56 protein-coding genes (2 of these 56 running past the window's edge) are annotated in these 56,457 nt (G+C 65.9%); 32 read left to right on the forward strand and 24 right to left on the reverse strand.

All coding sequences use genetic code 11. The features are described 5' to 3' along the window. The 5 genes from V2I30_RS03840 to V2I30_RS03860 form a co-directional block, all read left to right on the forward strand. On the forward strand, positions 1-647 hold the 3' portion of the coding sequence (locus V2I30_RS03840) for a LysR family transcriptional regulator (RefSeq protein WP_330660748.1). Its footprint begins 43 nt before the window's first position; only the last 647 of its 690 coding nucleotides appear in the window; the start codon falls outside the window, past its left edge; the stop codon is at positions 645-647. Positions 648-974: 327 nt separating this feature from the next. Then, positions 975-2,051: an AI-2E family transporter gene (locus V2I30_RS03845; RefSeq protein ID WP_330660749.1), complete on the forward strand. Its 1,077-nt coding sequence runs from the start codon at positions 975-977 to the stop codon at positions 2,049-2,051. Between the two features lie 151 nt (positions 2,052-2,202). Next, positions 2,203-4,476, forward strand: a complete 2,274-nt coding sequence (locus V2I30_RS03850) for a M3 family metallopeptidase (protein WP_330660750.1) — start codon at positions 2,203-2,205, stop codon at positions 4,474-4,476. Between the two features lie 185 nt (positions 4,477-4,661). Then, entirely contained in the window at positions 4,662-5,534 is an 873-nt protein-coding gene (locus V2I30_RS03855) for a crotonase/enoyl-CoA hydratase family protein (protein WP_330660751.1), read from the forward strand. A 73-nt stretch (positions 5,535-5,607) separates the two neighbouring features. After that, positions 5,608-6,162, forward strand: a complete 555-nt coding sequence (locus V2I30_RS03860; RefSeq protein WP_330660752.1) for a MarR family winged helix-turn-helix transcriptional regulator — start codon at positions 5,608-5,610, stop codon at positions 6,160-6,162. Between the two features lie 100 nt (positions 6,163-6,262). Here the strand turns inward: V2I30_RS03860 and V2I30_RS03865 are convergent, their stop codons facing one another. From V2I30_RS03865 to V2I30_RS03895, 7 genes are all read right to left on the reverse strand, one after another. Then, the gene (locus tag V2I30_RS03865) at positions 6,263-7,267 is read right to left on the reverse strand and encodes a type II secretion system F family protein (RefSeq protein ID WP_330660753.1); all 1,005 of its coding nucleotides are present in this window, start codon (positions 7,265-7,267) and stop codon (positions 6,263-6,265) included. Positions 7,268-7,284: 17 nt separating this feature from the next. Then, positions 7,285-8,256, reverse strand: a complete 972-nt coding sequence (locus V2I30_RS03870; protein WP_330660754.1) for a type II secretion system F family protein — start codon at positions 8,254-8,256, stop codon at positions 7,285-7,287. 101 nt (positions 8,257-8,357) lie between these two features. Next, a complete protein-coding gene (locus V2I30_RS03875) occupies positions 8,358-9,668 on the reverse strand; it encodes an AAA family ATPase (protein ID WP_330660755.1) in 1,311 nt (436 codons plus the stop codon). Positions 9,669-9,671: 3 nt separating this feature from the next. After that, complete coding sequence (locus V2I30_RS03880) at positions 9,672-10,331, reverse strand: CpaD family pilus assembly protein (protein ID WP_330660756.1); 660 nt, start codon at positions 10,329-10,331, stop codon at positions 9,672-9,674. A 26-nt stretch (positions 10,332-10,357) separates the two neighbouring features. Further along, positions 10,358-12,016, reverse strand: a complete 1,659-nt coding sequence (locus tag V2I30_RS03885; protein ID WP_330660758.1) for a type II and III secretion system protein family protein — start codon at positions 12,014-12,016, stop codon at positions 10,358-10,360. 110 nt (positions 12,017-12,126) lie between these two features. Next, a complete protein-coding gene (gene cpaB / locus V2I30_RS03890; RefSeq protein ID WP_330660759.1) occupies positions 12,127-13,173 on the reverse strand; it encodes a Flp pilus assembly protein CpaB in 1,047 nt (348 codons plus the stop codon). Between the two features lie 116 nt (positions 13,174-13,289). Then, positions 13,290-13,784 (reverse strand): A24 family peptidase, encoded by a 495-nt coding sequence (locus tag V2I30_RS03895; RefSeq protein WP_330660761.1) that lies wholly within the window; start codon positions 13,782-13,784, stop codon positions 13,290-13,292. Positions 13,785-13,930: 146 nt separating this feature from the next. On the opposite strand from V2I30_RS03895, the gene V2I30_RS03900 reads away from it, so the two are divergent. From V2I30_RS03900 to V2I30_RS03910, 3 genes are all read left to right on the forward strand, one after another. Then, positions 13,931-14,938 carry an alpha/beta hydrolase gene (locus V2I30_RS03900; RefSeq protein ID WP_330660763.1) on the forward strand — a complete coding sequence of 336 codons (1,008 nt, stop codon included), beginning with the start codon at positions 13,931-13,933 and terminating at the stop codon, positions 14,936-14,938. Beyond that, a complete protein-coding gene (locus V2I30_RS03905) occupies positions 14,935-16,059 on the forward strand; it encodes an NAD(P)/FAD-dependent oxidoreductase (protein WP_330660764.1) in 1,125 nt (374 codons plus the stop codon). The genes V2I30_RS03900 and V2I30_RS03905 overlap by 4 nt, the downstream gene beginning before the upstream one ends. A 75-nt stretch (positions 16,060-16,134) precedes the next feature. Next, positions 16,135-16,317: a YegP family protein gene (locus tag V2I30_RS03910; protein WP_330660765.1), complete on the forward strand. Its 183-nt coding sequence runs from the start codon at positions 16,135-16,137 to the stop codon at positions 16,315-16,317. Positions 16,318-16,368: 51 nt separating this feature from the next. Here the strand turns inward: V2I30_RS03910 and rnhA are convergent, their stop codons facing one another. The 3 genes from rnhA to ispH are packed head-to-tail and all read right to left on the reverse strand — an operon-like array spanning position 16,369 to position 18,868. Then, the gene (gene rnhA / locus V2I30_RS03915) at positions 16,369-16,812 is read right to left on the reverse strand and encodes a ribonuclease HI (RefSeq protein ID WP_330660766.1); all 444 of its coding nucleotides are present in this window, start codon (positions 16,810-16,812) and stop codon (positions 16,369-16,371) included. Positions 16,813-16,831: 19 nt separating this feature from the next. Next, on the reverse strand, positions 16,832-17,830 hold the full coding sequence (thrB, locus tag V2I30_RS03920; RefSeq protein ID WP_330660767.1) for a homoserine kinase: 999 nt from the start codon (positions 17,828-17,830) through the stop codon (positions 16,832-16,834). Positions 17,831-17,860: 30 nt separating this feature from the next. Then, a complete protein-coding gene (ispH, locus tag V2I30_RS03925; protein WP_330660768.1) occupies positions 17,861-18,868 on the reverse strand; it encodes a 4-hydroxy-3-methylbut-2-enyl diphosphate reductase in 1,008 nt (335 codons plus the stop codon). A 105-nt stretch (positions 18,869-18,973) separates the two neighbouring features. On the opposite strand from ispH, the gene V2I30_RS03930 reads away from it, so the two are divergent. From V2I30_RS03930 to tatC, 9 genes are all read left to right on the forward strand, one after another. Next, on the forward strand, positions 18,974-19,624 hold the full coding sequence (locus V2I30_RS03930) for a hypothetical protein (RefSeq protein WP_330660769.1): 651 nt from the start codon (positions 18,974-18,976) through the stop codon (positions 19,622-19,624). Between the two features lie 89 nt (positions 19,625-19,713). Continuing rightward, positions 19,714-21,462, forward strand: a complete 1,749-nt coding sequence (gene argS, locus V2I30_RS03935; protein WP_330660770.1) for an arginine--tRNA ligase — start codon at positions 19,714-19,716, stop codon at positions 21,460-21,462. Between the two features lie 21 nt (positions 21,463-21,483). Continuing rightward, complete coding sequence (locus V2I30_RS03940) at positions 21,484-22,206, forward strand: SPOR domain-containing protein (RefSeq protein ID WP_330660772.1); 723 nt, start codon at positions 21,484-21,486, stop codon at positions 22,204-22,206. Positions 22,207-22,334: 128 nt separating this feature from the next. Then, positions 22,335-23,357, forward strand: a complete 1,023-nt coding sequence (nagZ, locus tag V2I30_RS03945) for a beta-N-acetylhexosaminidase (protein WP_330660773.1) — start codon at positions 22,335-22,337, stop codon at positions 23,355-23,357. A gap of 23 nt (positions 23,358-23,380) precedes the next feature. After that, positions 23,381-24,223: a segregation and condensation protein A gene (locus V2I30_RS03950; RefSeq protein ID WP_442896899.1), complete on the forward strand. Its 843-nt coding sequence runs from the start codon at positions 23,381-23,383 to the stop codon at positions 24,221-24,223. A 74-nt stretch (positions 24,224-24,297) separates the two neighbouring features. After that, entirely contained in the window at positions 24,298-24,876 is a 579-nt protein-coding gene (scpB, locus tag V2I30_RS03955) for an SMC-Scp complex subunit ScpB (RefSeq protein ID WP_442896900.1), read from the forward strand. Between the two features lie 83 nt (positions 24,877-24,959). Then, positions 24,960-25,232, forward strand: a complete 273-nt coding sequence (gene tatA / locus V2I30_RS03960; protein ID WP_330660776.1) for a twin-arginine translocase TatA/TatE family subunit — start codon at positions 24,960-24,962, stop codon at positions 25,230-25,232. Between the two features lie 49 nt (positions 25,233-25,281). After that, a complete protein-coding gene (gene tatB, locus V2I30_RS03965; protein ID WP_330660777.1) occupies positions 25,282-25,794 on the forward strand; it encodes a Sec-independent protein translocase protein TatB in 513 nt (170 codons plus the stop codon). Between the two features lie 6 nt (positions 25,795-25,800). Then, the gene (tatC, locus tag V2I30_RS03970) at positions 25,801-26,706 is read left to right on the forward strand and encodes a twin-arginine translocase subunit TatC (RefSeq protein ID WP_330660778.1); all 906 of its coding nucleotides are present in this window, start codon (positions 25,801-25,803) and stop codon (positions 26,704-26,706) included. A gap of 112 nt (positions 26,707-26,818) precedes the next feature. Here tatC and V2I30_RS03975 read toward each other — a convergent pair whose 3' ends face one another. From V2I30_RS03975 to V2I30_RS03985, 3 genes are all read right to left on the reverse strand, one after another. Beyond that, positions 26,819-27,043, reverse strand: coding sequence for a hypothetical protein (locus V2I30_RS03975; protein ID WP_330660779.1), 225 nt, complete (start codon positions 27,041-27,043; stop codon positions 26,819-26,821). Between the two features lie 162 nt (positions 27,044-27,205). Next, the gene (locus V2I30_RS03980) at positions 27,206-28,888 is read right to left on the reverse strand and encodes an amidohydrolase (protein WP_330660780.1); all 1,683 of its coding nucleotides are present in this window, start codon (positions 28,886-28,888) and stop codon (positions 27,206-27,208) included. An 11-nt stretch (positions 28,889-28,899) separates the two neighbouring features. Then, a complete protein-coding gene (locus V2I30_RS03985; RefSeq protein WP_330660781.1) occupies positions 28,900-29,799 on the reverse strand; it encodes an NAD(P)-dependent oxidoreductase in 900 nt (299 codons plus the stop codon). A gap of 86 nt (positions 29,800-29,885) precedes the next feature. Here V2I30_RS03985 and V2I30_RS03990 point away from each other — a divergent pair, with 86 nt between their 5' ends. The 4 genes from V2I30_RS03990 to V2I30_RS04005 all read left to right on the forward strand — a co-directional run bounded on the left by V2I30_RS03990 (position 29,886) and on the right by V2I30_RS04005 (position 39,073). After that, positions 29,886-31,139: a threonine ammonia-lyase gene (locus tag V2I30_RS03990; protein ID WP_330660782.1), complete on the forward strand. Its 1,254-nt coding sequence runs from the start codon at positions 29,886-29,888 to the stop codon at positions 31,137-31,139. A 341-nt stretch (positions 31,140-31,480) separates the two neighbouring features. Continuing rightward, on the forward strand, positions 31,481-32,326 hold the full coding sequence (locus V2I30_RS03995) for an arginyltransferase (RefSeq protein ID WP_330660783.1): 846 nt from the start codon (positions 31,481-31,483) through the stop codon (positions 32,324-32,326). A 109-nt stretch (positions 32,327-32,435) separates the two neighbouring features. Continuing rightward, positions 32,436-34,826, forward strand: a complete 2,391-nt coding sequence (locus V2I30_RS04000; protein WP_330660784.1) for an autotransporter assembly complex protein TamA — start codon at positions 32,436-32,438, stop codon at positions 34,824-34,826. Then, positions 34,826-39,073, forward strand: coding sequence for a translocation/assembly module TamB domain-containing protein (locus V2I30_RS04005; RefSeq protein ID WP_330660785.1), 4,248 nt, complete (start codon positions 34,826-34,828; stop codon positions 39,071-39,073). The genes V2I30_RS04000 and V2I30_RS04005 overlap by 1 nt, the downstream gene beginning before the upstream one ends. Before the next feature lie 20 nt (positions 39,074-39,093). Here V2I30_RS04005 and V2I30_RS04010 read toward each other — a convergent pair whose 3' ends face one another. Further along, a complete protein-coding gene (locus V2I30_RS04010) occupies positions 39,094-39,774 on the reverse strand; it encodes a lysozyme (RefSeq protein WP_330660786.1) in 681 nt (226 codons plus the stop codon). Between the two features lie 217 nt (positions 39,775-39,991). Between V2I30_RS04010 and V2I30_RS04015 the strand changes: the two genes are divergently transcribed. Genes V2I30_RS04015 through V2I30_RS04025 form a run of 3 tightly spaced genes read left to right on the forward strand, consistent with a single transcriptional unit; the run spans position 39,992 to position 40,854 of the window. Further along, positions 39,992-40,201 carry a helix-turn-helix transcriptional regulator gene (locus V2I30_RS04015; protein WP_330660787.1) on the forward strand — a complete coding sequence of 70 codons (210 nt, stop codon included), beginning with the start codon at positions 39,992-39,994 and terminating at the stop codon, positions 40,199-40,201. Further along, positions 40,198-40,641, forward strand: coding sequence for a hypothetical protein (locus V2I30_RS04020; protein ID WP_330660788.1), 444 nt, complete (start codon positions 40,198-40,200; stop codon positions 40,639-40,641). Before V2I30_RS04015 ends, V2I30_RS04020 begins: the two co-directional genes overlap by 4 nt. 15 nt (positions 40,642-40,656) lie before the next feature. Then, positions 40,657-40,854 (forward strand): hypothetical protein, encoded by a 198-nt coding sequence (locus tag V2I30_RS04025; RefSeq protein WP_330660789.1) that lies wholly within the window; start codon positions 40,657-40,659, stop codon positions 40,852-40,854. 237 nt (positions 40,855-41,091) lie between these two features. Here the strand turns inward: V2I30_RS04025 and glnA are convergent, their stop codons facing one another. The 5 genes from glnA to V2I30_RS04050 all read right to left on the reverse strand — a co-directional run bounded on the left by glnA (position 41,092) and on the right by V2I30_RS04050 (position 45,997). Beyond that, a complete protein-coding gene (glnA, locus tag V2I30_RS04030; protein WP_330660790.1) occupies positions 41,092-42,501 on the reverse strand; it encodes a type I glutamate--ammonia ligase in 1,410 nt (469 codons plus the stop codon). A 94-nt stretch (positions 42,502-42,595) separates the two neighbouring features. Next, entirely contained in the window at positions 42,596-42,934 is a 339-nt protein-coding gene (locus tag V2I30_RS04035) for a P-II family nitrogen regulator (protein ID WP_330660791.1), read from the reverse strand. A gap of 217 nt (positions 42,935-43,151) precedes the next feature. Continuing rightward, positions 43,152-44,078, reverse strand: a complete 927-nt coding sequence (gene argC / locus V2I30_RS04040) for an N-acetyl-gamma-glutamyl-phosphate reductase (protein ID WP_330660792.1) — start codon at positions 44,076-44,078, stop codon at positions 43,152-43,154. After that, complete coding sequence (locus tag V2I30_RS04045) at positions 44,078-44,470, reverse strand: hypothetical protein (protein WP_330660793.1); 393 nt, start codon at positions 44,468-44,470, stop codon at positions 44,078-44,080. The genes argC and V2I30_RS04045 overlap by 1 nt, the downstream gene beginning before the upstream one ends. A 117-nt stretch (positions 44,471-44,587) precedes the next feature. After that, positions 44,588-45,997, reverse strand: coding sequence for a leucyl aminopeptidase family protein (locus V2I30_RS04050; RefSeq protein WP_330660794.1), 1,410 nt, complete (start codon positions 45,995-45,997; stop codon positions 44,588-44,590). A 400-nt stretch (positions 45,998-46,397) separates the two neighbouring features. Here V2I30_RS04050 and map point away from each other — a divergent pair, with 400 nt between their 5' ends. Further along, positions 46,398-47,222 carry a type I methionyl aminopeptidase gene (map, locus tag V2I30_RS04055; protein WP_330660795.1) on the forward strand — a complete coding sequence of 275 codons (825 nt, stop codon included), beginning with the start codon at positions 46,398-46,400 and terminating at the stop codon, positions 47,220-47,222. Positions 47,223-47,228: 6 nt separating this feature from the next. Here the strand turns inward: map and V2I30_RS04060 are convergent, their stop codons facing one another. Continuing rightward, on the reverse strand, positions 47,229-47,879 hold the full coding sequence (locus V2I30_RS04060; protein ID WP_330660796.1) for a heme exporter protein CcmB: 651 nt from the start codon (positions 47,877-47,879) through the stop codon (positions 47,229-47,231). Beyond that, positions 47,876-48,475 carry a heme ABC exporter ATP-binding protein CcmA gene (gene ccmA, locus V2I30_RS04065; RefSeq protein WP_330660797.1) on the reverse strand — a complete coding sequence of 200 codons (600 nt, stop codon included), beginning with the start codon at positions 48,473-48,475 and terminating at the stop codon, positions 47,876-47,878. The genes V2I30_RS04060 and ccmA overlap by 4 nt, the downstream gene beginning before the upstream one ends. Positions 48,476-48,575: 100 nt before the next feature. On the opposite strand from ccmA, the gene V2I30_RS04070 reads away from it, so the two are divergent. Then, a complete protein-coding gene (locus V2I30_RS04070; protein WP_330660798.1) occupies positions 48,576-48,869 on the forward strand; it encodes a 4a-hydroxytetrahydrobiopterin dehydratase in 294 nt (97 codons plus the stop codon). Positions 48,870-48,906: 37 nt separating this feature from the next. On the opposite strand, the gene V2I30_RS04075 is transcribed toward V2I30_RS04070, so the two are convergent. From V2I30_RS04075 to V2I30_RS04085, 3 genes are all read right to left on the reverse strand, one after another. Then, positions 48,907-49,716 (reverse strand): SDR family oxidoreductase, encoded by an 810-nt coding sequence (locus V2I30_RS04075; RefSeq protein ID WP_330660799.1) that lies wholly within the window; start codon positions 49,714-49,716, stop codon positions 48,907-48,909. 88 nt (positions 49,717-49,804) lie between these two features. Further along, on the reverse strand, positions 49,805-51,751 hold the full coding sequence (locus tag V2I30_RS04080; RefSeq protein WP_330660800.1) for a S9 family peptidase: 1,947 nt from the start codon (positions 51,749-51,751) through the stop codon (positions 49,805-49,807). Positions 51,752-51,830: 79 nt separating this feature from the next. Beyond that, a complete protein-coding gene (locus tag V2I30_RS04085; protein WP_330660801.1) occupies positions 51,831-52,448 on the reverse strand; it encodes a DNA-3-methyladenine glycosylase family protein in 618 nt (205 codons plus the stop codon). 138 nt (positions 52,449-52,586) lie between these two features. Here V2I30_RS04085 and V2I30_RS04090 point away from each other — a divergent pair, with 138 nt between their 5' ends. The 6 genes from V2I30_RS04090 to rsmH all read left to right on the forward strand — a co-directional run. Beyond that, positions 52,587-52,904 (forward strand): 2Fe-2S iron-sulfur cluster-binding protein, encoded by a 318-nt coding sequence (locus V2I30_RS04090; RefSeq protein ID WP_330660803.1) that lies wholly within the window; start codon positions 52,587-52,589, stop codon positions 52,902-52,904. A gap of 44 nt (positions 52,905-52,948) precedes the next feature. Continuing rightward, the gene (locus tag V2I30_RS04095; RefSeq protein WP_330660804.1) at positions 52,949-53,968 is read left to right on the forward strand and encodes a cysteine synthase A; all 1,020 of its coding nucleotides are present in this window, start codon (positions 52,949-52,951) and stop codon (positions 53,966-53,968) included. Between the two features lie 55 nt (positions 53,969-54,023). After that, positions 54,024-54,446 carry a hypothetical protein gene (locus V2I30_RS04100; protein WP_330660806.1) on the forward strand — a complete coding sequence of 141 codons (423 nt, stop codon included), beginning with the start codon at positions 54,024-54,026 and terminating at the stop codon, positions 54,444-54,446. Further along, a complete protein-coding gene (locus tag V2I30_RS04105; RefSeq protein ID WP_330660807.1) occupies positions 54,433-55,278 on the forward strand; it encodes a hypothetical protein in 846 nt (281 codons plus the stop codon). Before V2I30_RS04100 ends, V2I30_RS04105 begins: the two co-directional genes overlap by 14 nt. Positions 55,279-55,673: 395 nt before the next feature. Further along, positions 55,674-56,186, forward strand: coding sequence for a division/cell wall cluster transcriptional repressor MraZ (locus tag V2I30_RS04110; RefSeq protein WP_330660808.1), 513 nt, complete (start codon positions 55,674-55,676; stop codon positions 56,184-56,186). After that, positions 56,183-56,457 carry the 5' portion of a 16S rRNA (cytosine(1402)-N(4))-methyltransferase RsmH gene (gene rsmH / locus V2I30_RS04115; RefSeq protein ID WP_330660809.1) on the forward strand. The gene runs 673 nt beyond the window's last position, so 275 of the gene's 948 nt are visible here — the first part of the coding sequence; the start codon lies at positions 56,183-56,185; the stop codon falls past the right edge of the window. The genes V2I30_RS04110 and rsmH overlap by 4 nt, the downstream gene beginning before the upstream one ends.

Raw genomic sequence — 56,457 nt, forward strand, 5'->3', positions numbered from 1 at the left:
GGGTCGATCCTTCCTCGATCAGCCGCAAGGTCTCTGCGCTGGAAGACCGTCTGCAGGCAAAGCTTCTGCGCCGATCGACCAAGCGCTCCGAACCGACCGAGGCGGGGCAACGATATTATGAGGGTGTGCGCCGCCTTCTGGATGAGTGCCGCGCGCTCGAGACCGATATCTCCGGGCTGGTCGACGAGCTTCGCGGCGTGTTGCGGATCGGCGCGCCGGTGGATTTCGGCGCGCGCTTCGTCTCCCCCGTGGTCGCGCAGATGCTGGCTGAAGCGCCCGATCTCGAAGTGGATCTGAGGCTCGGCAGCCATTTCGAGGACCTGACCGAAGCCGGCCTCGATGCGGTGGTGCGGATCGGGCGCCTAACGGACTCCGGCCTTATCGCGCGAAAGGTCGGTGCCGTGCCGCGCATCATGGTTGCCGCGCCAGACTATATCGAACGCGCCGGCATACCCGAGACGCCGTATCAGCTTCAGACGCACGACTTCATCTTCTACCGCTACGGGCAAAGGCGCCTGCCGCTCACGCTGTCGAACGGCGAGAGCAGCGTCACGATCGACATCACGAGCCGCGTCGCCGCGAACAGCGTCACCGCGATGCGCGAACTGGTGCTCGCGGGGGCCGGTTTGCATCAGGGGCCGGTCTAGGCCTTCGAGCGCGACATTGCGGAGGGGCGCCTGCTCGCTGTCCTCCCCGAATGGCGCGAAGCCCCGTTCCCGCTGCACGTCGTGTGGCTGCCCACGCCTTACCTGCCCGCAAAGAGACGCCGCTTCACCGGGCTGTTCGCGAAGCTCGCGGCAGGCGAGCCTGCACTCCGGGGCTAGCGGCCAAGCGGCAACCTCCCCGCCCGTTCATCATCGGCAAACCGCAGTTTTCACGCCGTTTTTCTCGGAACCGGGGCGGCCACCATGTGTCTTTCGAATAGGATTTGCGCGCCCGTTTCGAACAGGGCGGGCGGGGAAAGGCAACGCGGTGTGAGCGACGAAAATGATATCGGCGAAGGTCGCAGGTCCGATCAGGACCATGGCGGGAATGAAACATTCTGGCGCCGCCTTCTTGCGATCGTGCTGGTCGTCGTCCTGGTATGGCTCGTCTGGACGCTCAAATTCGTTCTGCTTCTCGCCTTCGGATCGGTCCTGCTCGCGGTGATCATCAATCTCGGCGTGGAAGGGCTTTCGAGATATCTCTCCGTCAGCCGCAGGATCGCTCTGCCGCTCATGATCGTCCTCATCCTTGCCGTCCCTCTGGGAGCGATCGCCAAGTTCGGCGCGGATATTGCCGGGCAAGCGCAGCGGATCGGGCAGGCCGTACCCGAAGGGCTCGATCAAATTCGTGGATGGCTGGAGGATGCCGGTTTCGGGAATCTCGCCGAAGACGCCATTGGCAGTTTGACGTCGGGCTCGCAGATCTATTCGATGACGACCGGCACGATCATGTCGATCGGCGACGCGCTGCTCAACACGTTGATCGTCGTCGTTGCCGGCATCTTTCTTGCGATCAAGCCCGGTCTTTACCGCACCGGCCTGATCAAGGCGCTGCCCCCCTCCTCTCGCGATACGGCCGGCCAGACACTTGACGAGATCGGCACGGCGCTTGGGCGCTGGCTGATGGGCCGGCTGGTGGCGATGGGGCTGGTTGCGATCGTCACCGGGCTGGGGTTGTGGCTGATCGGGATCGATTCCTATCTCGCGCTCGGTCTGCTCGCAGGCCTGCTTGAATTCATTCCGTTTATTGGACCGATCATCGCAGCGATCCCCGCGGTCCTGCTGGCGTTGCTGATCGGGCCGGAAAAGGCCCTGATGGTGGCGGGGCTTTATTTCCTGGTGCAGCAGCTGGAGGGAAACCTGATGACCCCGTTGATCCAGGAGCGGGCGGTCGACATTCCTGCCGCCCTGCTGATCTTCGCGGTCCTCGCTTTCGGGCTTGTGTTCGGCACGCCCGGCGTCATTCTCGCAGCGCCGCTGACGGTGGTGCTGTTCGTGCTGGTGAAGCGATTGTGGGTGCGCGAATATCTCGACACGCCGACGCCCATCCCGGGATCGGACGACTGACACCTCGCGGGGAAGATCGCCCGGCGACGTCGCCCCCTTGCATTCCGGACTAATCCCCTGTTCAAGTCGCGCGCATTAAGAGATTACCTGCAAGGCGCGGCTTCGATGCCTCGAACCCCCGCGCGCCCCGACATTCAACGAAAGGCTCCCTATGGCGCACCGTTTCGCCCCCATTCTCGCATCCGTTTCCGCCCTCGCGCTGACCTCGGCCTGCACGACCTACTCTCAGGACACTGCCATGGATCCGCTCGCCGACCCCGCCGTCGCCGACTATTCGCCCGAAATCCCGGAGGGCACCGGCTATTTCGCTGCCGACAGCACGCTCCCCTTCCTTGCGCCCGATTTCACGCAGATCAGCGAAGACGATTACATGCCCGCCTTCGAGCAGGGCATGGCGATCCAGAAGGCCGAAGTGCAGGCGATCATCTACAATCCGGCGCCCCCCACATTCGAGAACACCATCGTCGCGCTCGAGAAATCGGGCCGGATGCTGGGCCGCGTGGGCCGCGTTTTCTTCCAGTTGACGGGCACCAACACGACCGACCGGCTTGACGAGATCAACACCGAGATCAGCCCCAAGCTTTCCGAGCATTCGGACAGCATCACGCTCAATCCCGATCTCTTCGCGCGGGTGAAGGCGGTCTACGACAACCGCGCCGCGATGGCGATGACGGTCGAGGATGCAAGGCTCCTCGAGGAAACCTACGCCTCGATGGTGCATGCCGGCGCGCTCTTGACCGAAGCGCAGCGCGAGGAAGTGAAGGCGATCAACACGCAACTTTCCACGCTGACGACCGAGTTCGGCCAGCTGGCGCGCGATGCGATGGCGGATCAGCCGCTGGTGGTCGACACGCGCGAGGAGCTGGCCGGGCTGTCGGACAGCGATATTCAGGCGGCCGCCGATTTCGCTGCGGAAAAGGGCTATCCCGGCAAATATGCGATCGCGCTGCAAAACACGACGCAGCAGCCGCTTCTGCCTACGCTCGAGAACCGGGCGACGCGCGAGAAGCTGTTCAAGCTGAGCGCGAACCGAGCCGATGGCACGACCGAGATCGACACGCGCGACCTGATCGCGCGCATCGCGCTTCTGCGCGCGCAAAAGGCCGCGCTGTTCGGCCAGCCCGACTGGGCGAGCTACACCATGTACGATCGCATGGCGAAGGAGCCAAAGACCGCGCTCGATTTCATGGAGCAGATGGTCCCCGCATTGGCCGCGACGCAGCGCCGCGAGGCGGAGATGCTCAACGCCGCGATCCGCGCCGACGGCAAGGATTTCACCGTCCAGCCGTGGGACTGGTATCGCTACGCCAACCGCATCAAGGCCGAGCAATACGACCTCGATGAAGACGCGGTGATGGAATATTTCCAGCTCGACCGCGTGCTCGAAGACGGCATCTTCCATATGGCGAACGAGCTTTACGGTCTCAGCTTCGAACGCCGCACCGACATCCCGGTCTATCATCCCGATGTCTGGGTCTACACGGTGTTCGAAGAAGACGGCTCCGAGCTCGGCCTGTTCTATTTCGATCCTTTCCAGCGCCCGTCCAAGCGCGGCGGGGCGTGGATGGGGAATTTCGTCGACCAGAGCGAGGTCTGGGGGACGAAGCCGGTTATTTACAACGTACTCAACGTACCCAAGGCGCCCGCGGGCGAGGTGCAGCTGGTCAGCTTCGACTGGGTGAACACCGCGTTCCACGAATTCGGCCACGCGCTGCACGGCCTGTTCGCCGATCAGCGTTACGAGAGTCTTTCGGGCACCGCGACCGCGCGCGACTTCGTCGAATATCCCAGCCAGGTGCACGAAATGTGGACTACCTGGCCCTCGATCCTGTCGAATTATGCCAAGCATTACGAGACCGGCGAGACCATCCCCGACGAGATGATCGCAAAGATCGAAGCGGCGGCGAAGTTCAACCAGGGCTACGATTTCGGCGAAGTGGTCGAAGCCGCGCTGCTCGACATGAAGTGGCACGCGCTTTCGCCCGACGAAGCGCGCGCGCTGGTCGGCAATCCTGCGGCGGTGGATGCTTTCGAGCGGAATTCGCTGGAGGAATTGGGGCTCGAGATCGATCTCGTCCCGCCGCGTTATCGCAGCACCTATTTCAACCACATCTTCAGCTCACCCGCCGGCTATTCGGCGGGCTATTACAGCTATTTGTGGACCGAAATGCTCGATCGCGACAGCCGCGAATGGTTCCGCGAGAATGGCGGGCTGACGCGCGCAAACGGCCAGCATTATCGCGACACGGTGCTGAGCCGCGGCGGCACGATGGACTATTTCGACATGTACGAAAAGTTCGCCGGACGTCAGCCGACGGTTCAGCCGATGCTGGAAGCGCGCGGTCTGGTCCCGGGCGGCGATGAGGCGGCGGACAGCGAAGCCTCGGACGGCAAATTGCCGGCGCGAACCGTCGGCGGCTTGTAAAGGAGCGCGCCGCTTTCCTACTTGGCGCTGTCCGCGTAAGGCAAAACGCATGACGCAAAAGCCCGCTTCCCTCGCAATGCTACGACAATTGAGCATTGCGCGGGAGGCGGGTTTTTTGCTTACAGGACCGTGTTCCATGTGTTCCATCCTGTAGGATTTGGGACCGCGACAGCTTGGGAGAGAACATGACCGACACCACCCAGATCCGCGTCGAGAAATCCGGCGGGATCGCGACGATCACGCTCGATCGGCCCGACAAGATGAACGCCTACACCCGTATCATGGGCGAGGAGATCATGGCGGCGATGGACGATATCGACGCCGATGATGATGTGCGCGCGGTGATCTTCACCGGGGCCGGCGAGCGGGCGTTCTGCGCCGGCGCCGATCTGACGCCCGAGGGCGGGGGACACGTCTTCTCCGATCCAAATCCGGTCGACGATCTGTCGGACGAGCGGGTGCGCGACGGCGGCGGGCTGCTGACCCTGCGCCTGTTCGAGAGCAAGAAGCCGCTGATCAGCGCGTGCAACGGCGTTGCCGTGGGAGTGGGCGCGACGATGCAGCTGGCGATGGATATAAGGCTGGCGGCGAGCCATGCGCGCTACGGCTTCGTCTTCGCGCGGCGCGGGATCGTGCCCGAAGCCGCCTCGAGCTGGTTCCTGCCGCGGATCGTGGGCATCAGTAAGGCGCTCGAATGGTGCTATTCGGGGCGGATCTTCGGCGCTGATGAAGCCAAGGCGGGTGGTCTCGTTCGCTCGATCCACGAACCCGAGCAGTTGCTGTATGAGGCGCAGAACCTCGCGCGCGAGATTGCGGAGAACACCTCGGCGGTGTCGGTGGCGATGACGCGGGCGATGATGTGGCGCCTGATGAGCGCGGATCACCCGATGGAGGCGCACAGGATCGACAGCCGCGCGATCTATCGGCTGTCGCGCTCGGACGACGCGAAAGAAGGGATCGCGAGCTTCCTCGACAAGCGCCAGCCGCGCTATCCGGACAAGGTGAGCGAGGACATGCCTGACTTCTACCCGTGGTGGGAACAGCGGCACTACGATTGAGACAGGACGATCGCGGAGGGCTGCCCAGACAGGGGAGCTTGCACGCGCACTGGTTTCATGGGAAACCAGTTTCATGAGCGATATGACGACGACACGCCCCGATCCCGACCGACCCGGCGATCTGACTGGCTCGGGTGGTGAGGATATCAGCGGGGGCGAGGGCGACTACGCTTTGTCCGGCTTTCTCCCCTACCAGCTCTCGATGGCGTCCAATGCCGTAAGCGCGCTGATCGCGGAGCGGTATCGCAAACGCTTCGGTCTCAAGGTGACCGAGTGGCGCGTGATGGCGGTGCTCGGCGACGGTGCCGGAGCCCGGCGCGGCGAGCCCTTGACGCAGCGCGACCTCACCGCGGCGACGCTGATGGACAAGGTCGCGGTCAACCGGGCGTGCAAGGTGCTCGAGGATCGCGGCCTCGTCGAACGAACGCAGAACGAGCGCGACGGACGCTCGCACCTGCTCGGCCTGACCGAGGAGGGACGCGCGATCTACCGGGAGGTCATGCCGCTCGCCAAGGCCACCGAGCGCGAGCTGTTCGAAGGCTTCGATCCGGACGAGCAGGCGAGTTTGCGCGCCATGCTCGAACGCATGCGCGCGCGGGCCGGAATGCTGGCGGAGCAGGGCGGTTAGGCCGCCGCCCGGTTAAACGGCGCCAATAAGGAAGGGGCCGGTGCGCATCGTCGCGCCCCGGCCCCGTTCCTTCGGTCCCTTGCGGGCACGAAGGCCTTTCCTACTCCCGGTTGATCAGCGCATCGGTGATCGAGCAGGCCGCTGGCCCCAGGATGACGATGAACAGCACCGGCAGGATGAAGAGAATGAGCGGAATGGTCATGATCGCGGGCAGGCGCGCGGCCTTTTCCTCGGCGCGCATCATGCGCTCGTTGCGGAATTCAGCCGACAGCACGCGCAGCGCGGAGGCGAGCGGGGTGCCATAACGCTCGGTCTGGATCATGGTGGTGACCACGCCCTTCACCGCTTCGAGATCATTGCGATAGGCGAGGTTGTCGAACGCCTGCTTGCGCTCGTTGAGGAAGGAGAGCTCGATCGCGGTCAGCGCGAATTCGTCGCCCAGTTCGGGATAGGCGCGGCCCAGTTCCTTGGCGACGCGGTTGAACGCGGCATCGACGGTGAGCCCGGCCTCGGCGCAGATCACCAGCAGGTCGAGCGCGTCGGGCAGGCCCTTTTGCACTTCGGCCGAGCGCTTCGCGGCTTGGTTGGACAGGTAGATTTCGGGGCCTTTATAGCCCAGCAACAGCGCCCCGGTGACGACGCCGAGCCGCGTCATCGGACCCCAGTCGGGGAACATTTCGAAGACATAGATCGCCAGAAAGCTCGACAGCCCGAGCACGATCGGCAGCACCATGCGAAGGCCGATGATGATGACCGCGAGTTCCTTGTTGCGATAGCCGGCATGGGCAAGCTTCTGCTGCACCGCCGCAAGCTGGCCGGCCTCCAGCACGTTCATCTTGCCGAGGCGGTTCTTGACCTTTTCGGTCGTGTCGGACTTGCGCAGCAGGCTCGCGCGTTTCTTCGCGCCGCTGGCGACGATCCCCGCCTTGAGCTGGTCGCGCCGGGCCTCTAGCGCCTTTACGCGCTTGGCCATGGGATCGCGGATCGTGACGGCGGCATAGATCGCCATGATCACGGCGAAGGCGGCGAGCCCGGCCAGGATCGAGCCGACGACGACGACGTCGAAGCCCAGGAGGGTCGGATTGCTGGAAGATTGGCTGATCATTGTGCTCTTCCCGAAGGTCAGATTTCGAAGCTGACCATCTTGGCCATGATGAATACGCCGATGCCCATCCACACCAGCCCGCCGAGCCCGGCGACGATCAGTCGGTCTTCGTAGAAGAAGCCGCCGATATAATCGGGGTTGATCCAGAAGATCAGGCCGAAGACGATGAAGGGCAGCGAGCCGACGATATAGGCCGAAGCCTTGGATTCGGAGCTCATCGCCTTGATCTTCAGCTTCATCTGCGCGCGCTTGCGCAGCACGTCGGCGAGGTTGGAGAGCGTTTCGGCAAGGTTGCCGCCGGTCTCGCGCTGGATCGCCAGAGTGATGGTGAAGAAGTTGAATTCGGGGATGCCGAGACGGTCGGCTGTTTCCTGGAGCGAATCCTCCATCGTCTTGCCGATCTTGATGCGCTCGACGATGCCCTTGAACTCGACGCCCACCGGCCCGTCGACTTCCTGTGCGACCACCGCGAGCGTTTCGGTCACCGGCAGGCCGGAGCGAAGGCCGCGCACGAGCAATTCGATGCCGTCGGGAAACTTGCCGTTGAACTGGTTGGTGCGCTTCTTGATGAGATGGCCGACGACCAGATGCGGCAGCCCGAGGCCGATGAAGAGGCCTACACCCAGCGACAGCAACGCCGCCCCGGTCTGCAGGAACATCAACACCGCGACCGCGAGCGCGAGGCCGAAGGAGGCGTAGAGATATTGCGAGATGGTCCAGCTTTTGCCGGTCCGGTCGAGCCGGACGGACAGCGCTTCGAGCCGCGATCCCGATCCGGCGATGCGGTGCGTCTTGGGCCGGCGCGCGGCGATCGCCTTTTTGAACTGCGCATCGACCTTGGCATCGGTGCTTTCCGAATGGCGATAGCGCAGCGACTGGACCCGGCGCTTCTGCGCCTTTCCGACGGCCGATCCCGTGACGAGGACATAGCCAGTCACGAGAACGGAGAAGATCACCGCGGTGATCAGCAGGGTTTGTAGAAAGTCCATCTTTTATGTGTCCCGCCCGCTTGTCTGTCTATCTGTCTGTCGCTTCGGCCCTGCCGTTCATGCCGAAGGGACGCGGCAGCGCCGACCCCCTCGGCATGCGCTTATTCGGCGGGCTCGGCCTCGACCTTGTCCGTGCCCTTTTCGGCATTCTTGTCTTTCTTCTTCTTCGCCAGGAGCGACTTGAGATCGAAGCCGTCGAGGAAGGATTTCTTCTCCTCGCTGATCGCTTCGAGATCGTCTTCGCTCGCGCCCATCACCCGCTCGGCGATCTGCTGCAGGGCGAGCGTCGCCTTCGAGTTCTTGTTCGCCTCCACGAAGACCTCGCCGAGTTTCGCCGCGTTCGACGCCGCCTTGATGTCGTAAGGCACGATGAAGTCGACGCGGCGCTCGATCGAGGCTTCGAAATCGGACTTGCTGATCTCGGCGACCGCCGACTGGTACTTGTTGACCACGATCATCGGATGCGCATGCGCGGCATGGGTTTTCAGCCACGAGAGAATGCGGATCGTGTCGCGCGCCGAAGCGAGGGTAAGCTCGCAGGTGAGGACGACGAGGTTCACGTCGGCCAGCAGATGCGGGAAATTGATCAGCATGTTGCGCGGCAGATCGATCACCGTCATCTCGAACGCCTGGCGGAACTCCTCCTCCAGCTGGACGAAGGCAGAACCGTCGGTCATCAGCGGCTGGCTGATCGGTGCCTCTGCCGAAAGGATCGAGAGGTTGTCGTTGGCGCGGATCATCGCGCGCTCGATGAACAGCCCGTCGATGCGGCTGGGATTGTCGATCGCATCGGTGAGCCCGCGACCGGGCTCGAGATCGAGCGCCAGCGCGTTGGTGCCGAAATGCACGTCGAGATCGAGCAGCGCGGTGGGCGCTTTGTGCTCGGCGCTGAACAGCCAGGCCAGAGAAGTGGCCAGCGTCGAGGCGCCGGCGCCGCCGCGCGTGCCGACCACCGCGGTGGAGATATGCCGCTTCACCCCTTCGCCTTCGCCCGACTTGGGCGTGGTGAAAACTGCCAGCGCGCCATTGAGCGTATCGTGCACCGCTTGCGCGTTGAGCGGCTTGAGGAGATAATCGTGAATGCCGCTTGCGAGCAGGTCGCGATAAAGGCGCACGTCGTTGACCTGGCCGATCGCGATCACGACGGTGCCCGGTTCGCAAACTTCGGCGAGCGCGTTGATGTCGTTCAGCGGATCGCCGCTTTCGGACAGGTCGACGATCAGGATTGCCGGCGAGGCGCTGACCGAAAGCGACTGGATCGCGTTGCGCAATCCGCCCTTGTTACACTTCTCGGGCTGCCAGCCCATCTCGACCACCACTGGACGCAGCACGTCGAGTGCGGCTTCGTCGCAGATATAGGCGGCAAAGGGATCGCGATTGCCGGGTAGACCCGATTTCCAGGGAGCATTCATGGCTTACTGTCCTCCGCCTTGGCGTTGAGCTTGCTGCAATCCGCCCGCGCCCGTCGGTTCGGCTTCGCGGAATGTCTGGATTGCCTTGGTTCCGGTCGCGATCACCGTTTCGCCGGTCCCGGTCTGGCCTTCGAGAAGGTCTTCGGGGTTGGCGACCATCGCCGCGAGATTGCTGTTGGTCGCGCAGCCGTAACCCTGGCTGGTCGCGTTTGCGTAATTGCCGTCGAACTTGCTTTCCCAGTCCGGGCAGTCGGGCACATAGGCGTCCGAGCGCGAGATCACGACGCGCGCCTGGCCGGGGGCGAGTGTCCCCTCGGTGGTCGGGGCAACACCGTCAACGATCAGGCCGTAACGCCCCGCAAGGTCGTTGACCGCGCTGGTGACCGCGGGGTTCGCGCCGGGGTCCTCGATCGTGATACGGTCGCCGTAGCGCAGGTCCATCGTCTCGAACCAGCCGTTGAGCCGCTGCTGTTCCGAAATTGGGAGCCCGGCAGCGCTGGTATTGACGTCGAGCGTGAAATTGGTCCGTTCGACCACCGGCTGCTTGACGCTATAGAGCGAGGTGTTGTTCTCCATCAGCGAGGAACTACTGCACCCGGCAAGCGCGGTGCTGGCTGCCAGCGCGAGCGCGGCGATCAGCTTGGTTTTGTGAGGTTGGGTCATCGCTTTGTTACCTTTCCCGCGCGTGATCAGAAGCTGAAGCCGGGCGCGGCAGCGGCGCTGGCCTTGCCCTTGCGGCTTGGTTTAGAGTTGCGGTTGGCGTCCGCATCGGCACGGCGTTCGACCTGTTGCGGCGGCGCAGGCCGGGGCGCATCGGGCGTGCTCAAGCCGATGGTCGGCTCGGGCGCATCCGGTTCGGCGGCGGTCGGCATCGGCCGGGCCTCTCCGCTGACACCGGAATTGTCCTTGTAAAGGAGGAACTGCTCGAGCTCGTTCGCAGCGCGGAAGCCATCGGTCGGATAGCTGATGTCACGCGCATTGACCGGTTTGACGAGGAACGGGGTCACCACGATGACCAGCTCGGTTTCGCCGCGGCGGAAGGAACGCGAACGGAACAGGTTGCCCAGGATCGGCACGTCGCCAAGACCCGGCGCCTTATCGAGCGAATGCTGAGCGTTGTTGCTCATCAGTCCGGCGATCATGAAGCTCTGCCCCGATCCCAACTCGACCGTAGTTTCGGTGCGACGGACGGTGAGGGCGGGCACCTGGAAGCCGTTCAACGTCACCGCGCCTTGCGAGGAGAGTTCGGAAACCTCCGGGCGAACGCGCAAGGAAATACGGCCGTTCGCCAGCACGGTCGGAGTGTAGGAGAGGCTGACGCCGAAATCGCGATATTCGATCGCGACGTTCCCGAGACCCTGCGAGATCGGGATCGGAAATTCGCCGCCGGCCAGGAAGGTTGCCGTCTCGCCCGATAGCGCGGTCAGGTTGGGCTGCGAAATGGTGGTGATGAGGCCGAGCCGTTCGGACAGATCGAGCGCGCCGAGTACGTCAAGGCCGAACAAGCGGCCAAGTCCGCCGATCGTGGTGCCGCCATTTGTCGAAACGCCGGGTCCCTCGATGACCTCAGTCGCGATCGAGCCGTCATCGTTTATGATGAAGTTGCCATCCGCGCCGATCTGCGGAACGATTACGCCAGGGTTTTGAACCCCTTCGCCGACGGCGAGCGGACCGTCGAGCCGGAACTCACCCTGGCCAAGGGCGCGGCCGGTGCCGACCCCGCCGCGAAAGCCCCCAGTCGAAAAGTCGTAGGTCGCAAGGTTGCCGCCGATCTCTCGCACGAGGCTGCGGCTGACTTCGGCGAACTTGACCTGCAGGTTGACCTGCAGCGGCGTCGCGGTTTTCAGCCGGGTGATGACGTTGGCATCTTCGCCGAGGAAAGCCTGGACGAGGCGTTCGGCTTCGGCCGCATCTTCGGGCGCGGAGACTGTGCCGGTTAGCAGCACGGTTCCGGTTCCCATGGTCGCGACGCTGACCTGCGCCTCGGGCATGGCGAGCGCGAGCATCTGGTCGATCGAGCCGATATTATTGCCGACCCGGATGTTGGCCGAGAAGATGACGTCGCCGCGTGCATTGCTGGCATAGATCGTCGTCTCGCCGCCGGCCCGCCCGAAGACGTAAAGCTGGCGCTGCGACTTGATCTGGACGTCGGCGATCGTGTCGTTGGCGACGAAGACGTCGGTCATCGCTCCGGGCACCGAGACGAGCTCTCCGCGGCCGATCGAGAGGACGATTTCATCGGTCGGGCTGACGACCTGCTGCGCGGTGGCGGTGCCGGTGGGCGCTGCCACGAGGGGCAGGGCCGCAATGCCGGCAAGCAGCGCCTTGGCAAGAATCTTGGCTTTCATCTTCGGGCCCCCTTTGAGTGTCCCATGGTTCCGTTCGGCACCTATGGCCGAGCCGGGCGAATGCGATGTGTTGGAAGTGATATTGCGCATGGTCGTGCCCCCTTTGCCGCTCAGCGGACCGAGCCGAGTGAAGCAACACTGGTGTCGACCGGCACTTCGGTGGTGGCATCGCCGCGGGTGACGCGGACCGTCGGGCCGGAGACTTTGGGCGCACCATCGACCTTGGCCGAGACGCCGGGCGCTGCCGGGGTTTCCCGGCCGCCACCGCCGCCGCCATTGCCGCCCTGCGGGGGGATGTCGCTGCGCTGGAAGCGCGAGACGTCGCCACCGGTCGCGTAGGTCGACTTGCTGTCGACGGGCTGACCCATCGCGGTCTGCAGGAAGCGTTCTTCCTCTTCGGGCGTCGCGCCTTCGGGGATGGCGATATCGCCCGATGCGATCGCCCGTTCGAGCTCGGCCTGGTTGTCGGAGATCGAGCGCAGGACCAGGGTGATCTCGCCGATTTCCTGAGCCACAGTGACCTTCTCCGCGATCTTCGGCGTGACTTCGAGCGTCACGGTGCTGAACGCCTTGACCACGGTCTTGCCATCTTCGTTGGTGGTCTGCTCGGTGGTCTGGTCGGTCGCGAGGACGCGCAGGTTGCGCAGCACCGTTTCCGCCGCGCGCAATTCGCGCCCTTCGCCCGAAACGGTCTGGGTGAGAACGAGGTCGACGCGGTCACCCGGGAAGACGAAGCCGGCAACGCCGGTCTTGGCCGAAACGGGCACGGTCACCGCGCGCATTCCCGGGCCAAGCGCCGCTGCGAGGAAGCCGCGGTCGCCCGGGCTGACCAGCGAACCCTGCGTCACCGGTTCGCCCGCGGTGATTGGAAAGCGGACGACGGTGCCAAGCAGCTGGCTCATGTCCGAATTGCCTTCGATGAAATAGGCATCCTGGACGAGCTCTTCGGGCCACTGCTGATAGGCCATCGCATCGGCGGTGATGATCGTGCCGGCGGGCAGGGCGCGGTTGGCGACCAGCACCTTGGGACCGGTCGGTTCGACCTGAGCCTGCGCGACTGGGGTCGGATCCCCGGCGAATATGCTGCGCGCCATGAACGCGCTGCCGACAGCCACGACCAGCGCACCAAGCAGCAGAACGAGTTTCTTCCTATCCATGGCTTAGAAGCCCCCTGTTTCGGCCCGCCGGAATGCGAGCTAGTATGGTTGCAATCGATAAGTGCGAATTGGTTAAGATCGGGTTCACGGCAAACCGCAGTTTCGTGTTCCGGCGCTCAGGCGATGGCCGGCACGTCGGCGAGACGGGGGGCGAGCACCCACAGCGCGCCGAAGGCGATCGCGACGCCGTAGGGAATGGCAAGGCGATCCTTGCGCCGGCGCATGACGTGATACCCCGCCATGACGATTGTCAGGACACCGCCCGCGACCGCCATGATGATCAGCAGTTGGAGAAAGGCGGCAGGCTCGATCCACAGCGCGAGCGCGGTCAGCAGCTTGACGTCGCCCCCGCCCATCACCCGCAGCGCGAACAGCCCGGCAAGAATCGCGAAAGCGAGGAGCGCGATGCCCAGCTGCATGGCGACGCCGGGCCACACAGATAGCCCGCTCGCCCACCAGAACAGCGGAGCGCCCGCCGCGATCAGGATGTTGAGCCTGTTGGAAATCGTGCGCGAACGGATGTCGGACACCGCGGCATAAAGCAGCGCGATTGCCAAGGCGATGACGAGCCCGTACTGAAAAGCGTCTTGAAGCGTGGCCGAACCCAGCATTTCCGCCCCCCTGAAACCGTGTTCGCAGCCGGGACATTCCGGCGCGATCCGTGGTCTTGACTGGCGTTGCTAGAGAGGACTGCTTACCAAATAGTAACCAAACCTTGGAGGGCAGGATCGATTACCGGAACAAGGGTGGGATTGAGGTGAGCGAGCAAACGGACACAGATAATCGGGGCGGGGATGCCGAGACGGCTGTGGGCGCGATCGATCGGCGCGCCATCCCCCCTGCCGCGCGCGAGAGCTGCTGGGCGCTTGGCGATGGGCACGAATTGCGCCGGATCGACTGGCCGGGCGCCGCCGGGCCGGACGCCGCGGCGCGCGGCTCGATCCTGTTCCTTCCCGGACGCGGCGATCATTACGAGAAATATCTCGAAACGCTCGAGGAATGGCACCGCGACGGCTGGCGCGTCACCGCGACGGACTGGCGGGGGCAGGCCGGATCGGGCCGGCTCGGCAAGGACGCGGTCACCGGTCATATCGAGGATTTCACGATCTGGACCGGCGACCTCGCGCATATCTGGGAGGAATGGTTGCGCGAGGTGCCGCCGCCGCACGTGATCGCGGGCCATTCGATGGGCGGGCATCTCATCATGCGCGCGCTCGTCGATGGTCGGATCGCGCCCGATGCCGCGGTGCTGAGCGCACCTATGCTGGGGATGAACGGCCCGAAGCTGCCGCTGCGGATGCTGCACAATGTCGCAAAGACGATGGCCCGGATCGGCGATCCCACCCGGCAGGCATGGAAATGGAGCGAAAAGCCGGGCGAGATGCCCGAATCGCGAGCAAACCTGCTGACGCATGACCGTGCGCGCTACGAGGACGAGCTATGGTGGCGCGACCATCGGCCCGAACTCGTGATGGGCCCGGCAAGCTGGCGCTGGGTCGAGCGCGCCTATGCCTCCTGGCGCGAACTGGAAAAGCCGGGCGCGCTGGAGCGGGTCGACGTGCCGGTGCTGATCGTATCGACTTCGGGCGACAAGCTGGTCAGCCATGCCGCCAATGTGCGCGCAGCACGCCGCCTGCCGCACGGCAAGCTGGTCGAATTCGGCAGCGAGGCGCGTCACGAGATCCTGCGCGAGGTGGACGAGGTGCGCAGGCGGATGATGGACGAGATCGCCGCATTTCTGGATAAGGTCGCGCCGGCGCGATGAGTAGCGAAATTCACGACTTCGCGATCATCGGCGGCGGTATGGCGGGCGCCAGCATTGCGGCCGAACTGGCGCCGCACGCCAGCTTGCTCCTGCTCGAAGCGGAGGACACGCCCGGCTACCATGCGACCGGGCGTTCGGCGGCGTTCTGGGAGGAATGCTATGGCGGACCGGGAGTGGTGCCGCTGACGCTCGCCTCGGGCGATTATTTGCGCGAACATGGTTTCCTGAAGACGCGCGGGGCGCTCTATATCGGGCGGGAGGGTGAGCGTGCCGAGCTCGACGATTTCGAGCGACAATTTGCCGATACCGGCGTCGCGATCGAGCGGATCGGGCGGGCCCCGATCGCCGAGAAGGTGCCGGCCCTGCGCGAGGAATGGGTTCACGCGATCCATGAGCCGGCCTGCGCCGATATCGATGTCGCCGGTCTGCACCAGCATTATCTGCGCGCCGCGCGCCGCGCGGGTGTATCGATCGCCTGCCGCGCCGAGGTTTCAGCGCTTGTCCGCGAGGATGGGCATTGGCGAATCGAAACGCGACAGGGGGAGACTTATCGCGCCGCGCAGATCGTCAATGCGGCGGGCGCCTGGGTTGACCGGATCGCCGCGCTCGCCGGGATCCGCCCGCTCGGCATCGCGCCGCTGCGCCGCACCGTCGTCCAGCTGCGTGTCGAACCCGGGCCGCCCGCCGACATGCCGCTGGTGCTCGATATCGGCGGCGCCTTCTACTTCAAGCCGGAGGCGGGGCGGCTATGGCTCAGCCCGCATGACGAAGTTCCCAGCCCGCCCTGCGATGCCGCCGCCGAAGAGCTCGACGTCGGGCGCGTGATCGACCGGCTGGAACGCGCGACTACCTGGCGTATCGCGGCGGTGGAGCGGCGCTGGGCCGGGTTGCGCAGTTTCTCGCCCGACCGCCTGCCGGCCTATGGCCGGGACGCCGCAGAGCCGAGCTTTTCCTGGTTTGCGGGACAAGGTGGCTTCGGCATCCAGACCGCACCCGCCGCTGCGCGGCTTGCGGCTCAGGCGCTGCTCGGCCACGCTCCGGACGCGCTCACACGGGGCATCGATCCGGCGCGCTACGATCCGGCCCGCTTCGCAGTTGTAGACGCGCTGGCTCCGCTCTAGCCAGCGGGCGGGCGATCTGTAACAACGATCCGCATTCCGACACCTTCAACCGCAAATGCGAAAGGAGCCGACGCGATGGCGCACAAGTTCGAGATCCACAAGGACAAGAAGGGCGAATACCGCGTCCGGTTCAAATACAATGCCGAAGTGGTTTTCGCGACCGAGGGCTATTCCAGCAAATCGGGCGCCAAGCGCTCGATCGAGGCGATCAAGAAGCATGTGCCGGACGCGGAGATCGAGGACAATTCGGACGACTGACGCAGTCCGGGCGAGCGGTCCTTCGCACGGCCGCTCCTACCTGCCCCGGCCTCAGTCTTGCGCGGCGGCTTCCTCCGCCGCGTCGCTTGCGAGCTGATCTACCCGCTCATTTTCGGGATGGCCGCTATGGCCTTTCACCCAGTGCCACTCGATCTCGTGCCGGTCGGCGACCTCGATCAGCCGGTGCCACAGATCGGCATTGCGCACCGGCTTCTTGCTGGCATTGACCCAGCCGCGCTTTTTCCAGCCGTGCACCCATTTGGTGATGCCTTCGATCACATATTTGCTGTCGGAATAAAGCTCGACCGCGCACGGCTCGATCAGCGCCGAGAGTCCCTCGATCGCGGCAATCATCTCCATGCGGTTATTGGTGGTGTCCGCCTCACTGCCCGACAGCTCCTTCTCGTGCTTGCCCATGCGCAGCAGCGCGCCCCAGCCGCCCGGGCCCGGATTGCCCTTGCAGGCACCATCGGTATAGATTTCGACACGTTTCATCGGATGGAGCATCGGCTGATCAGTTCGCAGGGCGAAAGACCTCGCTGCCGTGATCGCGGTAGAATTGCAAGCGGTGCACGAAGTCCATCGGGTCCTTGGGCGTCACCAGCGCATCGGCGGGCGTGCTGATCCAATCCTCCGCACGGCTGGCGATGAAGCGCATCGCGGCGCCGCGCGCGAGCACGGGTAGGGCGGCGCGCTCGCCCGGCGATAAAGCGCGCACCTCCTCGTAACCCCGCATCAGCGCGTCTGCGATGGCGGCGTGATAGTTGCGTCCATCGCCCGAAAAGCACCAGGCGGCGTGGGTCACGGCGTAATCGTAGGCGAAGGCGTCGTCGGCGGCGAAATAGAAGTCGATCAGCCCGCTGACATCCTCGCCGGCGAACAGCACGTTGTCGGGGAAAAGATCGGCGTGGACCACGCCGCGCGGCAGCCCGCCGGGCCACTGGCGCTCAAGATAGCGCAGCTCCTCGAAAGCAATCCCCGGCAGCGCGGGGTCGATCGCCGCCAGCGCCTCCTCGCCGCACCCTTCGAGCGCGCGGGACCAGGCGGCGAGCGCCATATCGTTGACTCTCGTCATCGTGAAATCCGCGACCGCCAGATGATTGCGCGCGAGTGCCCGGCCAACCGAATGCGCCTGGGCGGGCGTGGGACGGTCGACCGAGATGCCGGGCAGGAACTCGATCAGCGCCGCCGCCTTGCCCTCCACATGGCGGTGGCTCGCGCCTTCGCGGTCGTGGATGGTGCGCGGCACGGCGCAACCCTTGGCTGCGAGGTGGTCCATCAGGCCGAGGAAGAAGGGCAGGTCGGCGATGTCGATCCGCCGCTCGTACATCGTCAGAATGTAGCGCGTGGTCTTGCCGCCATCGCGCTGCGCCTCAGGCCCGGTGGTCTCGATCAGCCAGTTGGAATTGGAGACGCCTTCCGCGATACCCTTGGCCGAAACCAGCGTGCCGACATCGTAATGGGCAATAAGGGCGGCGAGCTGATCCGCGCCGAGATGGGTGTAGACCGCCATGCGCGCTTCGAATCGGCCCTCGCCTTCTCTTTATTCGGCGAGCTGGCGCGGCAGTTTGAAAACCATCTTTTCTTCCGCAGCGGTGATCGTGCGCTCCTTGATCGGGCGCAGCTTCGCCAGCGCGTCGACCACTTCGCGCACCAGCACTTCGGGGGCGGAGGCGCCGGCGGTAAGACCGATCGCATCGATCCCGTCGAGCCAGGCCGGATCGATCTCGCTGGCGCGCTGGATCAGCTTGCCCGGTGTGCCCAGCCTCTCGGCCACCTCGACAAGGCGCAGCGAATTGGACGAATTAGGCGCGCCGACCACCAGCACGAGATCGCAATCCCTCGCCAGTTCCTTGACCGCCTTCTGACGGTTGGACGTCGCGTAGCAGATGTCTTCTGCCTTCGGCCCCTGGATATTGGGATAGCGCCATTCGAGCGCCTCGATCACTTCGGCGGTGTCATCGACGCTCAATGTGGTCTGGGTGAGATAGGCGAGCTCCTCGTCCGTATTGAAAGGCAGCTTGTCGACATCCTCGATATTCTCGACCAGCGTCATCTGCCCGGGCTCGACCTGGCCCATCGTGCCGATCACTTCGGGATGGCCGGCATGGCCGATGAAAATGATGTGCCGCCCCTTTTCCAGCTGGCGTTCGGCCTGGCGGTGGACCTTGGAGACCAGCGGGCAGGTCGCATCGACATAGACCATGTTGCGCCGCTCGGCTTCGGCGGGGACCGATTTAGGCACGCCATGCGCGCTGAAGACGACCGGCGCATCGGTGGGCACCTCGTCCAGTTCTTTGACGAAGATCGCGCCCTTGGCCTTCAGCCCCTCGACGACATATTTGTTGTGGACGATCTCGTGGCGGACATAGACCGGCGCGCCATACTTCTCGAGCGCCTTCTCGACGATCTCGATCGCCCGGTCGACGCCTGCGCAAAAGCCGCGCGGCGCCGCGATGAGCAGCGTCAGGGGGGCAGCGCTCGAAGCCGCGTTTGCGGGGGCGCCGGAAGGGGCGTTTGCGGGGGCGGTGTCGTGAAAGGGCGCGTTCATATCCCACCCTCTAGCGCTTTGCTGCGCGGCTCGCTAGGGCACAGCTGCATCCGCGCTCGGCCACGCTTTCGATCCGGCGCGGCAATATTGCAGGAACCCGCTACGATGACCTACCGCCGCCACGCCCTACCGCTTCTCGCTCTTGCCGGCGGTCTTGCCGGCTGCGCGGGCGAAGGCGATCTCGTGGTCGATCAGGGCGTGGGCATCACCGCGGTGCTCTCAACCTGCCCGGCGGTCGGCATTCCCGACTATACCGGCGACATCACCACTTTCGGCTCCGCCAATGATGCCAGCCTCGCCAATCTCGACGTGACCGCCACGATCACCAATCTACGCTCGACCTGCAATGACGAGGGCGAGCGGGTCTATACCGAGGCGAGTTTCGACGTCCTCGCCCGCCGCACCGACGCGCGCGGAAGCCGCACCGTGACGCTGCCTTATTTCGTGACCGTGCTGCGCGGCGGCAGCGCGGTGGTGACCAAGCGGGTGGGCGAGGTGACGGTGACTTTCGCCGACGGCCAGGAACGCGCGCAGGCGAGCGGCAAGGCCGGCTCCTTCATCGATCGTTCGGCGGCGAGCCTGCCCGAGGACATTCGCGAACGCATCACAAGGCGACGACGGGCGGGCGACGTCGATGCCGCGCTCGACCCACTGGCCGCCCCCGAAGTGCGCGCCGCGATCCAGCGCACGCGTTTCGAGATGCTCGTTGGGTTCCAGCTGAGCGAGCAGCAGCTGGCCTATAACGCCACGCGTTAAGCGACACCTTGAAAAAATCGCGAGTCCCCGCGAAGGCGGGGACCTGTCTCAAGGAGGACCCCGCCTGCGCGGGGGCGCACTGATATCGTATGAATCACAGAACCCTCTACGCCGCGTTCGGCGACACCATTCACAATGCGCTGGCCGCGCTTGCGGCGGATGGCACGCTGCCCGAAGATACCTCTTTCGCCAATGTGACGCTCGAACCGCCGCGCGACCCAGCGCATGGCGATCTCGCGACCAATGCCGCGATGGTCCTTGCCAAACCCGTCAAGACCAATCCGCGCGCCCTGGCCGAGAAAATCGCTGCAAAACTCGAGGCGGATTCGCGCATTGTCGGCGCTGAAATCGCCGGGCCGGGCTTCATCAATCTGCGGCTCGACCCAGGGGTCTGGCTGTCCGAATTGCAGGCCATCGCTCAGCTCGGCGAAGCCTATGGCCGCTCGGACATGGGCGAGGGGACCCGCGTCAATGTCGAGTATGTCTCCGCCAATCCGACCGGCCCGATGCATATGGGCCATTGCCGCGGCGCCGTGGTCGGCGATGCGCTTTCCAGCCTGCTCGAATATGCCGGCCACGCGGTCACGCGCGAATATTACATCAACGATGCCGGCAGCCAGGTCGATACGCTCGCGCGCTCGGCCCACCTCAGATATCGCGAGGCGCTGGGCGAGGATATCGGCGCCATCTCGGAAGGATATTATCCCGGCGACTATCTGAAGCCGATCGGCGAATATCTCGCGCGTGAAGTCGGCGACAGGTATAAAGACGCGCCCGAGGCCGAATGGCTGCCCTATTTCCGCGCCGAAGCGGTGAAACAGATGATGGAGCTCATCCGTTCCGACCTCGCGCTGCTCGGCATCCATCACGACGTCTTCGCCTCCGAAGCCGCGCTGCACGCCGCGGGAAAGCCGAAAGAGGCGGAAAAGTGGCTGCGCGCGCACGATCTCGTCTATGATGGCGTGCTCGAAGCGCCCAAGGGCAAGGCGCCGCCCGAGGATTGGGAGCCGGTGGAGCTGCCGCTGTTCCGCTCGACCAAGTTCGGCGATGATCAGGATCGCCCGATCCGAAAGTCCGACGGCTCATGGACCTATTTCGGCGCCGATCTCGCCTATCACATGCAGAAGGCGGCCGAGGCGGACGAGCTCATCGACATCTGGGGCGCGGATCATGCCGGGACGGTCAAGCGGATCAAGGCCGCGGTCGCCGCTCTCTCCAAAGGACAGGGCGCGCCCATCCCCTTCGACGTCAAGCTGGTCCAGATGGTCCAGCTGATGCGCGGGGGCGAACCGGTGAAGATGTCCAAACGCTCGGGCAATTTCATCACCATCGCCGATATGGTGGACGAGGTCGGCAAGGATGTGGTGCGCTTCACCATGCTGACCCGCAAGCCCGAGGCGCAGATGGAGTTCGACTTCGCAAAAGTGGTCGAAGCCTCGAAAGACAATCCGGTCTGGTACGTGCAATACGCCCATGCCCGGATCCGCTCGACCCAGCGCAAGGCGAAGGCGGAAGAGGGGATCGAGCCGTCCGCCGACGCGCTCCACCTGTTGGGCGATGAGGAACGCGCCCTGATCGCCCGCGCCGCGCAATTCCCGCGCGAAATCGAAGCCGCCGCGAAGGCGCGCGAGCCGCATCGGATCGCCTTTTATCTCTACGACCTCGCCACCGATCTCAACGCGTTCTATTCGCTCGGCAATACGTCGCCTGAAAAGCGCTTCATTGTGAAACAGGATGCCGCTTTATCCGCCGCGCGGCTTTTCCTCGCGGACGCCATCGGGCAAGTGCTGCGCAATGGGCTCGGCGTCCTTGGCGTGGACGCGGTCGAGAGTATGTAAGTGAGCGGGCAGGGTGAACGGGTGACAAGTCCAGCCGATCAGGACACGAATATGGATGGCGGTGCGGCCGCTGACCACGCTGCGACGGACGAACTCGATCTCAGCGGCGACGACAGCCTGCCCTGGCTCGAACCGGGAGAGGAAGACGCCGCCGCCGGCACGCTAGACAGGGCGCAAGTGGTCGGCTTCGCCGCGATCCTGCTGGTCATCCTCGCCGCCGCGGTCGGCTCGGTCTGGTATTTCGGATCGCGTTCGGGCGATGGCGACGTGGTCGCCGATGGCAGCGTCATCGAGGCGCCCGCCGGCCCGATCAAGGAGCGCCCCGAAGACCCCGGCGGCAAGGAATTTGCCGGCACCGGCAATGTCGCTCCGGTCGTGGGTGAAGGGGGCACCCCCGATGGCGTGATGGCGACCGAAGAGGGGGACGGGGCCGCCGAGGCAAAACTCGTCAAGCTGCAACCCGCCGACGAACCGGCGCAGCAGCCGAACGAGCAGCCGGCAACCTCCAGCGGTGTCGCCGTCCAGCTCGCCGCCTATGCTTCGCGCGCGCGGGCCGAACAGGGCTGGCGCGATCTCACCCAGCGCACCGAGGTGCTGAGCGGGCGCAATTACCGGATCGAGCGCGGCGTCGTCGATATCGGCACCGTCTACCGCCTCCAGGTGCCAGCATCCGACCGCGCCGCCGCCGACAGCCTGTGCGAAGCCTTGCGGGCCGACGGTCTGGACTGCCAGGTCAAAGGCTGAGCTAAGCGCCTGGCGCACGCGAGGCGGGCTCGGTTTCGGCGCGCTTGCCCCGGCGTTCTCCCCGAAAATGCGACACCGCCCCGCGCGCCGCGCTTGCCAGAGCGCGCGGCTGCTGCAAGATTTGCCCGATGATACCGGCAATTTTCGGCTGTTCTGGCCCCAAGCTTACCGCGGATGAGCGCGCTTTCTTCCGTGAGGCCGATCCCGCGGGCTACATCCTGTTCGGGCGCAATTGCGAAAACCCCGAGCAATTGCGCGCCCTGACCGACGAAATGCGCGCGCTGCACGGGCGCGAGCATTTGCTCATCTCGATGGATCAGGAGGGCGGACGCGTCGCGCGGCTGCGCCCGCCGCACTGGGCCGATTATCCCAAGGGCGAGGCGTTCGACAAGCTCTACGATATTGCCCCGGCCAGTGCGATCGAAGCGGCACGCGCCAATGCAACAGCGATGGCGCTCGAACTGGCGGCGATGGGCATCCCGGTGACCTATCACCCGCCGCTCGACCTGCGCGAACCGGGCGCGCATGACGTCATCGGCGACCGCGCGCTTGGCAGCGATCCGATGCAGGTCGCGGCATTGGGCTGCGCTATCCTGGACGGGCTGGCGGCGGGCGGGGTCACCGGCTGCATCAAGCACATGCCCGGCCATGGCCGCACCATGGTCGACACCCACCGCGAAATGCCCACGGTCGAGGCGAGCGAGGAAGAGCTGGAACGCGACCTGGCGCCGTTCCGCTCGCTCAACCACGCGCTGATCGGCATGACCGGCCACCTCAAATTCCCGGTCTGGGACGAGGAATGGCCCGCCACGCTCTCCCCAACCATCATCCGCGATGTCATTCGCGGGACGATTGGATTCGAAGGGCTACTGCTGACCGACGACATCGATATGGAAGCGCTGACCGACACCATTCCCGAACGCGCCCTGCGCGCCCACCGGGCGGGCTGCGATATCGTGCTCAATTGCTGGGCGAAGATGGACGACATGGTCGGCATTTGCGAGAAACTGCCCGCGATCTCGGACGGCGCGGCGCAGCGGCTTGAGCGGGCGCTCGAGAATACGCGCGTGGGCGACGGCACCTATGACGAAGCGCGCGAATTGCGGGCCAAGCGCGACGAATTGCTCGCGCTGACCGGGGCGGCGGCATAGTCATGGCGGAGGCGGAAGGCTTCATGCTGACAGGCGGCACTGCCGATCCGTTCGCAACCGAAGCCGAAATCCGTGCCGAGGCCGACGACAAATGGCGCGCCAGTCCGGTGCGCCGGGGGGCTGCCCGAGGCGAGGACGCGCTCTATCTCGAGCTCGATGGCTGGGAAGGTCCGCTCGACCTGCTGCTCGACCTCGCGCGCCGGCAGAAAGTGGATCTGCGCCAAATCTCGATCCTTGCGCTGGTCGATCAGTACCTCGCGCATATCGAAGAGGCGCAGAATGTCCGGCTGGAGCTGGCGGCGGACTATCTCGTCATGGCCGCCTGGCTTGCCTACCTCAAATCGGCGCTTCTGCTGCCGAAGGAGGAGCAGGAAGATCCCAGCCCCGAAGAGCTCGCCCTGCGTCTGCAATTGCGGTTGCAGCGGCTGGGCGCGATGCGCGAGGCGGCGGCGCGGCTGATGGCGCGCGACCGGATCGGGCGCGATGTGTTCCTGCGCGGAAACCCCGAGGGGCTACGCACCGATCGCCGCCGGGTGTGGACCTGCAACACGCATGCGCTCATCCAGGCATACGGCCAGGTCAAGGCGCGCACCGCGCCGCGCATCTATCACGTGTCGGACCGACCTGTAATGACGCTCGACAGCGCGCTCGAGCGGGTTTCCGCCATGCTCGGCCTGACGCTCGACTGGATGGATATCCGCGACTTCCTGCCGCCCCATGCCGAGGCGCCCCTGCGCAAATCGGCGCTCGCCTCGAGCTTCGTCGCGGCGCTCGAACTGGCGCGACTGGGGCGGGCGGAGATCGCGCAGGACGGCGCCTTTGCGCCGCTGCGCATCCGCCGGGTGAAGCAGGGGGCCGGGGCGTGACGAACGACAATGACGAATTGCCCGGTGCAATCGAGCGCAGTCTCGAGGCGACGCTGTTCGCGGCCGAAGAGCCCATGAGCGCCGAGCAGCTGGCGTCTCATCTCGGCGACCTCGATAAGGCGGATATGCGCGCCGGCCTCGAGACGCTGCAGAGCCATTACCAGGGGCGCGGTGTCGAGCTCGTCCAGCGCGGCGGGCGCTGGCATTTCGAGACCGCGCCCGACATGGCGCATCTGCTGCGCCGCGAAAAGGAGCAGGTCCGCCGCCTCAGCCGCGCCGCGACCGAAGTGCTCGCGATCATCGCCTATCACGAGCCGGTCAGCCGCGCCGAAATCGAATCGATCCGCGGCGTGCAGACCAGTTCGGGCACACTCGACGTATTGATGGAGGCGGGCTGGATCAGGCTCGCCGGCAGGCGCGAAGTGCCCGGCCGCCCGGTCATCTACGCGACGACGCCCGAATTTCTCGATCATTTCGGCCTCGCCTCGCGGCGCGACCTGCCCGGCATCGACGAATTGCGCGCCGCGGGGCTGCTCGATCCGGTGGACGAGGCCTTCGATGAGGCGATGGGCACCGGCAGCGAGGACAGCGATGCGGACGAGGAACCGGAGGTCGGCGCCATGCGGACCGAGGTCGACGAGGCCGCGGATTGACCGAATGCTGGCGCTCAGGCGCGATCATCCCTATATTAGCGGCTGCGTGACCACCCCGAACCGGGCAAAATGAGAGACTGGCCATGAATATCGGCGTTTGGCAGATCCTGATCCTCGCAATCGTCATCCTTGTCCTGTTCGGACGCGGGCGCATTTCCGAGATGATGGGCGATTTCGGCCGCGGCATTTCGAGCTTCAAAAAGGGCATGACCGAAGACGAAGCGAGCGCCACCTCGAGCGCGTCCAAGCCCAACGCGCAGATCGAGCCGCCCGCCACCGAAACCTCGCGCGCATCCGTTTCCTCTGGCGCTCCCGCTCAAAAGGCGCCCAGCGAAAGCGGCGACACGAAGCGCTGACCCGTTCCCGCCCACCCATGCTGGCGCGCGCCGGGCATAAGGTTCTGACATGTTCGACATAGGCGCTGCCGAACTCCTGGTGATCGTCATCGTCGCGGTCCTCGTCATCGGACCCAAGGACATGCCGATGGCGATGCGCACGGCCGGACGCTGGATCGGCCAGGTGCGCAAGGTCTCCGCCCATTTCCGCACCGGCATCGATGCGATGGTGCGCGAGGCGGAGCTCGAGGACATGGAAAAGAAATGGAAGGCGCAGAACGAGGCGATCATGCGCAAATCCTCAGCCGCCAGCGAAGCGGAGAAGGGCGAACCGGTGATGACCGGGCCGCCGCCGGTTGATCGCGGCGCGCCCGAGGCCGAAAGTGCGCCCGAAAGCGCCGCCGGAGCGCGCGGAGATATCGCCAAGCCCAAAAGCGTCGCCGCCAAGCCCGTTGCAACCGCCGCGCTCGGCGAGGAAGTGGGCAACGTCCAGCCGCGCCCCGCCCCCGGGGCGCCCGACACGCGCGAAGCCGGTGGCGACGACCTGCCCCGCAAGCAAGCGCCCCGCAAGCAAGCACCCTGATCCGACATGGCCTTCGCAATCAAGGATATCGACGAGACCCGCGCTCCGCTGCTCGATCATCTGATCGAATTGCGCAGCCGGCTGGTGCGCTCGGTCTTCGCGCTGCTGATCGGATTTGCGATCTGTTTCGCCTTTGCCGACCCGATCCTGGGCTTTCTCGTCCAGCCGCTGAAAGACGCCTTTCCCGCGGGCGAGGGCCAGCTCATTTTCACCAAGCTGCCCGAAATCTTCTTCGTCGAATTGAAGGTCGCCCTGTTCGCCGGCTTCATGGTCAGCTTTCCGATCATCGCCAACCAGCTTTGGGCCTTCATTGCGCCGGGACTCTATGCGAACGAGAAGAGGGCGTTCCTTCCGTTCCTCCTCGCCACGCCCGTCCTGTTCATCGGCGGGGCGGCGCTTGCCTATTACGTCGTCATGCCGACGGCATTTCGCTGGTTCCTCGGCTTTGGCGGGGGCGTGGGCGGGCTGGAGATCGAGGCGCTGCCGAGTGCGGGCGACTATCTCAGCCTTGTCATGCAGTTCATTCTCGCCTTCGGGCTGACCTTTCTCCTGCCGGTCCTGCTCATGCTGCTGCACCGCGCGGGCATCGTCACCCGCGCGCAGCTTGCGGGGGCGCGGCGCTACGTGATCGTGGGCGTGGTCGCGCTGGCCGCGGTGGTGACGCCGCCCGATCCCGGCAGCCAGCTGATCCTCGCGGTGCCTTTATTGGTGCTGTTCGAAGCCTCGCTCCTGCTGATGCTGGTGCAGGAACGCACGATGCGACGCAAAGGCGCGAAATCGGCGGAGGGCGAGCAGGACGTCGCCGGGCCGGGCGAGGGCAGCGGCGCAAATGTCGAAGCGACAAGCGATGCGGCACAGGGATCGGCTGGCGAAGCCGGCGCCCGGCGATCGGACGGATTGGGCGCCGACTGAGCGCGCGCCGCGCGGTGACTACGGAAGAGCCCGCGCCGTAAAAAATCCTGTCGGCAGAAGCGATCCCGGCGGAAAAGGCGCCAGGGTCGCTTCTGCCGCAGGGTGCGACCCGTTACGGGCTTACCGGATTATCGTCGTCATCGCCGCTTGCGACCACCACGGCGCCGGCGACCACGGCGGCACCGAGTGCGGCGAGCAGTAGGATTGGTGCGCCCACCGCTTCGCTTTCGTCGCCCATAAGCGGCGCCGTAGCGCGTTCGAACGTGGGCCCGGCGAGGACGGGAGAGGCGGCAAGCGCGAGGGCGGCACTGGCGAGGGCGAGAGAAGGCAATTTCATCGGACGATCTCCTGTGGACGGCGGGATGAGACTTTTCGCCGCTCCGAATGACCATCTTATGAGAAGATCGAATGAAATTAATCGGATAGGTAGCACTACATAGGTGCGCGTTCGTCTTCGGACGCCCGCCAGCCGTCCCTCCAAAACGGCCGCATCCGCCCGTCAGTCGGCGACCGGTTCCGCTTGCTGGCCGCGCACGAAAACGCGCTTGCCCGCCAGCCACACTTCGCGCACGCGGGTTTCGCGAATGTCGCTCGGGGCGGCGAGCAGCGGGTCGCGGTCGACGAAGAGGAAGTCGGCGCGTTCACCGGGGATCAGTCGTCCGAAGCGCCCCTCGGCGAAGCCCGCATAGGCGGCATCGGCGGTGAACCCGGCGAGCGCTTGTTCGCGGCTCACCGCCTCGCGCGCGCGCCAGCCGCCGAACGGCCTGCCCTCGGCGTCGGTGCGGCTGATGGCGACGGCGATACCGGCGAAGGGATCGGCGGGTTCGACCGGCGCGTCCGATCCAAAGGCCAGCCGACCGCCATTTTCCAGGATGCTGCGCCAGGCATAGGCGCCGCCCAGCCGATCCTCGCCCACCCGCGCCTCGGCCATGAACATGTCGCTCGTCTGGTGCAGCGGCTGCATCGAGGCGATCGTGCCGTGCCGACCGAACCGTGCAAGGTCCGCCGGATCGACGATCTGCGCATGTTCGATGCGCCAGCGGCGATCGCCCTCATAGGCTGACGCCAGCTCGTCGATTGCGTCCAGCACATCGGCATTGGCGGCATCGCCGATGGCGTGGATCGCGGTCTGGAAGCCGTCCAATGCGGCGCGGCTCATCCGGTTGCGCAGTTGCGTCTGGGTGATGAGGGGGATGCCGCGCGTCGTAGGCTCGTCCTCGTAAGGTTCCTTGAGCGTCGCCCCGCGCGATCCGAGCGCGCCGTCGACGAAGAGCTTGATCCCGTTCAGCCGCAGCCGGTCTTCGTAAAGCCAGGGCGTGGGCCCCGTCCCGCCGATCAGTTCCATCGCCTCGGGCGAGCTGGCATAGGCCATGATGCGGATGCGCAGGCGCCCCTCGTCGCCCGCGCGGCGGAAGGTCATCCAGTCGATGAGCGGCGTGCCCATATCGGCTACCGCGGTGACGCCGTTTGCGAGCAGCCGCTGCTGCGCCATGGCGAAGGCGGCGTCGCGGTCCTCGGGGCGCGGGGCGGGCACGAATTCGCCGACCAGCGCGCTCGCCCGGTCGACGAAGATGCCTGACGGATTACCCTGCGCATCGCGAACGATCCGCCCGCCTTCGGGGTCGGACGTGTCGGCGCCGATCCCCGCCTGCTGCATGGCAAGGCTGTTCGCCCAATGCGCATGATTGTCCGCCCGTTCCAGCCAGACCGGGCGATCGGGCACGATGGCGTCGAGCTCCGCGGCGGTCGGGAAGCGGCCAAGGCCCCACTTCTCCTGATTCCAGCCGCGCCCGAGGATCCAGGGCCGCCCGGGATTGTCCGCGGCGAAGCGCGCAATTTTGTCGAGCGCTTCTGAGAGGCTGTCCGTGTCAGAGAGATCGAGCGTCAGCGCGGCAAAGCCGATATCCATCACGTGGACATGCGCATCGATCATGCCCGGCAGCATGATCTGCCCCTTGCCGTCCATCGCGAATTCGATGTCCTCGGGCCGATCTTCCCCGCGCTCGAGCGTCTGGGTGATGACGCCATCGTCGTCATAGACCAGTGCGGTGAACCGCTTGACCTCGCCCGCTTCGTCGATGGTGATGCCATCGACATCGTAGACCAGCGTATCGGCGAGGGCGGGCGCGGCGAAACATGCGGCGCAAGACATGGCCAGCGCGGCCAGAGATGGTCGGATCATGGGGTTCTTCGTCATTCGCTGGGTCGGGGAAGGCGGGTGATGAGTGCGCTAGTGTCGAGGCGATTGCCCCCGGCGGCCTGGACCTCGGCATAGAATTGATCGACCAGCGCGGTGATCGGGGAGGCGAGCCCCAGCCGGCGCGCTTCGTCCAGCGCATAGGACAAGTCCTTGCGCATCCAGTCGATCGCGAAGCCGAAATCGAACTTGCCCTGGGCCATCGTCTCCCAGCGATTGTCCATCTGCCAGCTTTGCGCAGCGCCGCCCGAAATCGCTTCGTAAGTGCGTTCGAGATCGAGCCCCGCGCCTTCGGCCAACCGGATCGCTTCGGCGAGGCCGCCCAGGATACCGGCGATGCACATCTGGTTCGCCATCTTCGCGGTTTGGCCGGCGCCAACCGGGCCGACATGGGTGATCGCCTTGGCATAGGGCTGCATCGCGGGATGCGCGCGGGCCATCGCGTCCTCGCCGCCGCCGCACATGATTGCGAGCTGCCCGGCCTCGGCGCCCGCCTGCCCGCCGCTTACGGGCGCGTCGACGAAGTCGATCTGCGCGTCCGCGCAAGACTCGCCCAGCTTGCGCGCCATGGCGGCGCTGGCGGTGGTGTGGTCGATCAGCAGCGCGCCCGGCTCCATCGCCTCCAGCACGCCGCCCGGTCCAATCGTCACTTGCGCGAGATCCGCGTCTTCGCCCACGCAGGTCATGACAATATCGGCGCCGCGCGCGGCTGCGGCGGGACTTTCCGCAAAGGCGATGTCCAGACCTTGCGCCTTATATTCCTCCGCCCGCTGGCGGGCACGTTCGGGCGAGCGGTTATAGGCGGTGACCCGGTGTCCGGCGCGCGCGAGGTGCGCGCTCATCGGTCCGCCCATGACGCCGAGCCCGATGAAAGCGATGCTGCGACCCTGTTTCATACCGGCCGGGTTAGAGCGATCTGCTGCGATTGCCAGCGAAAAGCGGTTTGCCCTCCCCCAGCGCAGCGCCTAGGGCGGGCGGCGCCATGAACGCGCCAGAGACACAGTTGAAGCCCTCCGCCACCCCCGCCGACCTTACGCTCGACGATGTGCGTGCGGCGGCCGCGCGGATCGAGGGCGCGGTGGTGCGCACGCCGCTGATGCACTCGATCACCCTGTCGCAGATAACCGGCGCCGATGTCTGGCTCAAATTCGAGAACCTGCAATTCACCGCCGCCTATAAGGAGCGCGGCGCACTCAACGCCCTGCTGCTGCTGAGCGAGGAGCGGCGCAGTCGCGGGGTGATTGCCGCCTCGGCGGGCAACCATTCGCAAGGGCTTTCCTATCACGGCACCCGCCTCGGCGTTCCGGTCTCGATCGTCATGCCCAAGACGACGCCGACGGTGAAGGTGATGCAGACCGAGAGCGTGGGCGGCAATGTTGTCCTCCACGGCGAGACATTCGACGAAGCCTACGCCCATGCGCGCGAGCTCGAAGCCGAGCGCGGGTTGACCTTCGTCCACCCCTTCGACGATCCGAATGTGGCGGCAGGCGCCGGCACGGTCGCGCTCGAAATGTTCGAGGAGAAGTCGGACTTCGACTGCATCGTCACCCCGATCGGCGGGGGCGGGCTGATTTCGGGCATGGCGACGGTCGCCCGTGCGCTCAATCCCGAAACGGAAGTGGTCGGCGTGCAGGCGGGTCTGTTTCCCAGCATGTTCGCGCGGTTCAAGGGCGAGGAGCGGACGTGCGGCGGCGATACGCTCGCCGAGGGAATAGCGGTCAAGCAGCCGGGCGACTTCACCAGCCAGGTCATCGCCGAGCGGGTGGACGACATCCTGCTGGTCGGCGAACCGGCGCTGGAAAAGGCGGTTTCGCTGCTGCTCCAGATCGAGAAGACCGTGGTCGAAGGCGCGGGCGCGGCGGGGCTTGCCGCGGTGCTCGACAATCCCGAGCGGTTCGCCGGCAAGTCGGTCGGCCTCGTCTTGTGCGGCGGCAATATCGACACGCGCCTGCTCGCAAATGTGCTGCTGCGCGATCTCGCGCGCCAGGGGCGGCTCGCGCGGCTGCGCGTCACTCTGCAGGATCGGCCGGGCGCGCTGTTCAAGGTGATGCGACTGTTCGATGCGCACAACGTCAACATCATCGAGATCTACCACCAGCGCATCTTCACGACGCTGCCGGCAAAGGGTCTCATCACCGATATCGAATGCGAAGCGCGCGATGCCGAGCAGGTCGAGAAGCTGGTCGCCGCCTTGCGCGAAGCCAAATACCAGGTCCAGGTGGTCGAGCTGAACTGATTCGCGCGTCGCGTTAGCCGCTCGTCAGTTCCGCCGCGCGCTTGCCTGTCTCACATTCGGACCATCGCCGCGCGATGTGTGAAGGCATGCCGCCGATCCGATGCCAATTCCCCGCGGCGCTTGTGCAAAGTAACGCCCCATTCACCCTGTTTTATGGTTAAGGGTCTTTTACACCGCAGCCCAAAAAGGCATAAGATTGTCTTAATACACGCCCCCCCGATTCCCCGACGCGCCTTATGGACGCATGCCGGGCGGGGCATTCGCCAGCCAGCATTCGTGGTGCCGGCATTCGCCCAAGGCGGCCGCCGCGCCGCTCCTTCGAAGGACGTGAAGTCAGACCCGTGACGGCCCCAATCCGCTTCCCCCGCTTCTTCGTGACCAGCCCCGCGCCGTGCCCGTATCTTCCCGGGCGCAGCGAACGCAAAGTGTTCACGGAGCTCAAGGGCGCGCATTCGGATCAGCTGAACGAGGCACTGGGCCGGATCGGTTTCCGCCGCAGCCAGACGGTCGCCTATCGCCCCAGTTGCCTCGGCTGTCAGGCATGCGTCTCGGTGCGCGTGGTGGCGGACGAATTCCGCCCCTCGACCACGCAGAAGCGCGACATCAAACGCAACCGCGATCTCATCGTCACCGAATGCCGCCCCTGGGCGACCGACGAACAGTTCGAGCTGCTCACCAAATATCTCTCGGTGCGCCATCCCGATGGCGGCATGTCGGCGATGGACGAGCTCGATTATGCCGACATGGTCGAGCATACGCCGGTCACCAGCACGCTGGTCGAATATCGCGAGCCGACCGCCGATGGCGAGCCGGGGCGGCTGGTCGGCGCCTGCCTGACCGATCGGCAGGGCGACGGGCTGTCCATGATCTATTCCTTCTACGATCCCGATCACGCGGGCCGCGCCGGTCTCGGCAATTTCATCATCCTCGACCATATCCAGCGCGCAGGCCAGGCGTCGCTGCCCTATGTCTATCTCGGCTACTGGGTCGATGGCTCGCCGCGGATGCAGTACAAGGTGCGCTATCGCCCGCTCGAACGCCTGACCCGCGATGGCTGGGAACGGATGAATGAGGAAGAGCAATCGCGTCTAATCGCCGCGGCTACGGCACCGCGCGACAAAAAGGCTGGTCAATTCGAAGGCGCTAGGGGTAAGGACGGCCAGCCCGTCAAATTTCCTGCAAGCTGATTGATATTTGAGAACTTTCCGGCTGAAACTGGCCCTGATGGCCGGACTGTCCGCTTTCGGTGTGCCAGCCGCCGGGCAGGGAGTCGCATCCGTTGGACCCGAAGGGGCGGTGAGTGCACGCCAAGGCGTTTTCGCGTTTGAAAACGAGCGCATTTTCGCTCCGCAAGGCATCGGCCTGCCGCCCCGCAGCCTCCACTGCATCGCGCTCGCCGCGGATTTTGGTCAGGGGTCGGATATGGGCGCGCTGGACCCATCGGCGCAATCGCCACAGGAAACGACCACCGGTCCACCCTCCGAAACCCCTGAGGAAAATGAGACCCCGCCCCCCGCGCAGCCAGAACGCCCGCCGGCGCGCGAGCCCGATGCCGACGCGGCGGGCCAGCCCTACACGCTCGATGCGCTGATCCCGCAAGGCGCGGTGGACAATGCCGAGGATTGGGCCGAGCGGGGGACGTCCGCGCCGCCGCCGAGCGAGCCGGTTCCTCCGCCCCCGACGCTCGCCGAGGAGACGCCGCTTTTCACCGGCGAGGACGGCGAACCTGCGGTCGCAGTCAGTCCGTTCGATATCGACGCGGCGCTCGAGGATTTCGCGATCCCCGAACCCGAACGGCTCGAACCCGATCCCGACCGGCCGAGCTTCGCCGAGATCGAGGCGCCGACGCTGGTCGATCTGCCGGAGCTCGAGGAATTCGAGGTCAGCGACGAGCTGATCCTCGCTTTTCCGGTCGATAACGAACGCTTTCCCGAAGAGACCGATTTCATCGAACGCTTCCGCGCGCTCTCCGCGATCGAGGCGCTCGACACCGACGAAGACACCGTCCCACAACTCGCCGCGCGGGCGCGTTCGGACGAAGAATTGCTGAACGAGATGCTGCGCGTCTACGGCTATTATTCCGCCGACGTTGTGCGCCAACTCTCGGGCGGGCGGCGCGGCTTTGCCGATGAGGAAGGGGAGGCGACGCGCGACGTCGCCGAAGAACCGCAGGTGCGCTTCGACGTCATTCCGGGCACGCGCTACCGCTTTGGCGAGATCGATCTGGGCGCGCTCGACGCCTTGCCCGATACCGAACGCGCAACCTTGCGCGAGAGCTTCGGCATCCGCCCGGGCGATCCGCTTTATGCCGATCGCATCGTCGAGGAAGAGGTCGACCTGCGCGTCGCGCTCGGCGAGAACGGTTATCCTTTCGCCGAGGTCGATGGGCCATCGCTGCTGATCGATCACACGCGCGAGGAAGGCGATCTCTCGTTGCCGGTCGAGCCGGGCGGCCGATACACCTTCGCCGGCGTCGACAGCAGCGATCCGCGCTTCCTTTCCGACCGGCATCTGGAACGCATTGCGCGTTTCGATACCGGCGACACCTACCAGACCAGCCTGCAATCGGACCTGCGCCGCGCGATCCTGGCGACCGGTCTGGTCTCCTCCGCCACCATCGCCCCTCGCGAAGTCTCGCCGCCGAGCGAGGGCGAGCCGGGCGAAGTCATGCTCGATGTCGATCTCGAACGCGCACCCTTGCGCACCATATCGGGCGCAATCGGCTACGGCACGGAGGACGGGTTCAAGATCGAGGCGGGCTGGGAGCATCGCAACCTCTTCCCGCCCGAAGGCGCGCTGCGACTGCGCGGCATTCTCGGCACGCGCGAACAGCTCGCCAGCGTCACCTTCCGCCGCAACAATTTCCGCGATCGCGACCAGGTGCTGACCTTCGATGCCTTTGCGAGCGACATCGAGACCGAGGCGGTCGATGCGCGCACCGCCGGGCTTCGCGGCGCGTTCGAGCGGGTGTCGAACCTGTTGTTCCAGAAACCGCTGAGCTGGCAGGTCGGCGCGGAGCTTCTCTACACCGACGAGCGCACCCGGCAGGGTTCGGGCGATGCCTTTTCGCCGCGGCAGGAATATCTCATCGGCGCGCTGTTCGGCAGCGCGACGATCGATGCGAGCGACGATCTGCTCGATCCCACGACCGGTTTCCGCCTGACCGGCTTTGCGGCGCCCGAAGTGTCGCGTTCGCTGGGCGAGGAATCCTATTATCTGCGCGCTCGGGTCGATGCGAGCTACTATCAGTCCGTCGGTTCGACGGTGCTGGCCGGGCGCGCGGCGGCGGCGACGATCCTTGGCGCCGAGGCGTTCGAGATCGCGCCCTCGCGCCGGCTGTATTCGGGCGGCGGGGGATCGGTGCGCGGTTATGGCTTCCAGGCGATCGGCCCGCGCAACGAGTTCGGCGAAGCGCTGGGCGGCGGTTCGCTGGTCGAAGTGGCGCTCGAGGCCCGCATCCAGACCGGGCTTCTGGATGGCGCGGTCGAAATCGTACCCTTCATAGATGCTGGCACGATCTCGCGCGAGGCGCGGCCCGACTTCGAGGTCTTCCGCGTCGGCGCGGGGATCGGTGCGCGCTACAAGACCAGCTTTGGCCCGATCCGCGTGGATGTCGGCGTGCCGATCAATCCGGGCGAATTCGATGCGCCCGTGGTGGTCTATGTCAGCCTGGGGCAGGCGTTCTGATGGCCGATACGAGCATCACCGATCCGGCGCCTGACGAGGACATCGACACCACCGAGGCCCAAGATCAGGCAGACGCCGAGCCACGCAAGCGCAAGCGGCGCTGGGCAAAGCGGCTGGGCTGGACGCTGGTCGCGTTGCTGACGCCGATCCTGCTTGCCGCCGCGTTCCTCTCCTCGCCGATCGGCAAGCGCTTCGTCGCCGATCAGATCGCGCAGGTCTCGCCCGCTTCGGGTCTGCGCTTCGAGGTCGGACGAATCGAAGGCGATATCTATTCCTCGGCGGTGTTGCACGATGTCGTGTTGAAGGATCCGCAAGGCACCTTCCTAACCGTGCCCGAAGTCGTGCTCGAATGGCGCCCGCTCGCCTGGCTGTGGAGCGGGCTCGACATTCGCGAGCTGACCGCGCGGCGCGGCCGGCTCGAACGGCTGCCCGAATTACTGCCCGGCGATCCCGACGCGCCGACCCTGCCCAATTTCGACATCCGGGTAGACAGGTTCGCGATCGAGGATCTGACGCTGGCACCCGGCGTCGCAGGCGAACGCGCGCAGCGCGTGAACTTCGCCGGCGAGGTCGATATCCGCTCCGGGCGCGTCTTCGTCGATGCTGCGGGAACGCTCGGTTCGCAGGACCGCGTGGCGCTGCTCCTCGACGCCGAACCCGATGGCGACCTGTTCGATCTCGAGCTCGACGTACAGGCCGCCGAAACCGGCCCGATCGCCGCGCTGGCGGGGCTCGATGCCGCCTACCGCGCCCGGATCGCGGGTGAGGGGACCTGGACGCGCTGGCTCGGCCATGCGCTTGTCACCCGCCGCCGGGACGAGGAGCGGGTGCGCGTCGCGGGCTTCCGCCTGACCAACGATGCCGGTACCTACGGGCTGCTCGGCACGTTCTCGCCGCCGCCGGGCGATGGCTCGATCCTGGACCGTGCGCTCGGCGAGCAGGTGGCGCTGGCGCTGAACGGCTCGCTTGAGGAAAGCGTCTTCGACGGTGAGCTTGCCGCCGTCACCCCGGCGCTCGATCTGCGCGGCGAGGGGGTGGCCGATCTGGCGGGGAACGCGCTCGACGGGTTCGAGGTCAGCGCCTATCTGCGCGATCCCGATCTGCTGGGCGAGAGCCTGCGGCTGCGCAATGCGCGGGTGACGGCGACGATCGACGGGCCGTTCCGCGACCTTGCGATCGACCACCGGCTGCAAGTCGCCGCGCTCGAGACGGGCGTGGTCACCGTCCAAGGGCTGATCCAGGCGGGCACCGCGAGTTACGACGGCGAAACCTGGCGCCTGCCGATCGACGTCGCGGCTGAGCGCGTCGTGACCGGCAACGATTTCGTCGATCCGCGGCTGACGAATGGCCGCATGGACGGACTGCTCACGCTCCAGGGCGACCGGCTCGAAGCGGACAATACCCGCATCGCCTTTCCCGGCCTCGACGCGCAGCTGACCCTGCGCGGCGATCTGGCGCAGGGGAGGTACGCGCTGGCCGGACCCGTCGAAGCGCGCGGCATCGCCATTCCCGATGTCGGCAATGTCAGCGCCAGTTCGAGACTCCGTGCCTCCTTCGGCGGCGGCACGCCCTGGCAGGTGAACGCCGACCTTTCGGGCGTGGTGAGCGATGTCCGCAACGCCACCATCGTTAACTTCGCCGGGGAAAGGGTACGTTTCGACGGGTCGCTGGCGATGGGCGGCGAGAGCCCGATCGTGCTGCGCGATGTCGATCTGTCGAGCGAGCGGCTGACCCTGGCGCTCGACAGCCGCATCGTCGGCGACACGACGACGCTGGAGGGGAGCGGGCGTCATGTCGAATACGGACCCTTCACCTTCGATGCCGAGCTGTCGGGCGAGGGGCCGCGCGCGCAGCTGGTGCTGGCCGACCCGCTGCCCGCCGCGGGGCTGACCGATGTCCGGGTCGGCATCGCGCCGAGCGCGGACGGCTTTGCGATCGATGTCGCGGGCGGATCGCTGCTCGGGCCGTTCGCGGGCGATCTCGGCCTCGTTTTGCCGGCGGAGGGACCGACCGGAATCGCGATCGAACGGCTGGCGGTCGACCGCACCAATGTGACCGGCGGACTGACGTTGGGCGATGCCGGGATCAGCGGCAACCTGCGGCTCGCGGGCGGGGGGCTCGACGGCACCATTGCGCTCGCGCCCGGTTCCGGCGACGCGCAGAACTTCGATGTCGACATCCAAGCGCGCGGCGCCCGTTTCGGCGGGGACACCCAAATCGCGCTCGGCTATGCCGATATCGATGCCGAAGGCTCGTTCGGGGGCGGCAGCAGCCGGATCATCGCCGACATCGAGGGGACGGGCCTCGAATATGGCGCGCTTAACATTGCCGCCTTCAATGCCAAGGCCGAGATCGTCGATGGCCGCGGCGATCTTCAGGCCTCGATCGCAGGACGGCGCGCTGACCGGTTCCAGCTGAAGCTCGACGGCGATTTCACGCCCGAACGCATCGCGCTCATCGCGCAGGGCGAATATGGCGGGCGCGCGATCACCATGCCGCGGCGGGCGGTGCTGACCTCGCTCGAAGGCGGCGGCTATCGCCTGGCGCCGACGCAGATCGGCTTTGCCAATGGCTTCACTGTGCTCGAAGGGACGTTCGCAGGCGAGGCTACCGCGATCGAGGCGAAGCTGGCGCGCATGCCGCTGCGCCTCGCCGACCTCGCGGGCGCCGATCTCGGCCTCGGAGGACGTCTGTCGGGGATCATCAGTTACAGCCAGTCGCCGGGCGCCCTGCCGCGCGGCAATGCGCGCGTGCGGATCGACGATTTCACCCGCTCCGGCCTCGTCCTGTCTTCGCGCCCGATCGACGTCTATGCGGTCGCCGATCTGAGCCCGAGCGCGCTGTCGCTCGGGGCGCGGCTGCGCGAGGACGAACGGCGATTGGGCCGGCTCGACGCGCGCATCACGCGCCTGCCGCAGGCGGGCGGGCTGGCCGATCGGATCATGCGCGGACGCCTCGATGCGACCCTTGCTTTCGAAGGGCCGGCGCAATCGCTCTGGCGCCTCGCCGCGATCGAAGTGTTCGACCTGACCGGCCCGCTTGTCGTAAGTGCCCGCGCCACCGGAACTCTCGCCGATCCGCGCATCACCGGCGAGCTTTCGAGCGACGATCTGCGTCTGCAGAGCGCCGTTTCGGGCACCGACATCACGGACGTTACAGCGCGCGGGCGGTTCGCCGGATCACGGCTCGAACTCACCCGTTTCGCCGGGCGCACGCAGGGCGGGGGCACGGTCAGCGGCAGCGGCAGCGTCGATCTGTCGGGCATGTCGGCAAACCGCGGGCCGCAGATCGATATCCGCGCCGCGGCCAACGATGCGAGACTGCTCAATGCCAACGGCCTCCATGCGACCATCACCGGGCCGCTGCGCATCGTCTCCAACGGCAATGGCGGTGCGATTGCCGGACGCGTCGAAGTCGAGCGGGCGAGCTGGGCGCTGGGCGTGGCCGAGGAAGATCTGCGGCTGCCGACCATCCCAACCCGCGAGGTCGGTCTCGCTGACGGCAGGCAAACGCAAGCGGCTGAAGGCGGCGGTTCGTGGCGCTACCTCGTCGATGCCCGCGCACCCAGCCGCATCTCGGTCGACGGGATGGGGCTGGAGAGCGAATGGGGCATCGATATCGCGCTGCGCGGCACGGTCGACGATCCGCGCATCGGCGGCGAGGCACGGCTGGTGCGCGGGGATTACACCTTTGCCGGCACGCGGTTCGAGCTGACCGAGGGGCGCATCGAGTTCGACGCGAACCAGCCGATCGACCCACGCCTCGACATCGAGGCCGAGACGAGCGCCAACGGCACCGATGTCCGCATCGATATCACTGGCAACGCGCAGTCGCCCGAAATCGCCTTCTCCTCGACCCCCGCTTTGCCCGAGGAAGAAATCCTCGCGCGGCTCCTTTTCGGCGGCTCGGTCACCTCGCTGTCGGCGACCGATGCGGTGCAGCTTGCCGCCGCGCTCGCGTCCCTGCGCGGCGGGGGCGGCGGGCTCGATCCGATCGGCGACCTGAGGCGTTCGATCGGGCTCGATCAGCTGCGCATCGTCAGCGCCGACCCGGCACTCGGCCGTGGGACGGGCGTTGCGCTCGGCAAAAATCTGGGACGCCGCTTCTACATCGAGCTCATCACGGACGGGCAGGGCTACAGCGCGACGCAGCTTGAATATCAGATCACCAGCTGGCTCGCCTTGCTCGGCACGGTGACCACGATCGGGCGCGACAGCGCCCTGGTGGAAATCAGGCGCGACTACTGACCGCTGCGGTAGAGCAGCGACTACCAACCGCTGCGGTAGAGCCGCGCTTCGGCGGCGCGGCGGCGCACCAGCCCTTTCATCACCCGCCCGCCAGCATATTTCCAGCGCGCGAATTCGGCCGCCGCGCCCGCATGATCGCCCGCAATGTGCTTTCGCGTAAGCGTGGCGCGGCGGATGGCGCCGGTATTGTAGTGAAAGCTGACGAGCGCATCGAATTGCGCCTCGCTGGTGGGCGCATCGCCGATCGCCTGCGCGACCTCGCGGGCGTAAATCTCGAGATCGGCGGCGAGGCGCGCATCGCATTGCGCCTGCGTCCACACGGTGCCGCGCGCGATTCGCCCACCTGCGCCGTCCTCGCCCGTCGCGCCCCAGCCGATGGTCCAGGGTGCGCCGCCCGTGCCCGGATCGGGATAGGCCTCGATCAGCCCGTCGCGCCGCTGCCTGGCGCAGCCCTCGAACCGTTTGATCAGTTCCTCGCCGCGCGGGCCGACCCGGCGCTCTCCTGCGCGTTTGCGGCGGACGATGCGCGGAATGCCCGACGGTGCCGCATCGCAAGGCAGATTGATGCTCCCGCCGAAGGCTGCATCGATTGCATCGTCGAGCGCCTCGACTTCGGACTGGCGAAAGCCGCGACCCAGCAGCCGTCTTACCGCATCGAAGATCGCCTTGCGCCGGGGCCGGGCGGATGGAGCGTCGATCATGAACATACCTCGCGAAGGGATTGGAAGAAGCGGGAAAAGCGAGGCGCGGGTATTAGGCACGGATGCGGCGAGTAGGAAAACGATTAAAGCACGATCGGTGGCGGGTGTGTCCGTAATAGGACGAGGCGCGGAGAACGGAGCGAGGCGGACGCCCGCGCTCCTATAAAGAGCTCTTTACAGGTGGTTCACCGCGAATCGCCAGGCGAGAGGATCGTTCTTGCGAAACAATGTCCGGACGCATCGCGAGACCCATGGCTGGAGCCAGGGGGAGCTCGCGCGTCGGCTCGGCGTTTCCCGGCAGACGATCAATGCGGTCGAAACGGACAAGTACGATCCGTCTCTGCCGCTCGCTCTGCGGATGGCGAAACTGTTCGGCGCGCAGGTGCCGGACCTGTTCATCGACGATTGGGAGCCAGACGAGACATGAACGGCATGACGAAAACGAACCGCAAGCGGTGGGGCTTCTGGTCGACTGTGATGATCCTCGCGGTGGTGGGGGCAGCGGTCGGTTATTTGGGCGCCGACTTTGTCGATCGGCGCGTTGGCGGGCAGGCCGAGGCGCTGCCCGATGCGAGCGAACTGGCAGCTTTTCTGGTCGGAGCGATCTATCTTGTCAGCGCCGCGGTCGTGGGTCTGGGTTCGGCCGCGTCGCGCTTCGGCATGGCGATGGACATGGTCGACGATTCCGACGACTGGGCGGACCAGCGGCGCATGCTCGGGCTGAGCGCGCTGGGCTGCGGGGCATGGGGCGGTGCGCTGATTCTCCTCGCGCTGTCGCGTCCCCTGGGATGGGCGGACGACATCTGGGTGCTGGTCCTGCTGGCGATATTCGCTGTTGTGCTGGCCGCGTCCACCTGGATGACCTGAATCCGGTTCGACGAATTGTGGCGCCAGGCGAATGCGGAAAGCTGCGCGCTGTCCTTCTTCGCGGTGCTCGCCGTCGGCGGGGTCTGGGCGGCGCTTGCCCATCTCGGGAAACTCGAGGCTCCGGCCTCGCTCGACTGGATTACGCCGATCAGCGCATTCTCGCTCGTCGCCTCGATCGTCGCGGGCGCGCGCCGGGGATTGCTGCGAACGTAAAAAAAGGCCCCGCCGGTAGCGGCGGGGCCATAATTGAAAAGGGGAAACGGCCCTGCCGTTCGCCCCTTCGGGTCGCATTGTCGACCGTGCATCGGGCGCGGCCTGTCCGGTCGGATTCGGGTCTTGCTTGCGTAGTGCGCAATGGAACGCGGGTCGCCCCCAACATTTTTAGGGCCAGCCAAAAGAAAAGCGCCCGGATCGCTCCGGGGCGCTTTCTTTTTGGTCGGATACACTGGGTCAGGCGCTGTAATACATGTCGAATTCGACCGGGGAGGGGGTCGTCTCGAAACGCATTTGCTCTTCCCATTTGAGTTCGGAATAGGCCTCGATCTGGTCGACCGAGAAGACGTCGCCCTTGAGCAGGAATTCGTGATCCTCCTCCAGCGCCAGCAGCGCCTCGCGCAAGGAGCCGCACACCGTCGGCACATGGGCGAGCTCGGCGGGCGGCAGGTCGTAGAGGTTCTTGTCCATCGCATCGCCGGGGTGGATCTTGTTCTCGATCCCGTCGAGGCCCGCCATCAGCAGCGCCGAAAAGGCGAGATAGGGGTTGCAGATCGCGTCGGGGAAACGGAACTCGACCCGCTTCGCCTTCTCGCCCGCGCCATAGGGAATGCGGCACGAGGCCGAACGGTTGCGCGCGGAATAGGCGAGCAGCACCGGCGCCTCGAAGCCGGGCACCAGACGCTTGTACGAATTGGTGGTCGCGTTGGTGAAGGCGTTGATCGCCTTCGCATGCTTGATGACGCCGCCGATATAATGAAGGCAGCTTTCCGACAGGCCGGCATATTCGTCGCCGGCGAAAGTCGGGTTGCCGTCCTTCCAGATCGACATATGCGTGTGCATGCCCGATCCGTTGTCGTCCTTGATCGGCTTGGGCATGAAGGTCGCGGTCTTGCCATAGGCATGGGCGACCTGCTGCACGACATATTTGTAGACCTGCACCTGATCCGCGCAGCGCGTCAGGGTGGAGAAGGTGATGCCGAGCTCATGCTGGGCGGCTGCCACCTCGTGGTGATGCTTGTCCATGTCGAGACCCATTTCCAGCATGGTCGAGACCATCTCGCCGCGGATATCGACCGCGCTGTCCACCGGGGCGACCGGGAAATAGCCGCCCTTGGCGCGCGGGCGGTGGGCCATGTTGCCCATCTCGTATTCCTTGCCGACATTGGTCGGCAGCTCGACGTCGTCGATCGCATAGCCCGACGCGGCATAGCCGTCCTCGAACCGGACATCGTCGAACATGAAGAATTCCGGCTCCGGGCCGACATAGATTGTGTCGCCGATGCCGGTGGAGGCGAGGTAGTTTTCCGCCCGCTTCGCCGTCGAGCGCGGATCGCGCGAATAGAACTGGCCGTCGGACGGCTCGACGATGTCGCAGAACACCGCGAGCATCGGCGTCGCGCTGAAGGGATCGACATAGGTCGCGTCCATGTCGGGCTTGAGGATCATGTCGCTTTCGTTGATCTCCTTCCACCCCTCGATCGAGGAGCCGTCGAACATCAGCCCGTCCTCGAGCGAATCCTCGTCCATGACGCCGGCGGACATGGTCAGGTGCTGCCACTTGCCCTTGGGATCGGTGAAGCGCAGATCGACCCATTCGATCTCGTTGTCCTGAATCTGCTTCAGAACGTCCTTGGTGCTTGCCATGTTGGTATCTCCAGCTGCTGGTATTCGAGAGAACCCGTGCGGGGTCGTGACGATCCCCGGAACGGGCTAAAGGGGTGGGTGTCGCGCGGGCGGCCTAGATCGCCTCGTCGTCGGTTTCACCGGTGCGGATGCGCAGGGCGCGCTCGATGGGCGAGACGAAGATCTTGCCATCGCCGATGCGGCCTGTCTGTGCGGCCGAAGCGATCGCCTCGACCACGCGGTCGGTCTGGTCTTCGGGCACCACCACTTCGAGCTTCACCTTGGGCAGGAAGTCGACGACATATTCGGCCCCGCGATAGAGCTCCGTGTGGCCCTTCTGCCGGCCGAAGCCGCGCGCCTCGGTGACGGTGATGCCGGAAACGCCGACTTCGTGCAGCGCCTCCTTCACCTCGTCGAGCTTGAAGGGCTTGATGATCGCTTCGATCTTCTTCACGTAATCGGTTTCCCCGGAGCGGCCGTGCCGAATGCAAGGTGATCAGGGCACTTTTCGATCAGGAATCGTGCCAGGACCTGTCGGACAGCGGTAGCCGATCCAGTTCGCTGCGCAAGGATCATTCCGCCTGCCCGTTTGGGTAGCAATATCGGCACGAGGCGCGCAACCGTGCCCGCTTGCAAGGCTTTTGCTGCCCAAGGATTAGGCAGGCCCCGCGTTACAGTCTTAGGCCCGTGGTCTCCGGCAATCCGCACATGAGGTTGAGGTTCTGGATCGCCGCGCCGCTCGCTCCCTTGCCCAGATTGTCGAGCCGGGCGACGAGGCGAGCGTTTGAGCCGCCTGCATTGCCGAACACGGCAAGCTGCATGCCGTCATGCGCCGCGGCCCCTTCCAGCAGCACGATCTCATCGGGCGCGGGCTCCTCGCGCACCGAAACCACCGCGCTCCCCTCATAATGCTCCGCCAGAGCGGCGCGCAGATCGTCGGCGTGGGGATCTCCCGGCATAGCGCCCAGATGCAGCGGCACCTCGACGATCATTCCGCGAAAGGCCGGGACCACCGAGGGCGCGAACAGCACCGGATGGGCGAGCCCCGCGTGGCGCTTCATCTCGGGCAGGTGCTTGTGCGACAGCGTCAGGCCATAGGTGCGAAAGGCGAGATCGGGCTCGCCCGCGAACCGTTCGATCAGCGCCTTGCCCCCGCCCGAATAGCCGCTCACCGCGTTGCAGTTATAGGGCCAGTCCGCGGGCAGCAGCCCCGCTTTCACCAGCGGCGCGATCAGCGCGATGAAGCCGGTAGGGTAGCAGCCGGGATTGGCAACGAGCTGCGCGTCGGCAATGGCGTGGGCGCCGACGATCTCCGGAAAGCCATATGTCCAGCCTTCCGCCACCCGGTGCGCGCTCGAAGCATCGATGATGCGCGTGTCCGACCCTTCGGACAGCGCCACCGCTTCGCGCGCCGCCTCGTCGGGCAGGCACAGGATCGCGATGTCGGCCGCGTGCAATGCGTCGCGCCGCGCGGCCTCGTCCTTTCTCTGCGCCTCGTCCAGCACCAGCAGCTCGAACTCGCCGCGCCCTTCCAGCCGGTCGCGGATTTCCAGCCCGGTCGTGCCGGCCGCGCCGTCGATGAAGATGCGCGTCGCCATCAGGCCGCGCCGGAGGTGTCGCCGGAGTCCGCGCCGGCATACTGCGAAAGGCAGGCGGCCTTCATATATCCGCTTGGCCCTTCCGGCCCCAGGCATCCCCAGATCCAGTCGCCGGCGACGTCGATCACCTCGACCTGCGTTCCGGGTTCGAACCGGGTCACCCGCGGGCTGTCGTCGCGGGTGTTCTCCATGACGTCGACGCCGTGGCGGCCGACGATCCAGAGCTGCGGGATCACGTAATGTGCGGCGAGGTGCACGCCGGCGAGCGCGATATGCGCAAGATCGCCGCGCAGGGGCAGCGTGCCGGGGGCGGGGCGTTCGACCGGGCCTTCGAGGCCGAGATCGCCTGTCGGCACGATGTAATTATGCGCCTCGCGCGCCTTGCCGCTCATAAGGACAGGTGTTCCGTCTGCTGTTGCCCCGAACAAGCCGCCGCGAATAGACGAGGGCACTGCCGCTCGGCAAGCCATGCGCGGGATAACCTCGCGTTGCGGCGTCGCGCGAGCCGTCTAACCGCCAAAGCGCGTCTGCAGCATCTTCCAGGTGGCGCGCAGGCCATAGGCGGTCCCGCCCTTGGGACGGCCGGGCTTGGCGAAGGGGCGCCAGGCGAAGGTGTCGAAATGGACCCAGTCGATCCCGTCGCCGACGAAGCGATCGAGGAACAGCCCGGCCACGCTGGCGCCGGCATAGGGGTTGTTCTGCGCGTTCGAGAGATCGGCGATGTCGGAGGAAAGATATTCACGATAGGCCTCGGGCAGCGGCAGGCGCCACGGCTCGTCATCCACCGCGCGGCCCGCTGCGATCAGCGCCTCGGCGGTTTCATCCTCGCGCGCCATCATCGCGGCATAGTCGGGGCCGAGCGCGACCCGCGCTGCGCCGGTCAGCGTCGCGAAATCGACCACCAGTTCCGGCTCCTGTTCGCTCGCCAGCGTCAGCGCATCGCCCAGGATCAGTCGCCCTTCGGCATCGGTGTTGTGAATCTCGACGGTGAGGCCCTTGCGGCTGTCCAGCACGTCGCCGGGGCGAAAGGCATTGCCGGCGATCGCGTTTTCGACCGCCGGGACGATCAGGTGCAGCCGCACTTTTAGCCCCGCACCCATGATCAGCCCGGCCAGCGCGATCGCATGGGCTGCGCCGCCCATATCCTTCTTCATCAGGCGCATCCCGCTGGCGGGCTTGATGTCGACCCCGCCGCTGTCAAAGCATACACCCTTGCCAATCACCGCGAGCACCGGATGATCGTCGCTTCCCCAGGTAAGGTGTATCAGGCGCGGCGCATGTTTGCGATCCGCCGCCCGGCCCACGGCGTGCACCATCGGGTAGCCTTGCTCGAGCTCGTCGCCGCGCACCACCGTCAGCTTGCCGCCATGCGCCTTGACGAGCGCCTCGCACTCCGCCTCGAGCGCTGCGGGGCCCATATCCTCTGCCGGCGTGTTGACGAGATCGCGCACCAGCATCTCGGCTTTCGCCTCGGCCATATTCGCATCGATCCTGCCCGCCTGCTTGGTCAGCAGCACGCGCGGGCCGGGAGCGTTCTCGTCCTTCTTGTAGCGCTCGAACCGGTATTGCGCGGTGAGCCAGCCGAACATGGCCGGTCCGGCGCCCGTTTCGGCGGCGGCGCCGGTGAGGCGATAGGTTCCCTCGGGCAGTTCCTCGGCAAGCTTGGCGAGGCACCAGCTCGACAGTTCCTCGGGATCGGCGACGCCGCCCACCGCCATGAAGCCCGCCTCGCCGCCTTGCGCATCGGGAACGATACCTACCTGGTAGCCTTTGCCCTCGAATTTCTGCCCCTTGAGCGCGGCGCGCTGCGCGCCGGTGAGCGACTTGGCGAAGGTGTCGAAGCCGTCGGTATTCACGAGGTGGATGGGAACCGCGTCCTGCCCGCGGTCCGGTTTGATCAGGTCCTGAATTTCGGTCATCCGGCCTCAATTAAGCGGCCGTCGCATTATGTCACGCGTGAATTGGAGTTCCGCCGATTTCCTACTCGAGCCCGATATGCTTGTTTCAGTGCGTTATGGTCCGGCAAGCTCACATATCTCGGCACGCGGTGCGTTCTGGCGCGTGCGAAAGGGGTTACACCTGGCATTGCTTAGAGTGTCACTTTGCATCGCTCGACAGTCACACTTTGCGCGACAAAGGTGACACTTTGGCAGCTGTAGGGTTCCACTTTGCAGCTAGAGTTACACTTTCGACATCGCAGCGTGACACTGTGCCCGTTTTCGCCCTGGACCGTGTTCCACATGTTCCATCCCGTTGGGTTTCGCAGGGCACTCAAACCGCCTCTCGCAATCGCGCCGCCCGCGCGCTATATCGCCTGCCATGACCGAATATCAGACCGTCGAGAGCGACCAGACCGTCTACCGCGACGGCACGATCAAGCTGCATACCGAAAAAGGGTTCGAGGGGATGCGCGCCGCCGGGCGGCTGGCCGCGACGATCCTCGATGCGGTCGCGGACATGGTCGAACCCGGCGTGACGACGGGCGCTATCGACGATGCGGTGCGGGGCATGATGCTCGATGCGGGCGCGGTTCCGGCAACGCTCGGCTATCGCGGCTACACCCATTCGTGCTGCATCTCGATCAACCACGTGATCTGCCACGGCATTCCGGGCGACAAGGCGTTGAAAGAGGGCGACATCCTCAATGTCGACGTGACCCCGCTGCTCGATGGCTGGCACGGCGACACGAGCCGGATGTACTTCGCCGGCGAACCCTCGATCAAGGCGAAGCGGCTGGTCGATGTGACCTATGAATGCCTGATGCTCGGGATCGAGGCGGCGCAGCCCGGCGCGCGCCTGGGCGATATCGGCGCCGCGATCGAGGCGCATGCGCGCCAGTTCCGCTACGGCGTGGTGCGCGAGTTCTGCGGCCATGGCCTCGGACGCCTGTTCCACGACGCGCCCGAAGTCGTCCATGCATCGAAGGCGGGGACGGGTCCGGTGCTGAAGCCGGGCATGTTCTTCACCATCGAGCCGATGATCAACCTCGGCAAACCCTGGGCCAAGGTGCTGGGCGACGGCTGGACCGCGGTGACCCGCGACAAGAGCCTGTCGGCGCAGTTCGAGCACTCGATCGCGATCACCGAGGATGGGAACGAGATCTTCACCAAGAGCCCGACGGGGCGCGACCGCCCGCCTTATTGAAGCGTCTCAGACCTCGCGTGCCGCGCGGATCGCGGCCCCGGCGGCGAAGGGGGCGATGGCGATGAGCAGCAGGCTGATCGCGGCGACGAAGCCGATGCTCGCCGCGTCCTGCCGCGCGAGAGCGCCCGCGCCGAAGATGAGGATCGGCAGCGCGAGCGGGATCAGCAAGAGGCCCGACAGGGCTGCTCCGGCGCGCAAGGATGCGGTGAGCGCGGCGATCATGAGGCCGATGGCGGCCAGACCCGGCGTCCCTGCAAGGAGGCCCAGCAGCAGCAATTCGAGGGTCGAGCGGTCGAGCGCGAGCAGGGCGGCGGCGGGGAGAGCGGCGAGCAGTAGCGGCGGCCCGAAGCTCAGCCAGTGTGCCAGCAGGCGCACCGCCATGATCGCCTCTTCGGTCAGCCCGCGCAGCCGCAGCTGGTCGAACATGCCGAGCGCGATGTCGCGCGCGACCAGCTTCTCGAGCGGCAGGATCGCGGCGAGCAAGGCGGCGATCCAGACCACCCCGCCCCCGGTGCGCGAGAGCGTGTTCGCATCCGGTCCGACCGCGAAAGGGTAAAGCATTGCGACCGCGACGAAGAACACGACCGGCAGCGCCGCCCCGCCTCCGGCAAAGGGGAAGAAGGTGGCAAGGTCGCGGCGAAGAAGCGCGGCGATCATACAGCGTCGACTTGCGGTCGATGGTCCTCAAGCGCCAGCGTGACGACGCTATCCAGTCCCAGCGGCTGGTGCGAGGCGATCACCGCGATCCCGCCGCCGCGCGCATGACCGGCGATGATCTCCTGAACGAGCGCGATGGCGGCATGGTCGAGGCCGGAAAGCGGCTCGTCCAGCAGCCAGATCGGCACGCCGCGCGCCAGCAGCACCGCGATCCCGGCGCGCTTGCGCTGCCCGGTCGAGAGGTAGCGAACCGGCACGTCGAGCAGCGCATCGAGCGCCAGCCGCGCGCGCACCTCTCCTCCATCGCCGCCGGCATCGAGCCGCCGCCAAAAGGCGAGCGCCCGGCCCAGCGGCAAGTCGGGATCGAGCGCGGTCCGCTCGTCGAGCAGTCCGCGAGCGCCCTCACAGGCGACCGTCCCGGCGAACGGCGTCGTCAACCCCGCCAGCGCGCGCATCAGCGTCGTCTTGCCGGTGCCGTTCGCGCCGGTTACATGCAGGATGTCGCCGCCTTCCAGCGCGAAGGAAAGCGCGCGGAACAGCAGCCGGTCGCCGCGCTGGCAGGCGAGCTCGTGCGCATGCAGCCGCGGCGCTGTCACCGGATCGCTCGAAGGGAGGCGCGGCCTTGCATAAGCCTGCGCGTTAGGCAAAAACATGGGCGCTCACAACCGCCACCAAGATCGATGAAGGGTCACGCCAATGGTTTCCGTTCCCCAGCTCAACGAGAAGGATCGCGCCGATCTGCTCGAGGCTCACCCCGGATGGTCGCTCGCGCGCGACGGGCAGGCAATCACGCGGAGCTTCCAATTCGCCGACTTTTCCGAAGCCTGGGGGTTCATGAGCCGCGTGGCGCTGATCGCCGACCGTCACGATCATCACCCCGAATGGTCCAATGTTTATGCCAAGGTCGAAATCACGCTGACCACGCATGATGCGAACGGCCTTTCCATCCGTGATGCCAAACTGGCGCGGGCGATCGACAAGATCGTCTAGCGCGCTTGGGGCGTCTGCCCGGGGGATTCCCCCGGCCTTACCTTCCCAGTAGACCCGCTGCGCCGCGTTGTTGCGCGCGCACGCGCCCGGGCATCCAGCGTTTGGCGAAGTTCAGCTTCTTCGCGGTCTTGCCGACGAGGTAATGCACCTTGTCGCCGTGTACCGCATCCCACACCGCCTCGGCGACTTCTTCGACCGGGGTGATTTCGAGCCCGGCTTCCTTCACCCTGTCGCGGATCAACTCGTTCGAGCCGCGGTGGCCGGTGCCGTCGAGCAGCGGAGTTTCGATGAAGCTGGGGCAGATCGAGGCGACGGTGATCCCGTCCTCGGCCCACTCGGCATCTAGGCATTCCGCGACGCCGCGCACCGCGAACTTGGTCGCCGAATAGACGCTCATCCCGCTGCCGCCGGCGATCCCCGCCGCGCTCGCGGTGTTGACGAGCGCGCTGCCCGGTGCGGTCTTGACCAGGTGCGGGTGGGCGGCCTGCGCGCCATAGAGAACGCCGCGCAGATTGATGTCGAGGCAGCGATCGATCTCCTCGACGTCGAGCTCGGCGAGGGGACCGCCCGTGCCGATCCCGGCATTGTTGAAGACGACGTCGATCCGCCCACCCGCAGCGGTGCTCGCCGCCTCCAGCGCCCGGTCCCATGCATCGCGATCACGCACGTCGAGTTCGTAGCTGAACTTGAAACCGCCCGGGATCAGGCCGAGCGTGTCCTCGAGACCGCGCGCGTCGATGTCGGTGACGGTCACGAACCAGCCGCGCTCGCCGAAATGGCGCGCCACCGCCCGCCCGATGCCCGAGGCGCCGCCGGTAATGAAGATGTGACGTTTCTGATCCGACATGCGCGATCCCTCCAATTGCAATCGCCGGCGGTTTAGGGCGGCGGAAACGCCTTGTCATTCCCCTCCTTCGCCGCCGTAATGGCCGCGGCTAATCAGCCAGGCCCTGCACGTGCTCCGCCCCTTCGACGATCTGCGCGCTCGACGGCTCCAGCACATCCGCCAGCGCCTCGGCGCGGCCGCCAATCGTTTCGGCGAGGAAATTCTCGGTGATGGCGAAGAAGGCGATCGAATTTTCCGGCTTCGCAAAGCCATGTCCCTCGTCGGGATAAAGGACATAGGTGACCGGGATCTGCGCCGCCTTCATGGCGTCAACGATCTGATCGCTTTCCGACTGTTTGACGCGCGGATCGTTGGCGCCCTGACCGATCAATAGCGGCTTGGTGATCCGGTCGGCGTGGTGCAGCGGGCTTGCAGCTTTCAGAAGAGCGAGGCCCTCTTCGGTTTCCGGGTTGCCCATGCGCTCGTGGAAGATCTTGACCATCGGCGCCCAGTAAGGCGGGATCGTCGAAAGCAGCGTTTCGAGGTTCGAGGGGCCGACGATGTCGATCCCGCAGGCGAACACCTCCGGCGTGAAGGTCAGTCCCGCAAGCGTTGCATAGCCGCCATAGGAGCCGCCCATGATGGCGACCTTGTCGCGCGCCGCGATGCCTTCGCCGACGGCCCATTCGACCGCGTCGATGAGGTCGTCATGCATGGCAAGACCCCATTGCTTGTTCGCCGCGTTGATGAAATTCTTCCCGAAACCGGTCGAGCCGCGATAATTGACCGCGAGCACGTGATAGCCGCGATTGGCCAGCATTTGGTGCAGCGGATCGTAGCCGTAAGAGTCGCGCGCCCAGGGACCGCCATGAACGAGAAGGACGAGCGCGCCGGGCGCGGCGGGCCGGCCATCTCCCGAAGGATCGCTGCCCGCCGCAAGCGTCAGGTAGGAGGGCAGCGTCAATCCGTCGCGCGCGGCTATTTCGACCGGCTGCATCGGTTGCAACGACGCCTCGGCAAGCTCGGGCCGGGTGACGTAAAACTCGCTCAGCGTCTCTGCCTTGCGATCGTAGATATACGCGGTGACCGGCGCGGTGCCGGGGTCGTTCCACACGATCCATGTCGTATCGTCCCTGGTCCGGCTCATCACTCCGAATTCGCCGGCGAGCCGCCCCTCGAGCCAGTCGAGCGAGGCGCCGATTTCACGGTCGATCGCGGTCCATTCGGTCTTTAGGTAAGTCGCCGACCAGGCCTGCACCTTGCCGGTTTCATTGTCGCGCATCGTGCCCGAAATATCGGCCTTGTCATGCGCGGCGACAAGTTCGCGCTCGCCGGACGCCGTATCCTGCGCGAACAGGGCGGCGGTGTCGCGGTCGCGGCTGTCGAGCCAGTAAAGCGTCCTGCCGTCGCTGGTGTAACCCGCCGGCGTGGTCGTCAGCGAATCCTCCATTGCCGTCGTCTCGAAGGGGTCGTCCTCGACCTCGCCGTCCACGACGCGAAAATAGTCGGTCCCGCCCGCCTCGTTCTGGCGCATCGCCATGCGCAAGATCAGCGTGTCGTCGGCGAGGAAACCGGCATAGGAATTGTTCTCGTAGACGAGGTCCAACGTACCGCTGTCGAGATTGAGGCGGTAGACATCGTGCCACTGCGCGTCGCGGTCATTCAGGCCGACGAGCACTTCGTCGAGGATGGTGTTCGACGACCCAACGATCTGCACCCGGGTGTTCTCGAACGGGGTCAGGCATCGCTCCTCGCCGCTGGCGACATCGATGCGGTAGAGCAGGAAGTTCTCGTCGCCGTCCTTGTCCTGGATATAGCCGACGCTTTTCGCATTGGGCGCCCAGAAATGCTCGCGGATCGGGCGCTCCGTCGAAGCGGTGATCGCCCTGCCGGCCGCGGGATCGCTGCGCGGCGCGAGCCAGACATTCATCACCCCCTCGAGCGGCGCGAGCCAGCTCAGCCATTGCCCATCGGGGCTAATCTTTCCCTGCGCCTTCGCCGGATTGCCGAACAGATGTTCGCGCGGGATGAGGGGGATGGTGTCGAGTGCTGGCATGGTGTCTCCGGTGGATCGTGTGGGGTGCCATGTATGGCCTACGGGGCGCTTTGCCACCCCCTAGCTCGGCGACGCGGTGCTACAGCGCCGGGTTGGCGTAATAGTGCCAGGTGAAGATCGCCATCGCGCCGCGATGGGGACGCCAGCGTTCGCCCAGCGCGCGGGTTTCCTTCTCCGCGGGGCGTTCGTCCATCGCCAGCAGGCGTTTGACGCCCTCCTGCACCGCGAGGTCGCCGGCGGGCCAGATGTCGGTGCGGCCCTCGGCGAACAGGAGGTAGATTTCCGCCGACCAGCGCCCAATCCCCTTTATCTGCGTCAACGCCGCGATCGCGTCCTCGTCATCTGCGGGCAGGGCATCGAAATCCACCTCGCCCGCTTCGACAAGCTCGCACAAGGAACGTGCATAGCCCTGTTTCTGGCGCGACAATCCGCAGGCGCGTAGCGTGTCGAAATCGCGCGTGAGCAGGCAGGCGGGGGTGAAGTCCGGGCCGAGCTCGGCTTCCAGCTTGTTCCACATTGAGCTGGCGGCGGCGACCGACACTTGCTGGCCCACGATTGTTCGCAGCAGCGTCTTGTAGCCGCGATCGCGTTCGCGCGCAGCGGGATAGCCGATCCGCGCGAGCTCTTCGGCGATCAGCGCATCCTTCGCCGCGAGCGCGTCCAGTTCTGTGCGGATCGTCGCTGCCGTCAGACCCACGCGGTCTTCTCCCATCGGTTGCCAAGCCCTGCGCAACCCCCTAGCGCACCTATCGCCATTTCCAACAGCGCACTCTTGCGCTCAAAGTTTCTCAGCGCGCTCTTGCGCGCAATATTCGAAGAAAGGAACGCCTCGCCCATGCCCAAACTCATCGTCACCAGCCGCGAGGGCGAAACGAGCGAAATCGAGGTCGAGAACGGCCTGAGCGTCATGGAGGCGATCCGCGACAACGGCTTCGACGAATTGCTGGCGCTGTGCGGCGGGTGCTGTTCGTGCGCGACCTGCCATGTCTATGTCGACGAGGCGAACCAGGGTGCGCTCTCGGAAATGAGCGAGGACGAGGACGACCTGCTCGAATCGAGCGATCATCGCAAGGACAGCTCGCGCCTGTCCTGCCAGATCCCGTTCAGCGCCGAGCTTGACGGCATGAAGGTGACTATCGCGCCTGAAGATTAAAGTTGATTGCGGGCGGCGCTGCCTTACGCCACATCCGCAGCTGCATGAATATAACGCAGCCTCTCGGCGACACTCTCGCGCTTATCGGCAACACGCCGCTCGTCCGCCTGGCCGGGGCCAGCCGCACGGCGGGCTGCGATATCTGGGGCAAATGCGAGTTTGCCAATCCGGGTTCGAGCGTCAAGGACCGCGCCGCGCTCTACATGATCCGCGACGCCGAGGCGCGCGGCGAGCTGGCGCCGGGCGGCACGGTGATCGAGGGGACGGCGGGCAATACCGGGATCGGCATCGCGCTGGTCGCCAATGCGCTGGGCTACCGGACCGTGATCGTCATGCCCGACAACCAGTCCAAGGAGAAGATGGATACGCTGCGCGCATTGGGTGCGCGCCTCGTCCTCGTCCCGCCGACCAAATATGCCGATCCGTGCCATTTCCAGCATGTCTCGCGCCGGATGGCGGAGGAGACCGAAGGCGCGGTATGGGCCGGGCAGTTCGACAACACCGCCAATCGCCGTGCCCATATCGAGGGGACGGCGCGCGAATTGTGGGAGCAGACGGGCGGGCGGATCACCGGCTTTACCTGCGCGGCGGGCACCGGCGGGACGATCGCCGGTGTCGGCATGGGCCTCAAGGAAGCCAATCCTGATATCCGCATCGCCCTGACCGACCCGCACGGCGCGGCGCTCTACAATTACTACGCGCATGGCGAGCTGAAAGGCGAGGGTTCTTCGGTCGCCGAAGGGATCGGACAGGGGCGGATCACCGCCAATCTCGAGGGTGCGCCGATCGACACGCAGTTCCGCATTTCCGACGAGGAAGGCCTGGAATGGGTCGAGAAGATGCTGCGCGAGGAGGGGCTATGCCTTGGCCTTTCGAGCGGGATCAACATCGCGGGCGCGGTGGCGCTGGGCAAACAGCTCGTCGCCGAAGGGCAGGACAACCCGCAGGTCGCAACAATCCTGTGTGATACCGGCTTTCGTTATCTTTCGACGCTCTACAATGCCGATTGGCTGGCGGCCAAGGGTCTGCCGGTGTTCGAGTGGCTCGAAGTGGAGGGCGAATGAACCCGCCCGCCCGCTGATCGACATCGACCACACAGATGGCTAGAAGCTAAGCATTATGACCGGCGGCACAACCCGAAGGCGGCTCGAGGGTCGCGGCAGCGACGAAGGCGATATGCCGCCCGAAGCCGCGCCACTAGGCGGCACGCGCGGCGAGGCGGTGCAGCGCCTGCAGATCGGCTTGTTCGGCGTCGCCTCGATGGTGCTGCTGATCGGACTAGCCAGTGTCATCGGCAATCAGGCGGACCTCATCGAGGAAGGCGCCGTGCCCGAAGCCGCGCCGACGACCGAGCCGACCGAAGCGGCGTCGCAAAGAGACCCATTGGCCGATGCCGGGATCGTACCCGACATTCCCTCCGAGCCCACCGGAAGTGCCACGCAGGCGGCATCGCCCGATAACGCCGGGCCGTCAGACACGCCGGCGCCGACAAGGTTGCCTGCACCCGCCAATACCGGGTCGCCCGCCGATGCGCCGCGCTAGGGCGACCCTCGCCGCTCTCGCACCTATGGGCCTGCTTGGCTTGGCGGGCTGCGGCGCAGCCCCCGCCGATGGTCAGGTTGCGCAGTTTGCTCCCGGTTCGGCCCAGGAACCGGCTGCGGAACCGGCTGCGGATAAACCCGAACTGGGTCTGCTCACCAGCCTGCCCCTATACTGGCCACTCGGCGCCGATATGGAGAGCCTGGCGGGCGGCGCGTTCGAGACGCCCTGGCAGCGCGAAGTGATCGAGCGGCGCTACGACATCGTGCCGCTCGACACGCTCTCGCCAATGCCGGGGCTGACCGGCGAAGCTGCCGATATCGATCCGCTCGAGGGACTCGAGCGACTCGCCGTCATCCAGCCGCGCGGGCTTTCGCCGGCGGATAATGTTGCGCTCGACGATTGGGTGCGCGGGGGTGGGCACCTGCTGCTTGTGCTCGATCCGATGCTGACGAGCCATTTTCCGCTGCCGCTCGGTGATCCGCGGCTGCCGACGATTGCCGCGACGATCCCTGCGGTGGTGAAGCGCTGGGGGCTCGTTGTCGCTTTTCGGGGCGAGCATACGCACGACGTCGAGACCGTCCCCTTCGCCGACGATGGATCGAACGCTCCCATCGTCCTTCGTTCGATGGCCGGAGAGATCCTCCCCGATGACGGCGCGAGCCCGGATTGCGATTACCGCGCCGATCGCATGATTGCGCGCTGCAATATTGAGAAGGGGCAGGTCACGCTCGTCGCGGATGCAGCCTCCTTCGAATATTCGCTTTCCGAGCTGGCACCGGAGAGCGAGGCGGACGCCCCGATCCTGGCGCTTACCCAGTTCGCGTTCGACTAGGCTTTTCGCCGTGTTTGGGGAAAAGCGGGGACGAGCCTTTTTCTGCATTGCTCCTGGGTAGGGAAATGGAGGGAATCACCTCGAAATGTTGGGAAAAATAGGGGAAGGGCCGGATTATTGACTGCGCTCCCGCGTTACGGCCTGACGTCAATACTATTGAAATCAATAACTTAGCATATAATCCCGCGATTTCCCTACAAATACCCTAGCCACTGCACTGTATCCCCGATATGACCGGGGTCCATCAAGCATGTTCACTTGCCCCGCGTCGCCGCTGCCGGTCGGCGCGCCATCCCCGCTCGCGCTTGGATGGCGAGGGGGAAGTCGTGATTTGATCGGAAGCGCTCCGAGCCGCTGCGCCAGGCGATTGTTCGGATGGGATTGGGGAGTGAAGCGTGCCAGCGCCGGAGGGATATCACGGACAGGCGTATTCGCTGGGCGGCGACAAGAGCCGCTATGTCCTGCCCCCTGCCTTTCGCAAGGCTGTGAAGGAATGTTCGGGCGGCTCCAAGACCCTGTGCCTCCAGGTTCATGACACGTATGATTGTCTCGTCGGTTTCGGCCTCTCGCGCATCGAGCAGCTTCACGCCCAGCTTGAAAAGGAAGAGGAACGCGCGATCCGGCTGGGACAGGGCGATTTCGATCCCGACGCCCGCGCACAGCAGCTGTTCGGCTTCGAACAGGTGCCGTTCGACGACAGCGGCCGCTTCGTCATGCCCGATCACCTGCGCGAACTCGGCAAGGCGGGCGAGGGCCTTTATTTTCACGGCGCAGGCAGGTTCTTCTTCGTTTGGGACCCGGAAGAGCTCGAGCGCATGGGCGATGATTTCCGCGGCGCCAAGGCAAGCTGCCGCGCGCAGCGGGAAAAGGCGCTCGCCAAGGCCGGCGCGAAGGGGAAGGGCGCATGAGCGAGCGCCACGTCCCGGTCCTGCTCGACGAAGTGATCGACGCGGTGGAGCCGAATGCCGGCAAGGTGATCGTCGATGCGACTTTCGGCGCGGGCGGCTATACCCGCGCGTTGCTCGAATGCGGGGCGCAGGTCCATGCCTTTGACCGCGATCCCGACGCCATCCGCGATGGTGCGGAGTTGGCCCGACGCTACGCCCCGCGCCTTTCGCTTCACCCGCATCGTTTCTCGCAAATGCAAGCGGAAATGGAGCGGATCGGCGTGCCGCAGGT

The sequence above is a fragment of the Erythrobacter sp. genome (assembly GCF_036351135.1).
GTDB lineage: Bacteria > Pseudomonadota > Alphaproteobacteria > Sphingomonadales > Sphingomonadaceae > Erythrobacter.

Coding starts and splice junctions, on each gene's coding strand:
- V2I30_RS03950 (WP_442896899.1), top strand. CDS start 23,381: ATGCTGACAGGCGGCACTGCCGATCCGTTCGCAACCGAAGCCGAAATC.
- V2I30_RS03910 (WP_330660765.1), top strand. CDS start 16,135: ATGGCGCACAAGTTCGAGATCCACAAGGACAAGAAGGGCGAATACCGC.
- map (WP_330660795.1), top strand. CDS start 46,398: ATGACCGAATATCAGACCGTCGAGAGCGACCAGACCGTCTACCGCGAC.
- V2I30_RS03985 (WP_330660781.1), bottom strand. CDS start 29,799: ATGAAACAGGGTCGCAGCATCGCTTTCATCGGGCTCGGCGTCATGGGC.
- argC (WP_330660792.1), bottom strand. CDS start 44,078: ATGGCGACGCGCATCTTCATCGACGGCGCGGCCGGCACGACCGGGCTG.
- cpaB (WP_330660759.1), bottom strand. CDS start 13,173: ATGGATAGGAAGAAACTCGTTCTGCTGCTTGGTGCGCTGGTCGTGGCT.
- V2I30_RS03870 (WP_330660754.1), bottom strand. CDS start 8,256: ATGGACTTTCTACAAACCCTGCTGATCACCGCGGTGATCTTCTCCGTT.
- V2I30_RS03980 (WP_330660780.1), bottom strand. CDS start 28,888: ATGATCCGACCATCTCTGGCCGCGCTGGCCATGTCTTGCGCCGCATGT.
- V2I30_RS04050 (WP_330660794.1), bottom strand. CDS start 45,997: ATGACCGAAATTCAGGACCTGATCAAACCGGACCGCGGGCAGGACGCG.
- ispH (WP_330660768.1), bottom strand. CDS start 18,868: ATGAACGCGCCCTTTCACGACACCGCCCCCGCAAACGCCCCTTCCGGC.
- scpB (WP_442896900.1), top strand. CDS start 24,298: ATGAGCGCCGAGCAGCTGGCGTCTCATCTCGGCGACCTCGATAAGGCG.
- V2I30_RS03905 (WP_330660764.1), top strand. CDS start 14,935: ATGAGTAGCGAAATTCACGACTTCGCGATCATCGGCGGCGGTATGGCG.
- V2I30_RS03880 (WP_330660756.1), bottom strand. CDS start 10,331: ATGACCCAACCTCACAAAACCAAGCTGATCGCCGCGCTCGCGCTGGCA.
- glnA (WP_330660790.1), bottom strand. CDS start 42,501: ATGGCAAGCACCAAGGACGTTCTGAAGCAGATTCAGGACAACGAGATC.
- V2I30_RS03855 (WP_330660751.1), top strand. CDS start 4,662: ATGACCGACACCACCCAGATCCGCGTCGAGAAATCCGGCGGGATCGCG.
- V2I30_RS03860 (WP_330660752.1), top strand. CDS start 5,608: ATGAGCGATATGACGACGACACGCCCCGATCCCGACCGACCCGGCGAT.
- V2I30_RS03850 (WP_330660750.1), top strand. CDS start 2,203: ATGGCGCACCGTTTCGCCCCCATTCTCGCATCCGTTTCCGCCCTCGCG.
- V2I30_RS04090 (WP_330660803.1), top strand. CDS start 52,587: ATGCCCAAACTCATCGTCACCAGCCGCGAGGGCGAAACGAGCGAAATC.
- V2I30_RS03865 (WP_330660753.1), bottom strand. CDS start 7,267: ATGATCAGCCAATCTTCCAGCAATCCGACCCTCCTGGGCTTCGACGTC.
- V2I30_RS04070 (WP_330660798.1), top strand. CDS start 48,576: ATGGTTTCCGTTCCCCAGCTCAACGAGAAGGATCGCGCCGATCTGCTC.
- V2I30_RS03930 (WP_330660769.1), top strand. CDS start 18,974: ATGACCTACCGCCGCCACGCCCTACCGCTTCTCGCTCTTGCCGGCGGT.
- V2I30_RS03885 (WP_330660758.1), bottom strand. CDS start 12,016: ATGAAAGCCAAGATTCTTGCCAAGGCGCTGCTTGCCGGCATTGCGGCC.
- V2I30_RS04080 (WP_330660800.1), bottom strand. CDS start 51,751: ATGCCAGCACTCGACACCATCCCCCTCATCCCGCGCGAACATCTGTTC.
- V2I30_RS03975 (WP_330660779.1), bottom strand. CDS start 27,043: ATGAAATTGCCTTCTCTCGCCCTCGCCAGTGCCGCCCTCGCGCTTGCC.
- V2I30_RS04060 (WP_330660796.1), bottom strand. CDS start 47,879: ATGATCGCCGCGCTTCTTCGCCGCGACCTTGCCACCTTCTTCCCCTTT.
- V2I30_RS04045 (WP_330660793.1), bottom strand. CDS start 44,470: ATGAGCGGCAAGGCGCGCGAGGCGCATAATTACATCGTGCCGACAGGC.
- rnhA (WP_330660766.1), bottom strand. CDS start 16,812: ATGAAACGTGTCGAAATCTATACCGATGGTGCCTGCAAGGGCAATCCG.
- V2I30_RS04075 (WP_330660799.1), bottom strand. CDS start 49,716: ATGTCGGATCAGAAACGTCACATCTTCATTACCGGCGGCGCCTCGGGC.
- V2I30_RS04095 (WP_330660804.1), top strand. CDS start 52,949: ATGAATATAACGCAGCCTCTCGGCGACACTCTCGCGCTTATCGGCAAC.
- V2I30_RS03990 (WP_330660782.1), top strand. CDS start 29,886: ATGAACGCGCCAGAGACACAGTTGAAGCCCTCCGCCACCCCCGCCGAC.
- V2I30_RS04010 (WP_330660786.1), bottom strand. CDS start 39,774: ATGATCGACGCTCCATCCGCCCGGCCCCGGCGCAAGGCGATCTTCGAT.
- V2I30_RS04100 (WP_330660806.1), top strand. CDS start 54,024: ATGACCGGCGGCACAACCCGAAGGCGGCTCGAGGGTCGCGGCAGCGAC.
- V2I30_RS04020 (WP_330660788.1), top strand. CDS start 40,198: ATGAACGGCATGACGAAAACGAACCGCAAGCGGTGGGGCTTCTGGTCG.
- argS (WP_330660770.1), top strand. CDS start 19,714: ATGAATCACAGAACCCTCTACGCCGCGTTCGGCGACACCATTCACAAT.
- tatC (WP_330660778.1), top strand. CDS start 25,801: ATGGCCTTCGCAATCAAGGATATCGACGAGACCCGCGCTCCGCTGCTC.
- V2I30_RS03875 (WP_330660755.1), bottom strand. CDS start 9,668: ATGAATGCTCCCTGGAAATCGGGTCTACCCGGCAATCGCGATCCCTTT.
- tatA (WP_330660776.1), top strand. CDS start 24,960: ATGAATATCGGCGTTTGGCAGATCCTGATCCTCGCAATCGTCATCCTT.
- V2I30_RS03895 (WP_330660761.1), bottom strand. CDS start 13,784: ATGCTGGGTTCGGCCACGCTTCAAGACGCTTTTCAGTACGGGCTCGTC.
- thrB (WP_330660767.1), bottom strand. CDS start 17,830: ATGGCGGTCTACACCCATCTCGGCGCGGATCAGCTCGCCGCCCTTATT.
- tatB (WP_330660777.1), top strand. CDS start 25,282: ATGTTCGACATAGGCGCTGCCGAACTCCTGGTGATCGTCATCGTCGCG.
- nagZ (WP_330660773.1), top strand. CDS start 22,335: ATGATACCGGCAATTTTCGGCTGTTCTGGCCCCAAGCTTACCGCGGAT.
- V2I30_RS04105 (WP_330660807.1), top strand. CDS start 54,433: ATGCGCCGCGCTAGGGCGACCCTCGCCGCTCTCGCACCTATGGGCCTG.
- V2I30_RS04005 (WP_330660785.1), top strand. CDS start 34,826: ATGGCCGATACGAGCATCACCGATCCGGCGCCTGACGAGGACATCGAC.